This window comes from Streptomyces sp. NPDC088707 (genome assembly GCF_044752725.1).
Taxonomy (GTDB): Bacteria; Actinomycetota; Actinomycetes; order Streptomycetales; family Streptomycetaceae; genus Streptomyces.
Map to the genome: position 1 here is coordinate 54073 of NZ_JBIVLV010000018.1, position 57671 is coordinate 111743.

Annotated in this window: 53 protein-coding genes (1 of these 53 running past the window's edge); 34 read left to right on the forward strand and 19 right to left on the reverse strand. The window is 69.9% G+C overall.

Annotated features, from left to right (window positions below):
* Window positions 1-657: the 3' portion of a hypothetical protein gene (locus ACIP84_RS36705; RefSeq protein ID WP_401804318.1), read on the forward strand. 399 nt of this gene lie to the left of the window's left edge; 657 of the gene's 1056 nt are visible here — the last part of the coding sequence; its start codon lies beyond the left edge, outside the window; the stop codon is at window positions 655-657.
* Window positions 658-969: 312 nt separating this feature from the next.
* Here the strand turns inward: ACIP84_RS36705 and ACIP84_RS36710 are convergent, their stop codons facing one another.
* The 5 genes from ACIP84_RS36710 to ACIP84_RS36730 form a co-directional block, all read right to left on the reverse strand.
* Window positions 970-1179: a hypothetical protein gene (locus tag ACIP84_RS36710; RefSeq protein ID WP_401804321.1), complete on the reverse strand. Its 210-nt coding sequence runs from the start codon at window positions 1177-1179 to the stop codon at window positions 970-972.
* 101 nt (window positions 1180-1280) lie between these two features.
* Window positions 1281-2510, reverse strand: a complete 1230-nt coding sequence (locus ACIP84_RS36715) for a hypothetical protein (protein ID WP_401804323.1) — start codon at window positions 2508-2510, stop codon at window positions 1281-1283.
* 267 nt (window positions 2511-2777) lie between these two features.
* The gene (locus ACIP84_RS36720) at window positions 2778-2951 is read right to left on the reverse strand and encodes a hypothetical protein (protein ID WP_401804326.1); all 174 of its coding nucleotides are present in this window, start codon (window positions 2949-2951) and stop codon (window positions 2778-2780) included.
* Window positions 2952-3038: 87 nt separating this feature from the next.
* Window positions 3039-3683 (reverse strand): hypothetical protein, encoded by a 645-nt coding sequence (locus tag ACIP84_RS36725; RefSeq protein ID WP_401804328.1) that lies wholly within the window; start codon window positions 3681-3683, stop codon window positions 3039-3041.
* Window positions 3684-3806: 123 nt separating this feature from the next.
* A complete protein-coding gene (locus ACIP84_RS36730; RefSeq protein ID WP_401804331.1) occupies window positions 3807-4277 on the reverse strand; it encodes a hypothetical protein in 471 nt (156 codons plus the stop codon).
* 104 nt (window positions 4278-4381) lie between these two features.
* On the opposite strand from ACIP84_RS36730, the gene ACIP84_RS36735 reads away from it, so the two are divergent.
* Window positions 4382-5251 carry a GNAT family N-acetyltransferase gene (locus tag ACIP84_RS36735; protein WP_401804334.1) on the forward strand — a complete coding sequence of 290 codons (870 nt, stop codon included), beginning with the start codon at window positions 4382-4384 and terminating at the stop codon, window positions 5249-5251.
* Between the two features lie 23 nt (window positions 5252-5274).
* On the opposite strand, the gene ACIP84_RS36740 is transcribed toward ACIP84_RS36735, so the two are convergent.
* From ACIP84_RS36740 to ACIP84_RS36785, 10 genes are all read right to left on the reverse strand, one after another.
* Window positions 5275-7155 carry an FtsK/SpoIIIE domain-containing protein gene (locus ACIP84_RS36740; RefSeq protein ID WP_401804337.1) on the reverse strand — a complete coding sequence of 627 codons (1881 nt, stop codon included), beginning with the start codon at window positions 7153-7155 and terminating at the stop codon, window positions 5275-5277.
* Window positions 7156-7462: 307 nt separating this feature from the next.
* Window positions 7463-8062 (reverse strand): hypothetical protein, encoded by a 600-nt coding sequence (locus ACIP84_RS36745; protein ID WP_401804339.1) that lies wholly within the window; start codon window positions 8060-8062, stop codon window positions 7463-7465.
* Window positions 8059-8316, reverse strand: a complete 258-nt coding sequence (locus ACIP84_RS36750) for a hypothetical protein (protein ID WP_401804341.1) — start codon at window positions 8314-8316, stop codon at window positions 8059-8061. The genes ACIP84_RS36745 and ACIP84_RS36750 overlap by 4 nt, the downstream gene beginning before the upstream one ends.
* Window positions 8317-8415: 99 nt before the next feature.
* Window positions 8416-9027 carry a hypothetical protein gene (locus ACIP84_RS36755; RefSeq protein WP_401804344.1) on the reverse strand — a complete coding sequence of 204 codons (612 nt, stop codon included), beginning with the start codon at window positions 9025-9027 and terminating at the stop codon, window positions 8416-8418.
* Window positions 9024-9572 carry a hypothetical protein gene (locus ACIP84_RS36760; RefSeq protein WP_401804345.1) on the reverse strand — a complete coding sequence of 183 codons (549 nt, stop codon included), beginning with the start codon at window positions 9570-9572 and terminating at the stop codon, window positions 9024-9026. The genes ACIP84_RS36755 and ACIP84_RS36760 overlap by 4 nt, the downstream gene beginning before the upstream one ends.
* Window positions 9573-9574: 2 nt before the next feature.
* Window positions 9575-9856: a hypothetical protein gene (locus ACIP84_RS36765; protein WP_401804348.1), complete on the reverse strand. Its 282-nt coding sequence runs from the start codon at window positions 9854-9856 to the stop codon at window positions 9575-9577.
* A 66-nt stretch (window positions 9857-9922) separates the two neighbouring features.
* A complete protein-coding gene (locus ACIP84_RS36770) occupies window positions 9923-10381 on the reverse strand; it encodes a hypothetical protein (RefSeq protein ID WP_401804351.1) in 459 nt (152 codons plus the stop codon).
* Between the two features lies 1 nt (window position 10382).
* Window positions 10383-10514, reverse strand: coding sequence for a hypothetical protein (locus ACIP84_RS36775; protein ID WP_401804354.1), 132 nt, complete (start codon window positions 10512-10514; stop codon window positions 10383-10385).
* 1 nt (window position 10515) lies between these two features.
* Window positions 10516-11115 carry a DUF262 domain-containing protein gene (locus ACIP84_RS36780; RefSeq protein ID WP_401804356.1) on the reverse strand — a complete coding sequence of 200 codons (600 nt, stop codon included), beginning with the start codon at window positions 11113-11115 and terminating at the stop codon, window positions 10516-10518.
* Window positions 11116-11119: 4 nt separating this feature from the next.
* Window positions 11120-11749 (reverse strand): hypothetical protein, encoded by a 630-nt coding sequence (locus ACIP84_RS36785; protein WP_401804359.1) that lies wholly within the window; start codon window positions 11747-11749, stop codon window positions 11120-11122.
* Between the two features lie 222 nt (window positions 11750-11971).
* Here ACIP84_RS36785 and ACIP84_RS36790 point away from each other — a divergent pair, with 222 nt between their 5' ends.
* Genes ACIP84_RS36790 through ACIP84_RS36810 form a run of 5 tightly spaced genes read left to right on the forward strand, consistent with a single transcriptional unit; the run spans window position 11972 to window position 15747 of the window.
* Window positions 11972-13231 (forward strand): hypothetical protein, encoded by a 1260-nt coding sequence (locus tag ACIP84_RS36790; RefSeq protein ID WP_401804362.1) that lies wholly within the window; start codon window positions 11972-11974, stop codon window positions 13229-13231.
* A gap of 29 nt (window positions 13232-13260) precedes the next feature.
* Entirely contained in the window at window positions 13261-13752 is a 492-nt protein-coding gene (locus ACIP84_RS36795; protein WP_401804365.1) for a hypothetical protein, read from the forward strand.
* Window positions 13749-14090: a hypothetical protein gene (locus tag ACIP84_RS36800; RefSeq protein WP_401804367.1), complete on the forward strand. Its 342-nt coding sequence runs from the start codon at window positions 13749-13751 to the stop codon at window positions 14088-14090. The genes ACIP84_RS36795 and ACIP84_RS36800 overlap by 4 nt, the downstream gene beginning before the upstream one ends.
* A complete protein-coding gene (locus ACIP84_RS36805) occupies window positions 14051-14512 on the forward strand; it encodes a DUF6221 family protein (RefSeq protein WP_401804370.1) in 462 nt (153 codons plus the stop codon). Before ACIP84_RS36800 ends, ACIP84_RS36805 begins: the two co-directional genes overlap by 40 nt.
* A complete protein-coding gene (locus ACIP84_RS36810; protein WP_401804373.1) occupies window positions 14509-15747 on the forward strand; it encodes a hypothetical protein in 1239 nt (412 codons plus the stop codon). Before ACIP84_RS36805 ends, ACIP84_RS36810 begins: the two co-directional genes overlap by 4 nt.
* 115 nt (window positions 15748-15862) lie before the next feature.
* On the opposite strand, the gene ACIP84_RS36815 is transcribed toward ACIP84_RS36810, so the two are convergent.
* Window positions 15863-16084: a DUF397 domain-containing protein gene (locus ACIP84_RS36815; RefSeq protein WP_401804374.1), complete on the reverse strand. Its 222-nt coding sequence runs from the start codon at window positions 16082-16084 to the stop codon at window positions 15863-15865.
* Complete coding sequence (locus ACIP84_RS36820) at window positions 16081-16995, reverse strand: DUF5753 domain-containing protein (protein WP_401804377.1); 915 nt, start codon at window positions 16993-16995, stop codon at window positions 16081-16083. The genes ACIP84_RS36815 and ACIP84_RS36820 overlap by 4 nt, the downstream gene beginning before the upstream one ends.
* 329 nt (window positions 16996-17324) lie before the next feature.
* Here ACIP84_RS36820 and ACIP84_RS36825 point away from each other — a divergent pair, with 329 nt between their 5' ends.
* The 17 genes from ACIP84_RS36825 (at window position 17325) to ACIP84_RS36905 (ending at window position 48494) form a co-directional block, all read left to right on the forward strand.
* A complete protein-coding gene (locus ACIP84_RS36825) occupies window positions 17325-17816 on the forward strand; it encodes a hypothetical protein (protein WP_401804380.1) in 492 nt (163 codons plus the stop codon).
* Between the two features lie 138 nt (window positions 17817-17954).
* On the forward strand, window positions 17955-18137 hold the full coding sequence (locus tag ACIP84_RS36830; protein ID WP_401804382.1) for a hypothetical protein: 183 nt from the start codon (window positions 17955-17957) through the stop codon (window positions 18135-18137).
* A 410-nt stretch (window positions 18138-18547) separates the two neighbouring features.
* Window positions 18548-19573: a radical SAM protein gene (locus tag ACIP84_RS36835; RefSeq protein WP_401804384.1), complete on the forward strand. Its 1026-nt coding sequence runs from the start codon at window positions 18548-18550 to the stop codon at window positions 19571-19573.
* Window positions 19570-20199 carry a dTMP kinase gene (locus ACIP84_RS36840; protein WP_401804387.1) on the forward strand — a complete coding sequence of 210 codons (630 nt, stop codon included), beginning with the start codon at window positions 19570-19572 and terminating at the stop codon, window positions 20197-20199. Before ACIP84_RS36835 ends, ACIP84_RS36840 begins: the two co-directional genes overlap by 4 nt.
* 55 nt (window positions 20200-20254) lie before the next feature.
* Complete coding sequence (locus ACIP84_RS36845) at window positions 20255-20716, forward strand: NUDIX hydrolase (protein ID WP_401804389.1); 462 nt, start codon at window positions 20255-20257, stop codon at window positions 20714-20716.
* 4 nt (window positions 20717-20720) lie between these two features.
* On the forward strand, window positions 20721-21596 hold the full coding sequence (locus tag ACIP84_RS36850; RefSeq protein WP_401804392.1) for a hypothetical protein: 876 nt from the start codon (window positions 20721-20723) through the stop codon (window positions 21594-21596).
* A gap of 121 nt (window positions 21597-21717) precedes the next feature.
* The gene (locus ACIP84_RS36855; protein WP_401804395.1) at window positions 21718-22575 is read left to right on the forward strand and encodes a radical SAM protein; all 858 of its coding nucleotides are present in this window, start codon (window positions 21718-21720) and stop codon (window positions 22573-22575) included.
* A 120-nt stretch (window positions 22576-22695) separates the two neighbouring features.
* Entirely contained in the window at window positions 22696-23745 is a 1050-nt protein-coding gene (locus tag ACIP84_RS36860; RefSeq protein WP_401804398.1) for a protein-L-isoaspartate(D-aspartate) O-methyltransferase, read from the forward strand.
* 154 nt (window positions 23746-23899) lie between these two features.
* Window positions 23900-24352 carry a hypothetical protein gene (locus ACIP84_RS36865; protein ID WP_401804400.1) on the forward strand — a complete coding sequence of 151 codons (453 nt, stop codon included), beginning with the start codon at window positions 23900-23902 and terminating at the stop codon, window positions 24350-24352.
* Window positions 24353-24357: 5 nt separating this feature from the next.
* Window positions 24358-24519: a hypothetical protein gene (locus tag ACIP84_RS36870; protein ID WP_401804403.1), complete on the forward strand. Its 162-nt coding sequence runs from the start codon at window positions 24358-24360 to the stop codon at window positions 24517-24519.
* 40 nt (window positions 24520-24559) lie between these two features.
* Complete coding sequence (locus tag ACIP84_RS36875) at window positions 24560-24925, forward strand: hypothetical protein (protein ID WP_401804405.1); 366 nt, start codon at window positions 24560-24562, stop codon at window positions 24923-24925.
* Between the two features lies 1 nt (window position 24926).
* Window positions 24927-27365, forward strand: a complete 2439-nt coding sequence (locus tag ACIP84_RS36880; protein ID WP_401804408.1) for a phage portal protein — start codon at window positions 24927-24929, stop codon at window positions 27363-27365.
* Window positions 27362-27724, forward strand: a complete 363-nt coding sequence (locus ACIP84_RS36885) for a thermonuclease family protein (RefSeq protein ID WP_401804410.1) — start codon at window positions 27362-27364, stop codon at window positions 27722-27724. Before ACIP84_RS36880 ends, ACIP84_RS36885 begins: the two co-directional genes overlap by 4 nt.
* Window positions 27721-27966, forward strand: coding sequence for a hypothetical protein (locus tag ACIP84_RS36890; RefSeq protein WP_401804413.1), 246 nt, complete (start codon window positions 27721-27723; stop codon window positions 27964-27966). Before ACIP84_RS36885 ends, ACIP84_RS36890 begins: the two co-directional genes overlap by 4 nt.
* 106 nt (window positions 27967-28072) lie before the next feature.
* Complete coding sequence (locus ACIP84_RS36895; RefSeq protein WP_401804415.1) at window positions 28073-48022, forward strand: UvrD-helicase domain-containing protein; 19950 nt, start codon at window positions 28073-28075, stop codon at window positions 48020-48022.
* 12 nt (window positions 48023-48034) lie between these two features.
* Window positions 48035-48265, forward strand: coding sequence for a hypothetical protein (locus ACIP84_RS36900; RefSeq protein WP_401804418.1), 231 nt, complete (start codon window positions 48035-48037; stop codon window positions 48263-48265).
* 37 nt (window positions 48266-48302) lie between these two features.
* Window positions 48303-48494, forward strand: coding sequence for a hypothetical protein (locus tag ACIP84_RS36905; protein WP_401804421.1), 192 nt, complete (start codon window positions 48303-48305; stop codon window positions 48492-48494).
* 4 nt (window positions 48495-48498) lie between these two features.
* Here the strand turns inward: ACIP84_RS36905 and ACIP84_RS36910 are convergent, their stop codons facing one another.
* Both ACIP84_RS36910 and ACIP84_RS36915 read right to left on the reverse strand, forming a co-directional pair.
* Window positions 48499-48747, reverse strand: coding sequence for a hypothetical protein (locus tag ACIP84_RS36910; RefSeq protein ID WP_401804424.1), 249 nt, complete (start codon window positions 48745-48747; stop codon window positions 48499-48501).
* Complete coding sequence (locus tag ACIP84_RS36915) at window positions 48744-48986, reverse strand: hypothetical protein (RefSeq protein WP_401804427.1); 243 nt, start codon at window positions 48984-48986, stop codon at window positions 48744-48746. The genes ACIP84_RS36910 and ACIP84_RS36915 overlap by 4 nt, the downstream gene beginning before the upstream one ends.
* An 84-nt stretch (window positions 48987-49070) precedes the next feature.
* Between ACIP84_RS36915 and ACIP84_RS36920 the strand changes: the two genes are divergently transcribed.
* From ACIP84_RS36920 to ACIP84_RS36965, 10 genes are all read left to right on the forward strand, one after another.
* The gene (locus tag ACIP84_RS36920) at window positions 49071-49661 is read left to right on the forward strand and encodes a hypothetical protein (protein ID WP_401804430.1); all 591 of its coding nucleotides are present in this window, start codon (window positions 49071-49073) and stop codon (window positions 49659-49661) included.
* Window positions 49662-49766: 105 nt separating this feature from the next.
* Window positions 49767-51755 (forward strand): 2'-5' RNA ligase family protein, encoded by a 1989-nt coding sequence (locus ACIP84_RS36925; RefSeq protein ID WP_401804433.1) that lies wholly within the window; start codon window positions 49767-49769, stop codon window positions 51753-51755.
* 167 nt (window positions 51756-51922) lie between these two features.
* Window positions 51923-53221 (forward strand): phage major capsid protein, encoded by a 1299-nt coding sequence (locus ACIP84_RS36930; RefSeq protein WP_401804436.1) that lies wholly within the window; start codon window positions 51923-51925, stop codon window positions 53219-53221.
* Window positions 53222-53301: 80 nt separating this feature from the next.
* Window positions 53302-53571 carry a hypothetical protein gene (locus tag ACIP84_RS36935; protein WP_401804438.1) on the forward strand — a complete coding sequence of 90 codons (270 nt, stop codon included), beginning with the start codon at window positions 53302-53304 and terminating at the stop codon, window positions 53569-53571.
* Window positions 53568-54815: a hypothetical protein gene (locus ACIP84_RS36940; protein WP_401804441.1), complete on the forward strand. Its 1248-nt coding sequence runs from the start codon at window positions 53568-53570 to the stop codon at window positions 54813-54815. The genes ACIP84_RS36935 and ACIP84_RS36940 overlap by 4 nt, the downstream gene beginning before the upstream one ends.
* Window positions 54816-54878: 63 nt before the next feature.
* Window positions 54879-55361: an IPT/TIG domain-containing protein gene (locus ACIP84_RS36945; RefSeq protein ID WP_401804443.1), complete on the forward strand. Its 483-nt coding sequence runs from the start codon at window positions 54879-54881 to the stop codon at window positions 55359-55361.
* Between the two features lie 67 nt (window positions 55362-55428).
* Window positions 55429-55920, forward strand: coding sequence for a hypothetical protein (locus tag ACIP84_RS36950; protein ID WP_401804446.1), 492 nt, complete (start codon window positions 55429-55431; stop codon window positions 55918-55920).
* 12 nt (window positions 55921-55932) lie between these two features.
* On the forward strand, window positions 55933-56793 hold the full coding sequence (locus tag ACIP84_RS36955) for a hypothetical protein (protein WP_401804449.1): 861 nt from the start codon (window positions 55933-55935) through the stop codon (window positions 56791-56793).
* A 3-nt stretch (window positions 56794-56796) separates the two neighbouring features.
* Window positions 56797-57126, forward strand: a complete 330-nt coding sequence (locus ACIP84_RS36960) for a hypothetical protein (RefSeq protein ID WP_401804452.1) — start codon at window positions 56797-56799, stop codon at window positions 57124-57126.
* Window positions 57126-57656 carry a hypothetical protein gene (locus ACIP84_RS36965; RefSeq protein ID WP_401804454.1) on the forward strand — a complete coding sequence of 177 codons (531 nt, stop codon included), beginning with the start codon at window positions 57126-57128 and terminating at the stop codon, window positions 57654-57656. Before ACIP84_RS36960 ends, ACIP84_RS36965 begins: the two co-directional genes overlap by 1 nt.
* The last annotated feature ends 15 nt before the right edge of the window (window positions 57657-57671 follow it).

A 57671-nucleotide genomic window follows, 5' to 3' on the forward strand; every position in this document is an offset into this window, starting at 1 on the left:
GTGACCCGGGCGCTGCTCCTGGAACACTTCAAGGGCCAAGTCGCGCGCAGCATCAGCGAGCCGTTCCGGATCCGCTTCCTCGCGATGTACGGCATCGTCCTCGACACCGGCGCCAGCTCCGGCACCCTCGCCGGCCAGCACGTCGCGCACCTCGCTCGCGACCTGTCCACCGTCCGTATACAGCGCCCGCGACAGGGCCGCATGGCCGAGCCGCCACCCATCGAGGAGTGGGTCCTCTCCGCGGCCACCCGCGACGCCCTCAACGCCTACCTCCCCATCCGGGACACCCTCACCAGACGGTTCGAGCGCAACAGGCAGCACGAAGACAACGCTGTCCCCCACCTGTGGGTGTCCCTGGAGCACAACAGCCGGCGCCTGCCCGACGGCACCGTCGTCCAGGAGCCGCCCGGTATGCCGCTCCGCCCCCGCGGCGTCCAGCGCGTCTTCCTCCGCGCAGCCGAGGCCCTGAACGAGGAGATGGAAGACCTCCTGCGCGAGCGCAACGCCCCCCAGGTCGGCGACACGGTGCCGGAGTGGACGCCGATGCCCACCCGCTTGGAGCCGCTCCGGCGCGCCGTCGAGGACGAGCTCCGCCAGCGCGAGGAAGCGCAGGGTGGGGTGCAGCAGGTCATCGTCCTGCGTGGCCGATCTGCCTGAGCGCCCCATGGCGAGCGGCTGCTTGTCACCCAGATCGGCGAAGAATCAGCGAACCACCCCACGCTGTCCGGGGCCGCTGATACGGTGAGGGCACCTCAGCTCGAAAGGGCTGGGCGTGGCGCTACTTCGGTGGCGATGGATCGTAACGACATCGGAGACACACTCTCCCGTCGAAATACCCACGTCAGTGGGGATGCACATCGCACAGCTACGGTGCGTTCGAAAGCCTGGGACGGCTCCCGGGGTGAGGATCTGAACGATGGCCCCAGACTCCGGTCCGGGGCCATCGGCATGCTGCGCCTCAGCGTTGAACTACGGGCGGACGTGCCTGCCGTGCTCGTCGACCACCACAACCGGAGGGCAGTCGGGGCAGGAGTACAGGCCCAGAGAGCCCAGCCACCGCCATCCTGCATCCCACAACGGCTTCCACTTCACCGGCTCGGGCCTCGGCACAGTCGTCTTGCACGCGCCGCAGGTGAGCGACTTCTCGGTCTCGACGTTGGCGGTGGTGGTGGTGCTCATGCGCAGAGCCTATCGGCGGTAAGCCGGCTGAAGGAACGGACGGGCCCGGCACCGACGGGGGGACGGCGCCGGGCCCACATCGGACAGTATGCCCGCCGGGGCTACCGCACGATGTCGTCGCTGGCAAACCGCGCGGGCGACTTCGACATCAGGTAGCCGCGCACGCTCCCGTCATGCCGGAGCCACCGATCAGCGACCTTCGCCCAGCCGCCGAGCTCGTCGGCCACCCGGCTGAACTCGTACGCCAGGCCTTCGGCGACCTCGACGTAGTAGTCCGGGTTCAGCGTCCACGCCGCCAGAACCGTCTGCACCGACTCGACGCACTCAGCGTCGAACCGCCCCGGCTTCTCATCCAGATCCCCGCCGACACTCCACGCCAGCCGTTCGATCGCTTCTGCCTCCCAGGAACCTTCGCGGCCCGCGGTGAGCGAGCCGCCATCCCTGCTGCCCTGCGATGAGTTCTCAGCGAACTTCACCGCGGTCCGGTACAGAGCGACGAGCACGGACGCCGCCGCCTTCACCCCGGCTTCCTGAATGGCGTCGCGGAGCAGAAAGTCGTCACTGGGGTCGCTCGGCACCACTGGCCGCAGCGGGCCGTGCATCGCCTCCAACTGCTCGTGCGACAGCAGCTCCTCCGGTCGGCCGGGGCGAAGACCTGCCCAGTCGACCGCGTACTGGACCGGCTCGTCACGCGACGACGCGATGTGCCAACCGCGGTTCTCCCGGTCCACGAACCGGTACGTCGGGCCCTCGTCCGGCTCAGGCTCATCCTCAGCCTCGGACTCCCCGTCGTACAGAGACTGGTGGATGTCGGAGGTGGTGAGTGCCGCGTCCATGCCTCCCGCCCGTCGAATGATGGACTCGGCTTTGGGCGCGTCCACGGGCAGCACGGCCGCAGGGTCGGCCCCGACAGACGGGAAGCGGCCCGTGATAGCTGCGCCGATCGCCCCGAGCGCGTCGGTGACGACCGCCTCCAGCTCGCCTTCCGTCGTCGTTCCGTCCTCCTGGAACCACGGGCGCCGCGCGGCCACCGAGACCAACAGCGACTCCAGAGCGAAGCCCGGGTTCACGGGGTCCGGCTGCCGTGTCGGAATGGTCCAGACGTACGCCATAGCCCGGTACCAGCCCTCGCTGTCGCGCACGAGGTACGAGCAGGCATCGGCGACGACCTGTCCGACGACGTCAGGGTCCGCGTCAGCCGGGACCGTGGTCGACAGGATCACGGGAACCGCGCGGCCTTCGAACTCACCGCCGTGGGCGTGCGGCGACTGCGGGGTACCAGCCGGGGGCCACTCGAAGCCGGCGCCGCGCACGCGGTCGTTCTCCCGCATCGCCTTGGTGTACTTCGCGCCCGCAGCGCGGCTCTGCTCACGGATCTCGCGGGTGCGCTTCCGGGACTTCCGGGGCTTGCTCGTAGACATGTCTGACTCCATGCAGCAGCGCGCCCCACGCTCACGCTGCGCCAAGACAGACGTCGGGGTTGCTCACGATGCGTCGATGGACGGCTTGGCCTCTGGCGAGGACCCGGCGTGGTCAGGAACCTCATCAGCGGATGGTGGTCGTGCCCACCGATCCGCAGCCTACCGGTTCCGCCGGACTCACCCCTCGCCTACGGCAACTTCCGGCTCCCAGCGGTAGATCGGCCGGTCGTGCTCATCGCGATCCAGGACGTACCGGCCCGAGCCGGCTGGGGTCCGCATGTCGATCTGATCGATGAAGTCGTCCGGGTTGACCCCACCGTGAAAGGGGCCACCGACGTAGCGTGCGCTCATGGTGAAGCACCGTACCGGCAGCTGCGCCAGCCGGCCTCTCCTATCAACCTTGATAGTGCTCCATGCCGCTCGCGCGGCTGGAGCGGATCAGTCCTGCTCGGGTGACACCACCCCTGAGGAGAGGGCCGGCAGAGAGGACGGCGGATACTGGTCCGGCGGCCACGGCCCGTACCGCTCCAGCGCCTGGCGCACGATCCGCGGCGCGGACATCACCGCCTCCACCAGCTCGTTGCGCTTCTCGTAGTCCTCCAAGCTGTACTCCAGAGAGGCGTACAGAAGCCCTCGGGACTCAAGCTCCTCCAGCGGCTCCGCGCTCACACGGACCGCCGTCGTGCGCAGCTCCCGCAGCAGCGACACGGGCAGCTCGTACGTACGCGTGATGAGGAACCCCGGGTAGTTCTTCCCGACACCCCTGCCAGCGAGGCTCGCCACCTCCTCCTCTGCTTCACTCAACCGCTCCCACGGCCCGGCCAGATCCTCCTCAGCCAACCGCTGCCGCACCGCCGCCTCGACGATCTGGTCCAGCGTTGGCCACAGCTCAGACCTTCGGCGCCGGGCCTCCAACCGGGCCTCCCACCACGAGATCCCGCCGTTGCTCTCCTCCACGGTCTCGGCCACCCACACCGCCATCGCCAACCGCTGCGCCTTCCGCAGAGCCGTGAACCGCTTCGCGTGCTCGACGTCGATCGCGAACGAAGCCTTCTCCCGGTGCTCCGGCTGATCCTCCGACAAACTCCACTCCTTCTATCAAGGTTGATAGCACTGGGCCGGCTGGGAGCCGCCCTGCTGCGCAACGACCCATGCCCCACATAGTGGCGGCCGAGCCCATCCGTCGAGGACAGACGCCCAACACCGCTACTGCAAGGGATGCGCCTCGATCCACTTTCCGAGCGCCTGACCCTGCATCCAGATCAGCGGCCGGGCGTCGAGCCAGCCCTGCGTGTCGCTCTCCCCCGTCGGCGTCCCAGCGAACTTTTCCAGCCGGTCGATGATCACGTACGCCTCGGAGTAGAACCCCGCGGGCGCAGCGGTGTCCGCGTTCATCGCCTTCCGGATCTTCCGCACGTCCTCCACGTAGTCCTGAACGCGCACCGCGCAGCCCTCCGGGTTCCCGCCGACGGCCGACCCGTCCACGCACCCAAGGTCATGGGTTGCCCACCACTCCATGGACTCGTCCCACTGCGCCTTCACCGGCTTCCCGGCCTTCGTCGGCGCCGCGGTGCTCGCCGCCGGCTTCGGCGCCGCCTCACCGGAACAGCCCGCAGCCCCCGTGACCGTCACGACCGCGAGCAGCGCGACGGTGATCCTTCCCCACCCCTTGATCATGGGCGCGATGATGTCATGCGCGGTCCTGCGCCGGGCCCATCCGTTCGGGCCACGGTGAGCAAACCCCCCTCCAACCGGAGGCGTCCGTGTCTAACCTGCGCAGCATGGACACCTCGCGCTACCGCATCCGCCCTCTCCGGGCCGCCGACATCGATGCAGCCCTAGAGCTGATGGCACAAGCCGACCCCGGCCGGAGCACGGAAAGCGAAGCTGCACATCGGTACCTTCTGGAACTGATGACCGCTCCGGCCGGGGCAGAGCCCGGCGAGGAGGGCCTGCGGGCCATGGCGAAGGAGCTCGACCAGCTCACGGACACCGACCTGCCCGAAGACGAGATCCGTCGGCGCCTGCACGAGAAGCTGACCAGCGGGCCCAACATGATGAGCGCCCTGGTAGCGCTGGTCGCCGAAGAGACCACCACGGGAGAGATCGTCGGCCTGATCTCCGCTGGCCCGCCCGGGAAGTGGTCGCGCCGCGCCCTGGCCGAGATGCCTGCCCCCATGGGCATCCAGATGTGCGAGCAGATCGTGGAGATCTCACACATCGCCGTGGCCCCCGGCGCCCGGCGTCAGCGCATCGCATCAGGGCTTCTCAACGGCCTGCTCAACTCCGACAGCGAGGTGGCCAAGGGATGGCGCCTGGCCATGTGGTTCTTCCACGAGGACAGAGGCTTCGGTGACTTCCACCGCGCAATGGCCCCCGAGTGGCCCGTGGGCAAGCACATCGCCTTCCTCGACAGCGAGAGGCAGGCCTCGGCATTCCGGGAGATGACCGGCGACCTGCGAGCCTGTGTAGCGCCTCTGCACCCGGACGTGGAGCTCATCATGAGCCCAACAGGCGTACCCGTCATCGGAGGCCTGTTCAAGCAGCCCTGGCCCTGGGCGCAGTCTCTTCCCGCGCCCCGCAGCGCACCGAAGCCGTCCAAGGCGGATCGGAAGGCGGACAAGAAGGCGCGCGGCCGCGCCCGCGGTTGAACGGGGCGGCGGCCGCGGAGCCGTCATCCGCCGACAGTCACCGGTGCCGTCCGATCGTCAGCGGCCGGCACCGACGGCACCTGAAGTCTCGGGACAGTGCGGTACGCCATCGCCCGCCCCTGCTTCCCGGCCTCCTCCACCCAGCCCTTGCGGCGCCACTTCAGCACGTACACGTCGATCGAGCTGCGAGCCCGGAAGTCCGGCAGATCGAGCGCCACCAGATCGCCGTAGGTGACGCCCTTCGCCCCCGCCTTCTCGATCGCCCGCCACAGCGCCTCGACCCGCTCGTCCGGCATCTCCGACCCGTCCGGGAAAGTCGGGACCGCGCGCAGGACGGGACGGCCGCCCCCAGGACCGCCAGACGGTGGCGTAGGCGGCTTTGGAGGCGTCGGGTCGTCCTCGGGCTCGGGAGACGGCTCCGGGTGCTCTCTGGCCCCGCTCTCGGCTTCCTCGCGGGCATACCGGTGACTCGTCGCCGCGACGTCCTCCTCCGTCATCCAGAACGCCCGCGCATCGACCGGGACCTGGTGCTCGCGGTCCCACCGCAGGAACTTGCCGGGCAGGTCCAGCTCGTCCAGGCACCAGCCGTCCCCGTACGCGCCCGGCCCGAAGATGAGGTTCGACGTCGTGGACTCCTTCGCGCCCAGGCCGATGCGCACCTGGTACTGCTGCCGGCCGTCCGTCGACCCGCCGAAGACGCGGTTGCTCGGGGACTGGGTGGCGCACACCAGCGTGATGCCGACGAACCGCGCGACCTGGAGCAGCGACTCGATCAGCTTCGCGGCCGCGGGCACACGCCGGATCAGCTCCGCGAGCTCGTCGATGAACACGAACCACGCGGGCCCGTGCTTGCCCGGGATCCACTTCTTCTCCCCGTGCTCGGCAAGGACGGCGCCGCGGCGTTCGACCTCGGCCCACACCCACTTGAGCAGCTGCATGGCCCGGCTCGGGGTGTCCGCGAGCGCCAACGCGCAGTCCCGCCACGGGCCGAACTCCACGGCTCCCGGCTTCATGTCGATGAGCAGCACCTCGGCGTCGGCGCAGGCGACGGCCCAGGCGATCAGCACACTCTGGATGCCCGACTTGCCGTTGTCAGTCGCACCGCCGATCAGCGTGTGGTTGTACAGCAGCGGCACCTTCACCGGCTCGCCGTAGGCGTCCACTCCGAGAACCGCCGGCTCCGTGCACGTCGTGGCCGACGGGCCCGGCCAGGGGATGGCCGAGGCCAGCGGGTCGGACTCGTACAGGTAGGCCACCAGCTCGTTGTCCCGCTCCCCCTTCGCCAGGCGGAGCTTCCCCGGCAGCCCCAAGTTCGTGGCGAGCTGGTCGCGGCGCGCGATGACCTTGTGCGGTGCGGTGTCGCGGCCGGGCGGCAGCACGACGACCGCACGCCACCCGAACCTGGTGTACTCCAGCGCCGTCACGTCCACCGCAGGCACCGACAGCATCGCCACGAGAGCCTGCATCAGGCCGGACTCCTCGCGCGTCGCGCCGGTCAGGCGCGGCGCCTGCGTGTCCGTTCCCAGGCCAGCAGCGGTCACGCCCGACTTCGCGGCCTTCACCTGGAGCGCGAGCTGCTGCTGACGCGACTTCACGAGCCACGGCACGTACGCGACGTACGCTCCGCCGGTCACCACGGCCGAGGCGATCAGGGACGGGACGGACGGTCCGAGCGCGGCACCGATCCACGCGTCCGCCAACACCGTCATGCTGCCGGCGCCCGCCGTGGCGATGCCCTTGTGCTTGTGCTTGAGCCCGCCCCCAGTGAGAGCGCCGGCGGCGGTCGTCGCCAGCCCGTAGACGAGGTGTTCGCCGACACTGACGCCGCTTGCGTGGTGGATCCAGGACAGCCCCGTCAGCCCGGCCGAGGCGGCAGCAGGGGCGAGTTCGAACCGTCGGCGCACGCACCAGCGGCATACCTTGCCGAACGTGCTCGCTGCCCCCAGAGCGGCGCGAGCCAGGGTCGAGTCAGACGAAGGAATCGGAGGCACAGCTCTCCCCGGGAAGTGACGTGACGTGGAAGGCGGAAGAAACCCCAGCTCAGGGGTACGTCACGTCACGTCGCGGGAAGGAGACGGTGCAGGAGTGCGCGGAGGCACGAGGCATGGTGATGCCCTTCTGGTTGTGGTTCGGAGCGTTGGACCTCCGGCGCTCGCTCGTGCGCCGTCAGTCGACCGGGCTGACGCCCGGGTGTGCAGTTATGGGGAAAGCCTACCGGCCAGGCCGAGTAGCCGGCCGGGTCCAGTTGTGCCGGTAGGGGATCTCCCGCTTCCCGTCCCAGATGAACGTCCGGACCGCACGCCTGTCCTTGCCGATGTGCAGCTTCTCCACCACCTGCTCCATCAGCCGGTGACGCCACCAGAGGCCGGTCGTCGTCCACTGCTGCGCCATGACGTTGAGCGCGGCATAGGGCGGGCGCCGGGCCGTGGTGGTGGCGATCAGCCGAAGCTGGTCCCCCGGGCCGTAGACGGTCAACAGATCCTCGGTCAGCGGATACACCCGCTGCCCCTCTTCAACAGTCAGACGGACCGGCGCGCAGCCGCCTCCGCCGGATTCTTCTATCAAGGTTGATAGGAGGGAGCCGGCTACGAGACCCCGACACTCTTCCCCGGCCGGCGGGTCAGCGCAGACATCGCAGATCAGCGCCTTCGCGAACAGACCTTGAGTCGCCATGCGGACGGCGGTCCGCCACGCCTCCGCCGGGACACCGGTGGTGAAGCCGTGCAGCGGGACCTGGTGGCAGCGGCGGTGCTTCAAACCGTCCGCGGTCACCTCGGCTCGAACAACGAGCGGGGTGTTGATCACCGTCATCCGCGAGCCTCCAGGATCAAGGTGGTGGCCTTGTCCCAGCAGTTCCCGCACGGGCTGCCGTCCGAGCCACAGACGATGTCGGCGACACGCGGAAGGAGTCGTGTACCGAGGTCCGGCCCCTTGGCCAGCCGCAGCGCGGCGTCCGCCTTCCGCAGGCAGGAGTTGCAGGACTGCGTCTTCCCCTCGCGGCGGCCACAGATCGTCAGCGAGGCCTCGCGCAGCATGTCGGTGCGGGTGGCAGTGGCCGTGCTCATCAAGTCCTCCCCAGAGGACGGCCCCCTGCATGACTAGGTGCCGGCGGGCGCCGACGCAGGGGGCCGTACACGGGATAGACGGAGCGGCACGCGGATTCGTTACACCGTCTGCCGGATCCGCTCGGGCGGGCGCGCGCCTGCTGGCGGCGCCGGGTCGTCCGTACGGAGCCGGTACTGCCACCGGCCGTCGGGAAGCGGCGTGTCGTCCCGCTTGTACCGAGCGGAGGAGGAACCCTCCCGCCCCGGGGGCCCCCACACGATCTCGACCGGCTCGTACGCCCGAGGGCCTGCCTTCCAGCCGTGGCTCTCCCCGACGAGGTAGCCGAGCGGGTCGCCCTCCGCCGGATACGGCTTGGCCGGACCCTCGATCGTCATCTCCACGCCCTCATACGGGCCGTCCACGAACGCCACCGGGTAGTTCACGTACTTCGCCCGCGCGTCCGCCTGGACCTCGACCTGGCGCTCCTGCCAGTCCCGGACCTGGGTCGCCGTCGGGGTCGCAGAGAACCCCAGCGCGGCCCGGAGCGCCGCCACCGCGGACAGCAGCTCATCGTGCAGAGCATGGGGGAAGTGCTGGCGGTAGGAGTCGTAGAGCAGGGCGCGAGCGGCCCCGTGAGCGGTTTCGGCGAGGTGCTGGTCGAACGCCTCGGGATCGAGGTGCCCGGCGCCGCCGTAGGCCTGGATCGCCCTTGCGATCTGGTCATTCGTCAAGGCTGTGTCCCTTCCCCCTGGTCGATGATGACCAGCGACATCCTGATGTTCGCGCCGCCCTGACGCTCCCCCGCCCTGGGGTCGACGCCTGTGACCACCGCGGCGTTGTCGTCCTCGAACACGCTGGCATCCTGGAGCCCGTCCACCGCCGCCTTCGCTGATGGCGCCCAGTTCGCCGGGTCGAACACCCGGGTGCGGAGCTTCGGCTTGACCACGTAGATCACCCGGGCCCGGGTCAACTGCGGTATGCGCTGCTGCCGGGCCAGGACCGCCACCGCCTCGCGGACGGACGATGTGAGGCGCTGCCGACGGCTCCAATGTCCCCGGTCGTTCGCGTTCAGCAGCTCGGTGTCGGGCAGGTCGAGGACCCAGCGCCGAGCATCTCCGATCTCCCGATCCGGGTCCCACTGGACATACGCCGTCGTGCTCGGAGCAGTCTTGCCCCGGACCCGCTGCGACCGCACCGGCGGCGTGGCCGCAGCGGCGAGCCGGGCGCGGAGTCCGGGGTACCGCGCGGCCTCCTTCGCGGTGATACGGAACGCCACAGTCACGCCTCCTGGTCGGGGCGGTCATCCTGCGCCGCGCTGCCGGCTTCCGTCTGCGCCGCGTGGGCCTGCTCCTGGAGCTCGGCCATGTGCTGGTCGAAGCCCTCTTCGTGGGCCTGTCGGTCGTACTGGCGGGGGTCCATCCAGTCCCCCGCGGAGCAGCCGGCGGCGTACAGCAGGTGCGCGGCCCCGAACAGGTTGGTGGTCGTACCGACGGGTTCGAGCAGGAGCTGGTGCTGCTTCCGGGTCTCGTCCATCAGCGGGTCGTCCGTGTAGTGGCTCATCGTGTCCTTCTTCGGAGCGTTGGCGTCCTGGCGCTCGCTCGTGCGCCTGGACGTGAAGGGTGAAGCTCAGGCAGGGCCGTCGAGGCACTGCTGACCGAGGTTCAGGGTCGTGGTGAACCTCGGGTAGTTCCCGAGCAGCGGGGCCGTGTCCCGGCCCAGGAGAAACACGGTGACCGCGTGCTCGAACCTCTGCCGGGACTCGTGGTACGTCTGCGTCTCGGCCTTCAGGAACCGGCTGGCTGCCGTGCTGTAGCGGGTTACCTCGGCGGTGCAGGTCAGCATCTCCGCCAGGGCCGCATCCAGTGCCTCGAACCAGCTGTTCAGGCAGTTCGCGAGGTCGGAGAGGTGATCCTGTACCGCGGCTGTCCCGAACACGCCCACCGTCGTGAAGTCCTGGGCCTCGGTCTCGCTGAACGTGTCCTCGAACCCTTCGATGGCCTTGCGGTAGTTGAGGATGGCCGCCAGCTCGCCCGCGGTGAACGGCTCGGTGTCGTACTCGTGGTGGCTCAGGGTGTCGTCGTCCACGTCAGCTCTCGCTCTCGACCAGCTCGGGGTGGAGCAGGCTGTCCGGCCGGCAGGTCGGACCGCGCTCCTCGTCGGTGTGGGCGTGCTGCGGGTTCTCGCAGCGCCACGGGATGGTGCTCTGGCTGTCGGGCATCTCAGTTCCTCTCGGCGACGCGCGCGGCGTTCGCCATGTTCTCGTCTGTCTGGGGGGTGCCGCCGCCGTTGACCAGCAGGTAGAACGCGGCCTCCTCCTCCACCGTGGCGCAGTCTCGGGTCTCGGCGATCAGGAGCGAGCAGTACCGCTCCACGAACCGCACTCCTACCTCGGTGAGTCCGCTGACCCGTACGTAGGGGCCGTCGGGGGTGTCCTCCGTGGTCTCCACGTAGTGCGGCGGCAGCCAGGAGGACGGGACTGCGAACTCGCTGTTGAACCACATCACCGCAGTCGTCAGGCGCTGCTTGCCGTCCACGCACGCCCAGAGTCCTTTGCCGGTTTCGTAGGGGTCGTGGCCGTTGTTCGCACGCCCCCACTTGTCCGTGCACCGGTCAGAGAGGATGACCACGCCCGAGGGCAGGCCGCGAAGCCATGTCTGCACCAGGGCGACGCGCTGGTCCTCCGTCCACACCGAGCCCCGCTGGTAGTCAAGCTTGAGGAGGAGTTCGCCCTCGTTGACGCGCTTGGCGAGGTTCTTCGCGGACTGGTACGAGGGGTTCAGGCTGGTGTGTTCGAGGGGTTCGGCGGTCTGGCGGGTCATCGGGTCATCCTTCGGTGGGCGGGGCCGACTCGGGGCCGGGGTCCTGCGGGCCAGTGCGCTGGGCGAGCCAGGCGGCGAGGTCGTTGGCGTGCTGCTCCAGGAACTCCCGCGCGAACTCGCGTGCGTCGCGGGTGGGGCGTCCCATCTCCTCGAACAGCGCGACGAGGTGGTCGACGACGGCTTGCGGGTCGCCCGCTCCCTTGTCGAACCGGCGGATGGCGACGCGGAAGACCGGCACAAGGGCGGGGGCCATGCTGAAGGCGTGCGTCTTGCGCCAGCCCTCCGTGCCGGCCTTCGTGGAGATGAGCACTCGCGGCACGGACTCGGGCCAGTCTCCCGCTTTGGTCAGGGACTGGAGGTGACGGGTGAGGCTGGTGGTGGCGCCGTTGAGGCGGGCCTCACCGTACTGGGCTCGGAAGTCTGCGCCCAGCGCACGACCGTTGCCCTCGACGGCAAGCCGGAGGAGGTGCTTGGCGTCCAGGGTGACGCGGTCGAACAGCGTGAACGCGGCCTCGACGGTGGGGGTGTCGCCGGGGGTGAGGGCTCCGTCTGGGAGCTGGGCGAGGAGCTCGTGCATCTTGTCGAAGAAGTCGGGGGGTGCGCCGCTGATGTTCAGGGTGTAGGCGTCGCTCACTGAGGCCCTTTCAGAGAACTGGAGCGGATTGGGGTTGCAGTGGAGACGATACTGAGTCCGACTCCAGTTCGTCCTCAGATTCGCCGGACTGCTTCGCGCGGCTCTCGTGGCAGGCGCGCCTAGCAAAGTTAGGTAAGCCTTATCCGGTATTCTGCCTGGAATAGGGGATGACACGATGCCGTAGCGACGAACGCTCAGGCCGGGGCCTCGGAGGGGGACTTCATGGACGAGACGACCGAACCGAGCGGCGGGACAGAGGGAGCGGGAGCACCCGATCCGGCCGCGCTCCGGGCCCGCGCCGCCGAGCTGGACAGCCGCGTCCCCCCGGCCGACGCCGGACCCCGGACCGACGACGAGCGGATGTGGCTGGAGAAGGCCGCCGCACTGCGCGCCGAAGCCGACCAGGCCGAGCGCCCCAGCGCCTCCCCGTCGGGTCCGGCGGAGACGCCGGACCCCGTCCCGGCCACCCCGCCCGACGTGATCCCGATGCCGACGGCCTCCGTCCGCGTCAGGGTGGACGACTTCCACTTCCCCGCTCTCCTCAACGGCTTGGACTTCCTGAGCAGCGCCGTGAAGAGCCTCGCCCGCTCGGGCGGACCGGCGTCCCGAGACCTCAAGTACGCCGTGCTGCACCTGTACACCGCGGTCGAGGTGCTGCTCAAGGTCCGGCTGGAGATGCACGATCCCACCCTCGTCTGGGTGAAACCGGGGCAGTACGACGAAGCGCAGCACCGGGCCGGCGCCTTCAGGAGCTGCGGCGCCGAGTACGCGATCAAGCGCCTGAACCAGCACAAGCTGCTGAAAACCGCCCTCGACCCGAAGGACAAAGGGCTCATCGCCCTGGAGGAACTGCGCAACCGGCTGACCCACTTCGGCTGGACGGACACCACCGACGCCGTCCGGGCCCGGACCCTGCCGGTCCTGCTCCAGCTCATGACCTTCCTCCGCCTCGACCTCCTGCCGCAGGTCACAGACACGGACGGGGCGTGGCGGGCCGAGCGGGAGATGGACAAGATCAACACCCAGACCCAGCACCTCGCGGAGTACGTGGCCCACCGCACGGCCGAGGTCGCCGACCAGCTCAGCGGGCACGAGGCGAGGACGGTCCCCTGCCGTTCCTGCGGCCAGTACGCCATCGTGTTCCCTGACGGCCCCGCGGCAGACCTGATGTGCCGCTTCTGCGAGAAGAGCTACCCCGGCACCGGTGTCGAGCTGGCATGGGAGTACATCGGCGGGGACTCGTACACCACCATCAAGGACGGCGGCGAGGACTTCGCCGCGTGCTCGGCGTGCCATGAGCACGCCGTCGTCCCCCTGTCCACCGCGGCCTCGCCCGACACGCTTTCCTACCTCTGCTTCGACTGCGGCGCCGTCCACGAGGGCGTGTGCGACAACTGCCAGACGGCCGGCTACCTCGCCCTCACCGGCGGGGCATGCGACTTGTGCGAGGACTGCTACGAGATCCGCCTCTCCCGCTTCTGACCACGCATGTATTAGGAGGACCCCGTACCGTGAGCACCATCTACCCGCCCGAGTTCACCAAGAGCTGCGACGCGTGCGGCACCTCGGTCGACGGACCCGACGTCGCCTGCGACACCACCTGGGACGTCCCGGCCGGCGCCGTCGAGCCCCCGCTCACCCGCACTGCTGTCTGGTGCGTCAACTGCCACGAGACCGAGCGCTGCGAGTGCGGCCCGGATCAGCCGCTCACTCCCGCGAGCACCGAGGAGCGGCTCGTCCGCTTCGTCAGCGACCGGGTGGGTGAGCTGGTTATGCACGGCGCGGCGGAACAGCTCGCGGCCGGGACCATGGCCCTGCTCGTCTCCTACAGCGAGATCCTGCCCCACCTCAAGGACAAGGGCCCCGACTACGCGACCGGCGTCGCCGACGGCCTCGGGCAGGCGGTGCGCTACATCGCTGGCACCTGGCACCAGCACCCTGACTATGAACAGGCGTTCGCCGTGCAGGCGCCCGCCACGACCGACGAGTGGGTCCGATCGTGAACCGCCGCGGCGGGTACAGCCCGCAGGGTCACCGACCCGAGCCGACCAAGGCCCCCGCCACCGGCTCCCCGCTCTCCGAGCCCGATCGCCCCGACATCGACGCGTACGCGGACATCAGCACCCAACTGGACGCCCTCTACACCTTCGTGAAGGCGCGAGCAGCGGAGACCCCCGTCGTGACCCCGTTCTTCCATGAGTCCCTGGGCTACGCCCGTGGATATGCCGACGCGTGCATTGAGAACCGGGACATCGTCGGCGCCGTGCGCAAGCTGGCGTGGATGCGCAACGAGGCGAAGCGATGGCAGAACCACCCCGACTGGCCGGGCCAGACGGCGTGAACGACGGCACCCTGCCTGGGGAGCGACTGGAGCGACCGGCGGACGGACATGCCCGAGCGGGCCTCTGGATCACCTTCCTGCGGGCGCGAGTCGAGGAGGAACGGCGTGGCGCGCTCGCGGCGTCCGGTGACGGCTGGTGGGAGCCATCCGACCCGGGCACGGCCCGCTACGGGGTGATGGCAGCCGGCCGGGTGATCGCGCCGGTCCTCACCGGACGCGGCCCCGCCGCCGACGAGGAGGTCACCTTCCACGTGCTGCGCAACCAGCCGGGCCGGACGCTGGACGACCTGGACGCCAAGGACGACCTGCTCGACCTCCTGGACCAGTTCCCTGACGGTCTCCTTGCCGCCCGGCTGCTGGACGTCGTGAAGAAGTTCGCCGCCCCCTTCCACGACCACCCCGACTACCCGGAGGAGCCGTGACTGCCGAGCCGGACATCGTCGTCGACGCCGAGATCGTCGAGAGCCACGAAGTCCTTCCCGATGTCGTCCAGCCCCGCTACCTGGTCACCCAGCACACCATGCTCGGCCCCGGCGAGCTCCCGCCGCGCGCCGATGCCCGGCCCGCCTGGACCGACGCCGACTTCCGGCTGTCCCAGGAGGATATGGACGACCTCGCGGAGCCCGACCTTGCCCCCACCACTCTGGCCAACCGCGACTCGTCCGTCCGCGCCTTCGAAGCCTGGTGCACCGCCCAGAAACCGCCGCGGCTCGCCCGCCCGTGCACAACCGCCACGTACACCGCCTACGGCCTGCACCTGATCCGCCTCGGGAAGGAAGGCGAGTACGTCCCCGACAGCGTGGCCACGATCATGTCCCGGATCAAGAACTGGCAGCCGACCGACTTCCGGCCAGACCCGAGCACGTTCCGAGGCCGGCTCCGAGCCTGGCGCAAGCAGTGGGCCGCGAACGGCGGCGAAGTCCAGCGGTCGGCCGCCGTCACCATCGAGTACAACCTGCGGATCATCGACAAGATCGACGAGTCCACCCCCATCGGCAAGCGTGACGCGTTCCTGTGTGCCCTGGCCTACGCCAACCTGCACCGCGAGATGGAACTCGCCGATCTGCTGCTGTCCCGGCTCAAGATCCACGACACGGGCCTGTTCGTTGTCACCGCCACATCCAAGACCGACCAGGCCGGCAAGGGCAGCGGCCGGTTCATCCAGGACCGGCCCGACCTACAGCTCGTCCGACGCGGCCGCGCCTGGCTCTCCGTCCTGCGCGACCTCGACGCCCTGGCCCCCACCGACCCGGTCTTCCGCGCCCTGACCTCGATGGGCACGCTGCGGAAGTACCCCGCGGATCGCGAGCGCGGCAACCGGATGGCCGAGGGGTCGCTCAACGAGCGGCTTCAACTCCTGGCCGAGCGCGCCGGCGTGCCTTACATCGACAACAAGAAGGTCACCTCCCACTCCTGGCGCGCGGGAGCCAACACCGACATGGTCAAGCACGGCGTCTCCCTCGCCGCACGCAACAAGGCCGGCCGCTGGGCCGACGGGTCGCGCACCGCCGACCTCGTCTATGACCGGCCCCACGGCCTGGGCACCGACGACCCACTCAGGAGGGTTCCGCTGCATGGCGGCCCCGCCCATGCAGCCGTCACGCAAGCACGGGCCGAGGACGCCAGGGACTCTGCGCCCATCGAAGGACACCAGTAGGGCGGCGTTGTCAGGCAGCCTCGCTAGGCTGACCCCATGTAGTGCGCACCTCTGTACGACGGAGGCCCGTCTCCCCCTCATAGGCCGTGGGGGAGACGGGCCTCCGTCGCGTCGCTCAGAGCTCGCCGACGGCGGCCGCGATGAAGGTGGAGAACGCTTCGGCAGGGAGGAGAAGCGCCGGACCGGTCGGGTTCTTCGAGTCGCGGATCGCGACGCCGTCGTGCGACGCGCGCACATCGGCGGCCTCGACACACTGGCCGTTCTCGCCGCTGTACGACGATTTGTGCCAGGCGGCACCGGGGAGTTCGGTCGCCATCAGGCTCGGCTTCGTGGTCACTTGGTGGTTCCTTCCAGGTACTCGGTGAGTAGATCCCGTGATTGGTCCACGGGCAGTGCGATGGACGAGATCTGGTCGAAGCCCTTCTCCAGGAAGGCGACCTCGTCCGGTTCCTCGGTGTGTGATCCACCGAAGCTGTTGTCGATGCTGCCTACCGCCACCCAGGGGTAGTCGAAGCCCAGAATGGTTGCCGGTCCGTCTGAGCCGAAGCTCGGATGCGTCGTCAACGGCATGATCTGGAGGGTGACGTTCGGCCGCTTCGAGGCGTCGATCAGCTTGCGGAGCTGGTCGCGCATGATTGTCGGGTCCTCGAACCTGGCGTGAAAGGCTGACTCGGGGATGAGCGCATGGAACTGCACGGGGTCGTCCGAGCGTGTCAGGATCTCCTGCCGCGCGAGACGCATGTTGATACGCAGCTCAACAGTCTTGGCGAGCTCTTCGGTCCTCGGGCTGGCAGCGATGATCTCGCGTGCGTAGCCCGGAGATTGCAGGGATCCGGGGATCATCACGGGGTGGTGCACCTTGACCGTCTTGGCGCGGGCTTCGAGCTGGACGAAGTCCAGGAGTGCCTGGCTGACGCGGCCTTCGTACGCCTTCCACCAGGCTCCGTTGCTCGCCGCCAAGGGTTCCTCGGCAGCCTGAGCGACAGCCTCGATCGCCCGAACGTCGGTTACACCAAGTAGGCCGGCGTACGTGCGCACCTCGGCGGCGCTGATCTTGTAGAGCGCGCGCTCGATGCGGCCAAGTTTGACGCTGTCCCAGCCCATGAGCTTGGCGGCAGCCGCCGATGGCATGGTGCCGCGCCACCGTCGGAGCTGTACGCCGACCCGGCGTCGCATGACCGTTGGCGTGGCCCTGGTGGTCGGCGCTTTCCGCTGGCCGGGCGCCGTCTTCGGTCGTGTCTGCGTCATGGGCGCAGATTCCTGCGTCATGGACGCATCCGAGACAGCGTCAACTCAGCACAGTGGGGCACTCGTTCGATCCTTTTGAGAATTCCTGCGTCCATCTTGCGCTTGGACCGTCAAAAGGAGCAAGCTGTTCTCGGAAGGCGACGTGACTGCGCATCAGTTCACGAGCAGTCGGCTGCGCTCAGTCACCATGCCTTCCGAACGAAGAGGGTGCAGGAACAGGTGCCTCCCCGGCCCCTGTGAGCGTGGCCGTCGGCCAGGGTTTCCCCTTGGCCAGGGCCGGCGGCCGCGCTTGCGCCCTGTGCCCGCCCCCGATCTGAGCCGAGGCTGTGATGAGCCAGAGCACCTCCTCCCGACGCGGCACCGAGTGGATGGACAGGGAGAACAGGTTCCGGCGCTCCTGGAACCCCGACACCGTCTTCCAAGAGGTTTCGCCCGAGCTGCACCTGCTGCGATTACGGAACTCGTTCAACGAGACCGGCCTCGCCTACAAACCCTCCCGCGGCCGTCGGGTCTGCCTCTACGTGCGAACCCTGCCCGGCCTCGACGCTGAGCCATTCTTCGAGCGGCTGCGCGCCGAGGCCAGGACGCGCGGCTGGCAGGCCGGGCAGGAGTTCCACGACGACCAGGGTCCGCAGGCCCCCATGCAGTCGATCGGCTGGCTCCAGGTGCGCAAGCACATCCGGGAGGGATTCAGCGACGGCGTGATCGTCACCGACCGGTTCCACATCAGCCGGGACGGTGAGCAGTACATCGACGAACTGCGGTTCGTGCACGAGAGCTTGGGCGTCACCGTCCTGCTTGTGCCCGAGGCCCCGACTTGAAGGAATCCCCTGCGCTGGCTCAGCGACCGAAGGATCGGCTGGCGGCAGATCGTCGCGCAGATCCTGGTCGTGCTCTCCATGTTCGCATTCGTCCTGGCACTGCTGCTCTACGCCGCCCCCGACCCGTGAGGACCCGTGATGACCTCCCTGCCTCGCCGCACCCCGCTGGCCGCCTGGTCGCAGATGGCCGAGCGTCCCCCGGCGCAGTCCGACTTCGACGCCTTCGCGAACGCCGGCGTCGCCGAGGACCCCTTCGCCGCCGCTAGGCTCCGGGTCGTCCGCGACGCGATCGAGACCATCCCGGACGACCCGGTCACGTAGGTCGGCCACCAGACGCCCCCAGACCCGGTGCTGGGCCCGATGCCCTTGACGGAGCACCGGGCTGGGGGCGGCACCAGGAAGGCAATCTGCCTTCCCCTACGACGCCGCGACCGCCCGCAGCCCCCCGCACTCCGCGGGCGTTGAGCGCGGCCCCGCCCCGGCACGCCTCCTACGTCCGGAGGAGGCGTGCCGGGAGCTCCCCCACACCCCCCGCCCCCGGCCTACTGCCGGCGCCTACCCGCCACAAGGTGTAGGTCGAGGGGCGGGGCTCCAACTTCCCGGCCGGGCGCGGCCAAGCGACCGCGCGCATCTCCGACACCTACGGATGGCTCTCCCACAGCACGCGCGGCATGGCAGTCGCGCCCGGCCGGGAGCACCCGAGATGCCCCCAAGCAGATGGAGGGTTCGCCATGACGTTCTCGGTCTTGCCCATCAGGCAACTGCCCCCCGACTCCACGAACTGGACGGCGCTGCACAACTTCGCAGCTCTGCGCGGCCAGCTGCGCGTGTCGCTGACGCCGTACTGCAACATCAAGTGCTGGTTCTGCCACAACGAGGGCGACACCCCGCCCGACGAGCAGCGCAATCACGCCGTCCGCCCCAAGGAACTGTGCGGCGAGCACTACACCCAGATCATCGCCGCCCTGGTGCAGGCCGGCATGAAGCGCATCTACTTCACGGGCGGAGAGCCGCTGACGTCGCCGATCGCCGCCGAGGTCCTGACAGGGCTGACGGAGCGGGCCCCGGATGTCTTCTACACCCTCATCACCAACGGGCTGACGGTGAAGAAGAAGCGCGACATGCTCACGCAGGCCCGGCTCGACAAGATCAAGGTCAGCCTCCACTACTTCAGCGACGCGACGTTCGCGCAGATCGCGAAGACGATGCTGCCGATCGGGAAGGTCCTCGAAGGGATCGACGTCGCCCGTGAGCTGGTGCCTGAGGTCGGGCTGAACACGCTGCTCCAGAAGCAGAACGAGCACGAGATCGTCCCCATCCTGGAATACGCGCTGGAGCGCGGACTGTCGGTCCAGTTCATCGAGCTCGTCGACACCGGGTTCAACGAGGAGGACCGGTTCTCGGCGGTCTCCGCCGCAGGCATCATCAGCTACTTGCGGACGCTGACCAGCGAGGAGCGCGTCGAGATCGCGGGTACGGGGCAAGGCCGGCGGGTGTTCCGGATCGACGGCGTCGAGATCGACGTCATCGAGCGAGGCCTCGGCCGGCACCACGTCGGGCAGTGCGGCACGTGCGCGCTCAAGCCGAACTGCATCGAAGGGTTCTGGGCGCTGCGCCTGGACCACTCCGGCGGGTTACAGCCGTGCATCCTGCGCTCCGACACGCGGCTGAACGTGCTGCCGCTCCTCGACGACATGGACCAGCTCACGGAGGCCGTGGCACGGCACGTGGACGCGTTCACGGAGGGAGTGCTGTGAGTCTTCTTCACGGGGCGTACGACCCCGGCCCGGCCGTTGACCGTCGAGGCCCGTTCGTGATCCTGGAAGGGATCTCCGGTATCGGGAAGTCGACCCTCGCGCGGACCCTGTCCGAGCGGCTGGGGGCGTCGAGCCTGCACACCGTTCCCGAGCCGCATCACCCGTGGTGCGCGGCGATCAACGCCGAATGCGGCTCGCTGTCGCAGTTCGCCTTCTACCTGTCCGGGGTGCTGCACTCCACCGACCTGATCCGCGGATTCATGCCCGCCGGCCCGGTCGTCGCGGACCGCTACATCTCGTCGGTGATCGCGTACCACTCGGCGGTCCACAAGCTCGACATGGGCCAGGTGCGGGGACTCCTCGAACCGTTCATGCCCTACCTGGTCCACCCCGATCACACGTTCTACCTGCGGTGCAGCGACGAGACGCTGAACGCCCGCATGAGCGCGAAGCCGGACTTCAACCGAGACGACCACGACATGCTGACCGTGCCGGGCCGCCTGGAGCTGCTGCGGGCCAACTTCGACGCGGTCGCCGACCAGGACCCCACCGGCGTCCTGGTCGACACCGACGACAGGACCCCCGACGAGCTGGCCGACCTGATCGTCAGCCATCTGGAAATGTGACGAGAAAATGCGAACTGTCACACCGACCTGCGAGTCGGAGCTAGCCTCCGGCCTCATGGCATCCACACAGCACGGACCGGACGCGAACGCGTCGGTCGTAGTAGCCCGAGACGACAGCGGGAACGTCGCGATCCTCAGCGCCCCGTTCCCCCAGTACGGCGGCGAGTACGTGTTCCTCCCCGGCGGCCGGCAGGAGCCGGGCGAGAACGCCGAGGAGTGCGCGCGCCGCGAGCTCGCCGAGGAAGCCGGGGTGAGCGCCGAGAGCTGGCGGCACCTCGGCACCTACGCGGTCAGCCTCAACGGCCCTGCCCAGCTCTCCCTGTACCTGGCCGAAGACCTGACGGTCGGCGAGCAGCAGCTCACGGACACCGAAGTGGACTTCAAGCTCGCCTGGTGGCCGATGGACGACGCCATCCAGGCCGCCGACGAGGGCCGGTACCTCCTGCCCGGCGGGCCGCTAGCGCTGCTGCTCGCCGACCGTGCCATCAGGCAGCGACAAGCCGAGTTGAAGGAGTGACGCGATGTATCAGGAGCCGGACGGCGAGAAGGCCGGCCGCATGATCGAGGCGCAGAAGCGTGCGGGGGTCGCGCTCGGTGTGCTCCCCGCCGGGCCCCGGCAGTGGGGATGGCACGGACGGTCGCTGTCGCTGCGAGTCCAGGATTCCGGGCACGGGGCGTGCTGGCTGCGGATCATGGAGGAGACCCCGGAGCGGGCCGGGACGACGCCGGAGTGGTTCGGCACGGAGCTGACAGTGCGCCGGTTCCGGGAAGTCCGCCGGCCCGGGGTCATCGCGATCCACGACATGCGGGAGAGGGGCTGGGCGTACCGGGCGGAACTGACGACGTTCGTCGACGAGCCGCTGCTGTCGCCGACGCCGCAGCTCACCGCGGACCTGCACCTGCCCCCGGAGTGGTGGGCGTGGACGCGGAAGAACCTGTACTACGTCGGCCAGGAGCACACGGACCGGATCGCGGTGCGTCAGTCGTGGATCGAGCGGGTCGTGCCTGAGATGACTGGTTATCCGGCGCCGCACGTGACGCACTGGGCGTGTGCGCACGGCGACTTCCACCCGGCGAACGTGACGACGGGCGCGACGGTCCTCGACTGGGAGGGCTGGGGCATGGCGCCGTACGGCTGGGACGCCGCCTTGTTCTACGCCTTCGCGCAGACCGCCCCGGCAACCGCGGCCGTCATCCGGCGCGAGTTCGGGGCGCTCCTCGATCACGCTGCCGGCCAGGCGGCCATCCTCATTGCGTGCGCGTTGCTGCTCCAGTCCGTGGAGCGCGGCGACTTCACGGAACTCGGTCCGTACCTGAACCGGCTGGCACAGCACGCAGCAGCTGAGATCGCAGCGGCCGAACGGAACAGGCAGCGCCCGATGCTGACCAGCAGCTAGACGAGTCACTGCGGCCCGTTCCCACTGGACTGCACCACCGCTCCACCGAATAGACCGTCCCACCCACGAACCCGGCCCCAGCCAGGCATGCTTGGGCCGAACGACGAAGGAGCATCATCCGATGACCGTGCTGACCGACCGTCCCGTCGCTCCGCTCGACTTCCTCTCGCTGGAACTCACCTCCCGCTGCCAGCTCACCTGCCCCGGCCAGTGCTACGCCTCGGCGGGCCCGACCCAGGGCCACGGCAGCATGACCGCCGAGGACTGGCACCGCCTCATTGACGAGGCCGCCGCCCTCGGCACGAGCACCGTTCAGTTCATCGGCGGCGAGCCCACCCTGCACCCGTCCTTCACCCAGCTTGTCGAGCACGCGCTCCGCGTTGGCCTGAGCGTCCGCGTCCACTCCAACTTCTACAAGGTCCGCGCCGAACACTGGTTGCTCTTCGAGGACCCGCGGGTGAGCGTGGCGACCACCTACCACAGCGACGAAGCCGCTCAGCACGACGCAATCACCGGTCGGGCCGGATCCCACGCCGCGACGCGCGCCGCCATTGGCGAGGCCGTCCGCCGGAACGTGAAGCTTCGGGTCGCCATCGTCGACCACGGGAACGGCCAGAGGGCGGAGCAGGCCCGCGCCGAGATGGAGGGCCTCGGGGTCGCCGCCTCCGTCGACAAGCTCCGCGCTGTCGGGCGCGCTGCCGGCGATCTTCTGCCGTCCACGTCGTCGCTGTGCGGGCGATGCGCCAACGGCAAGGCGGCCGTTCTGCCGGACGGCCGGGTGGCACCCTGCGAGGTCGGCCGCTTCCTGGCCACGGGGAACGTCCAGGAGACCTCGCTCGCGTCGGTCTTGGCCAGCCCCGGGTGGGAGCAGGCGCGCGCCAGCGTTCCGACGCGGAACTCGGCGGACCCGTGTGGGCCGGACTGCGCGCCCTCGGACGACAGCTCCGGCGGGGGCGGCTCCTGCGGACCGATGGGCTGAGACAGCCAAGGAAGAGGAGGAGCTGACATGGACTGGGAGACATACGCCCAACGTCTGGGCGAGAAGGTAGCCCGGCCGGGGTCCCCGTGGGAGGCCGCCGTTGCCGATACCCCACGGCACGTGTTCGTGCCCAGGTGGTACGAGCGGGACCAGGAGGCCGGTGGGCGGGTGGTCCGCGACGGCGCGGCCGACCCCGACGCGTGGCTCGCCGCAGCGTACAGCGACACCACACTCGTGACACGGGTAGGGAGCCTGCACGCCGATCATGCCGAGCCCGGCACTCTCGTCACCTCCGGGATGTCGACGTCGTCCTCGACGGAGCCGGGCCTGGTCGTCGGGATGTACCGGCACGCGGACTTCACCGACGGGTGCCGCACGCTGGTGACCACCGGCACCGGATACGGCACCGCCCTGGCCTGCCACCGCCTCGGCTCCGAGCTGGTGACGAGCGTCGACGTCGACCCCTACCTCGTAAAGGCCGCCACTGACCGGCTGGACTCCATCGGGCTGCGCCCCGAGACTGCCGTCTGCGACCTCACCCAGGGACCGCTCCCCGGCGAGTACGACCGGATCGTGTCCACCGTCTCCGTGCCGTCCGTCCCGCCCACATGGATCAAGGCCCTGCGCCCCTACGGCCGACTTGTTACCACGATCACCGGCACCGGCCTGATCCTCTACGCCGACAAAACCCCAGATGGCGGCGCTGTGGGCTGGACCTCCTACGAGCCCGCCTCCTTCATGGGCCCCCGCCAGGGCGACGACTACGAGGAGACAGTCCCGGAGTCCGTCTGGGACGAGGCAAAGGACGGCGACGGCGAGGCGAGCGTCAGCCGCCACTTCCTCGTGTTCGTCCCGGAGACATGGAGCATCCGCTCCATGTACCAGCTCGACCTCCCCGGCGTCGAGTACCGCCACCGGTGGCACCCGGACCGGAGCCACACCGTCTGGATGACCCACCCCGACGGTTCATGGGCCCGCGCCCACGCCACCGGCCCTCGGGAAGTCCCCACCGTGTATCAGGGCGGTCCTCGCCGCCTGTGGGACCCCCTGGAGGACATCCTCGACCGCCTCAACTGGACCGGACAGCTGCCCGTGTACGGCGCCCGCGTCACCATCACCCCCGATGGCGAGACCACCCTTACCGGCAACCGCTGGACGGCCACTCTGTAGCGCCAATCCAGCTTCCCGCTGCGCCCCCGAGACCTACCCGGCTCGGGGGCGCAGCACTTTGTGTAACGCATTCCGCGGTCACTCCGTCCATACAGTGGCCAGGCGTTGACCCTCGGCCACGATCTGATGTACCGCCGCCGGGAGGAACCTGACCGTGCCGACCGTTCTCGACACCACCGACCAGCTCGTCTTCGCGCCGTTCGCCGACCTCTTCGCGACCTCGATGGACGACGCTGCTCCGCCATCCGTCACTTCCGCCACCGAGACCTCACTCGCGCACGTCTGGATCGTCGCGGCCGAGATCAAGGTCGAGGAGCGCCTGGCCAAGCTCGCGGACTTCCGCGGCAGCTTCACCACCGCGGCGGACACCCGCGTGGACGCCCTGGAGGTGTACTGCCGCAACTGCCGCCGCCCGTACGAATCGGTGGCCGGGGCCGACTGCGAGGCCCAGGTCGACAACCGGCACCTGATCGGCGGCGACCAGTCAGTCCGCGCGAAGCGCATCATCCCGACGCCGTCCCCCAACGCCCGCCCGCTGCCTGCCCCTGTCATCCAGCGCCGTGGCATCGGCGCGTACGTCAGCGGCGTCTCCCGGCCCGCGCGGTAGACCGCATGCGCACCTTCCTCCTCGGCCTCCTCCTCGGGGGCATCTCCGCCGGCGTCACCCACCTCTTCACCGGCGATCTCCAGTACACCGGCGTCGCGGGCGTCCTGGCGGCTGGCCTCACCTGGATCGGGAGCGCATCGCTGGTCTTCGTCTTCGACTCGGAATAGGCCCGGGACGCAAGCTCGACGGACCCCTACGGTCCGCCGCGTGAATCCTCCACAGCAGTCCCCACCCCCCGGCCACCGGTCGCCCCGGCGGCGCGTACTGCGCGACCTCCTCGGCCTACTCCTGATCATCTCCGGGGTGCTCGGGCTGCTCGGAGCGCTCCACGCTGCCGACCCGCAAGCCGCCAAGTTCGTCGCGGGCCTCGTGCTTTGCATCGGCGGTGGCGCCGTCCTGTACATCGTCCCTCCCCTGAGCAAGGCCGTCCGCATCACCGCTGGCTACTTCGCCCTGGGGCTCGGAATCGCTCTGCTGGCCTCCACCACGCTCGCTCTATCCCTATGGACCTGGCCCTGCGCCTTGGTCATCGCGCTCGGCGTGTACCTGAGCATGAACAGCGAGGGGGACTGACGTGCCCAAGCTCCGATGGCTCCCCGGGCTGCGCTCGCTCATTCCAGCGCGCCGTGAGGCCGAGCCCGAAACGAAGAGCATCACCTGGACCGGCGGCTACGCCTCCACCACCTACGCCGGTACCTCCAACGTGTGGTCCACCGAAGGGCGCGCCGACGGCTGGGACGTCGACAGAGTCGTCACCGAGGGCTACGAGCGGGTCATCTGGGTCTACAAGGCCATCGAGACGATCGGCAAGCACGCCGGCCGCCTCCCCCTCGAAATCGGCATCGGCGACACCGAGGACGGCGAGTTCGAGCGCGTCATCGAGGACGACCCACTCCTGCGCGTCCTCAACGGCCGGGCCAACCCGGTAGAGACCGGGTCGCAGTTCCGCAAGCGGCTCTCCGCGCAGATCCTGCTGTCCAAGCGCGGGGCGTTCGTAGAGGTCACCCGCTCGAACCGCGGCACGATCACCCGCCTGGACCTCCTCCCGCCGAACCGCGTCATCCCCGTTCCGGACCCGCGGGGCGAGTACATCGCTCACTTCGAGTTCACCACCCTGCATGGCGAAGTGCGGGAGCTGGATCCCGAACGCGTCCGCTGGATCCGGGACCCACACCCGACCGATCCCTTCAGCGGCATGACGCCGCTGGAGGCCGCGGGCATCAGCGTCGAGCTGGACTACCTCTCTCGGCTCTACAACGTGGCGTTCATCCGCAACGACGCGCGGCCAGGCGGCATCGTCGCCGTCGACACGTCCTCGCTCAGCGAAGGCGAGATGAACCGCCTGGAGTCCCGCTTCCTCCCCGGTAGCGAGTTCGCCGGGCACGTCTCCGTCATCGGCGCCGGCCCTGGCGGCATGAACTATGTCGACCTGGCCGCGAAGCCCCGCGAGATGGCGTACGAGCACGCCGCGCAGAACGCGAAGATCGAGATCCTGGGTGCTTTCGGTGTTCCCGAGTCCGTCCTCGGCAACGCGTCCGGCCGGACGTTCGACAACGCTGAGCAGGAGGAGTTCAACTTCTGGTCGCACACCGAGCTCGACCACCTCGCGATGATCTCCCAGGCCTTCGCCGGAGACGTCAGCCACCCCCACGCTGACCTCCGCTACAAGACCAGCAGCGTGCAGGTGCTCGAACTGCCACGCCGCCGTCGCCGCGCCGAATCCCGCGAGGAGTGGGAAGCGGGCCTCATCAGCATCGACGAGTACCGGCGCCGCGCCGGCCTGCCCGCCATGAACAACCCCCACACCCGAGCCTTGTGGATCTCGCCGCAGCGGGCTCCCGTCCCCGCCCGGCCGGAGGACGCAGCCGCCCTCGGCATCCAGGGTCCGGCCGACGGCGCACCTGGCGGTCAGCCCCCTCCGGGCGCCGACCCGAACGCCCCGCTTCCGCCGTCAGGCGACGTCGCGAGCGGCGGAGCCGCCGCGGCCGTCGCGCAGGCCCGCGCCGAAGGCGGACAGCCAGCCGAACCGACAGTCGACGGCGGGCTCGCTGCGGCCGCCGTCGCCGAAGCCCGCGCCGGAGCTGTACCCGACGGGCAGCCAGGCGCCGCCGCCGCGGCGGTCGCCTCCGCACGGCAGAGCGAACCGCCCGCCCCCGGCGACGCCGCGGCAGCCGTAGCCGACGCACGCGGCATCGAGCTCAAGGCCCTCACCTCCGGCAATGCCCGCACCGGGTTCGAGGTCGACACCGAGGACTTCGACCAGGCGCAGCAGACCGTGGCCGCCGCTCTCACGCCCCTGTTCGACCGGCAGCAAGGCGTCATCACCGCACGCCTCCGCTCCCCCAAGGGCCGCAAAGGCACCCGCTTCTGGCAGGCCGACGGCCCCACCGACACCCGGGGCGGCGACGTCGGACTGGACATCGAGCGCGTCATCGGCACCGACCGGTGGCTGGAAGAACTCTCCAGCACCCTGGCCCGCGTCCTGGCAGGCATCGCGCACGGAGTCTCCCAACGAACCGCAGCAGCCCTCGGCGCGCCCGAGCCTCCCCCGGCAGCCGCCGGAAAGGTCACCGCCGCAGTGCTCGACGCGGTGTACGCCGCCGAAGAGTCCGGACGCCGCTTCCTCGGCACCCTCCACGGACTCCTCGCCCAGAGCCAGGACGTCACCAGCGACCTGGAAGACCTCCTAGCCCTCGTCCAGACCGTGTTCGCCGACATCGGGCCCCGCACGGCGGCCGCCATCGCCGAGTCCACAGCAGTCGCCACCATCAACGGCACTGCCGACGCCACCGCCAGCACGATCGGACCCGACATCATCCGCACCTGGGTCACCCGCGGCGACGACCGCGTACGCCCGTCCCACGCCTCCGTGGACGGCACCACGCTCCCGGTCACCGAGCCGTACTACGTGGACGGGTACCCCATGCGCTACCCGGGCGACCAGCTCGCCCCGCACCACCTCACCGTCAACTGCCGATGCCGTCTGCGCTACCGCATCGCAGGTGACCAGTGAACACCTACCCCGCAACCGTCCGCCGAGTGATCGACGGCGACACCGTCGACCTCGACATCGACCTCGGCTTCAGCATCCGCATCACCCAGCGAGTACGACTCGCAGGCATCAACACAGCCGAGAAGGACACCCCCGCCGGCAAGGAGACCTCCGCCTGGGTCAAGCAGTGGCTCGATACCCACGGGCCCGCTCTCACCGTGCAGACCCACCGCCGCGAGAAGTACGGCCGCTACCTCGCCACCATCACCACCGCTGACGGCCAGGCCCTCAACCAGGCCCTGATCGACGCCGGCCGCGCCGCCCCCTACGACGGCACCGGCCCCCGCCCCGTTCCCACCCCGCTCCAGGAGTCACCGTGAACCGCTTCACCGCATTCGTACGCAGAAACGCCAGCGCGCTCCTGTGGGGCTCCTGGGCCCTGTTCTTCGCCATCTATGAGACCGTTGCCCTGGCCAACAAGAAGGACGACGACACCCTCAGCGAGAACACCCGCAAGCTGTTCCGAGTCCGCAGCTCGAAAGCCGGCCGAGCCATTTTCACCGTCGTCCTGGGCGGCGGCGCCGCCTGGTTCCTCATGCACATCCTCACCGAGACGATGTGACAGACGGCGCTCGCGGCCCGCGCGGGTAGGACCCGCGCGAGGGCCGTGAGCAACGGCGCCTTCGAGCCCGCGACGTTAAGCCCTTCCGTTGTGCATGGTCCGCCGCATGCAGATCACGAACGCCGCCGAACGCCTCGCCACCAGCCTTGAGACGAAGGCCCGCCGCCCCTGGAACCCTGATCTGCACCCGCGCGACTCCAAGGGCCGCTTCATCGAGACCGGAGGCGTCGCAAGGCTCTGGGGCGGCGGCATGGCGCGCGTCCTGCGCGCCCTCGGCGGCCGAAACGTGCTGGTCCAGAACCTGGCCACCCAAGAGCAGTCCACCATCCACGCCTCCCGCCTGACGATGGTCGCCCGCCCCGACGGCACAGCCCCGACCAAGAGCAAGACCAAGGTCCGCAACGAGGACGAGCGGCGCCTGGCCGACGGCCGCCGCGGTACCGGCAGCGCGGACGCGGACGACGCGGGCGACCAGGGCGACACCCCCGACGACCCCCACGACAAGGACGACCAGGGCGATGACATCGGGGAGGACATCGACGGCGAAGACCACGGCGCCGGCCCCGAGCCCGAGGACGACGAGCCGGAAGACGAACCGGAGCAGAAGCCCGCCGCCAAGCGCCAGCGCCGCGACCCGAACCGGCGCTTCAAGACCCTCAACGACGTCCGCGCCCACTGGGCCAGCACCAAGCTCCGCCCTTACACCCAGGACAAGAAGGCACAGGCCAGCCACAACGAGCTCACAGCCGGGCTGATGGACCAGCTTGACAAGCCGCAGCTCTCCCGCAACGGCCACTTCGTCGTCGGCAAGATGAACGTCCGCACCAAGAAGCACGGCGTACTCATTTCGGGCTGGGGCGTGATGCACGCCGAGACGGGCGTCCGTCTCACCCTGGCCACGCGAAAGGAGGAAGCCCTCGACTTCGCCAACTCCCTGGAGAACATCGAGGTCGACGGCGAGGCCATCGACTGGAACGCCCCGGACGCCTTCGAGCGCATCAACAGCCCCGAGTTCCTGAAGAAGGCCGGGGTCCTGGCCGCCGAAGCCCGGGAGCGCTTCGAGCAGCGGGCCGCGAAGAAGCGCGATGGCGCCGCCTCCCGCACCAAGCCCGCACCTGCCACCCCGGACCAGCAGAACCAGGCTGCTGCCCAGCGAGTCGCCGACCGGTCTGGCGTCCCGGCCGCGAACGTCGCAGTCGGCCACATCGGGCCGAAGACGTCCGGCGACAACCGCGGCCGCCCCCGCGACAGCGACGACCTGCGCGAACTCTGGAAGCAGGGCGGCAACGACGGCACCCCCGAGCGACAGCGCGACGTTCTGCGCCGCTTCGCCAGCGACCCGAAGTACAAGCTGCACCTCGCCGACCACCGCGGCTTCGCCATCGTTGAGGACACCACCCGCGACGACGACTTCCGCTTCACAGTGCGCGCCGCCGGCACCGGCCGCAGCCTGCACGGGCTCGGACTGCGTGGCCTGCACGACTACGGCAACTTCGCCGACCTGGACACCGCCAACCGGTTCACGCTGTTCCTCGGCAGCAACCTGCGCCACAGCGACGGCCGGACCGTCGACTGGGGCGGGCCCGCCGTGGATGGCGAGCTGCTGTCGCTCCGTGACAAGGACGGCCAGCGCTCCCCTGCTGCGATCTGGCAGATCGCAGGCCAGTTCGACCGGAACCGCGGCGCCAACGACACTGCCGCCGCGCGCTTCGGCCGCCGCCGCGACGAGCTGACCGAGGAGCAGCGCCAGAACCCCGAGACCGCCCCCGAGACCCCGGAGACGGGCATCCCGGGCGAAGATATGACCCCGCAGCCGGCCGACGGCCAGCAGCGCACCGACCAGGAGGAGCAGCAGAGTGAGCGGGTACAAGCCGCTGGTGAAGGCGTTCTGGGAGACGTACCGGCCCAAGGCGCTGGCGGAGCTGGCGGAGACGACGCCTCCGGAGACGTTCTTCGCCCAGCAGAACGCGGAGATCGAGAATCTGATCGCGGAGTACCGGGACGACTTCCGGGAGGAGACGGAGCCGGGAGCGGACTTCAGGGACGCGATGAGGTCGATCAACATGGCGACGCTGCGGGCCAGGGAGAAGGCACTGCACGAGATGCTGTACAGCCTGGCGAAGGAGCCCGGGACGGAGGAGAAGGAGATGCCGCAGGTCAGCCTGCCGAAGATCGCGGCCGAGTAGCCTTCGGCTCTTCCGACCAGGAGCGAACCGCTCCGCAGTACCAGCCGCCGGAGGACGGCCGCAGCGTCGTCCCCAGCGGTGTCGCCGCCCGCGTCAAGGCGAACATCGCCGCGATCGAGGTGCTGCGCGGCCTTGAGGACGAGAACCGGCCGGCCACGGCCGCCGAGCAGGAGACCCTGGCCCGCTGGTCCGGCTGGGGCGCCACCCCGCAGGTCTTCGTCCCGGAGCCCAAGCCGGAGTTCGCCCCGCTTCAGCGCCGCCTCCGCGAACTCCTGAGCGACGACGAGTACGAGGCCGCGAAGGACAACACCCTCAACGCCCACTACACCGACCCGGCCATCGCGCGCGAGATGTGGAAGGCCGTTCAGGAGCTCGGCTTCGACGGCGGCAACGTCCTGGAGCCCGGCAGCGGCTCGGGCAACTTCATCGGGCACGCGCCCGCGAGCGCCGACATGACCGGCGTCGAGCTGGACCCGATCACCGCCGGGATCGCCAAGGCGCTGTACCCCCAGGCAAACATCCGCAACGAGGGCTTCGAGAAGACCCGCGCCGCGGACGGCACGTTCGACCTGACCGTCGGCAACGTCCCCTTCGGCGACTACCCAGTCGTGGACCTGCGCCACAACAAGGGCAACCACAACATCCACAACGCCTTCATCCTGAAGTCGCTGGCCCTGACCCGCCCTGGCGGCCTGGTCGCCGTCGTCACCTCCCGCTTCACCATGGACGGGAACACGCCGCGCTCCGAGGACGCGCGCATGGAGATGGCGCGCAAGGCCGACCTCGTCGGCGCCGTTCGCCTGCCCACCGGCGCCCACCGCCGCACCGCCGGCACCGACGTCGTCACCGACCTGCTCATCTTCCGCCGCCGCGAGACCGACAAGGAGTTCACCTCCGGCCGCACCCGCAAGGGCGACGTGAAGCCGCCGCAAGACCGCAAGCAGGACGACCCGCCGGTCTGGGTCCACTCCATCCAGGTCACCGACCTGCCCGGCCAGGACCCGGACGACGCCGAAGCGCCGAAGGTCAGCGTCAACCCGTACTTCCTCGACAACCCCCGCAACGTGATCGGCGACATGCACGTCGGCCACGGCATGTACGGACCGGGCGAGCTGCGCGTCCACGTCGCCGGCGACCTGAACGAGGAGCTGGGCCACACCCTCAAGCGGATCGTCGGCCGCGCGAAGGACGCCCGGCTGACCTACAAGCCGGACACCGGCGAGCGCCGCAAGGTCGAGCTGCTGCCCGAGGAGTCGGACCGGCCCGACGGGCACGTGCAGCTCGAATCGGACGGCACGTTCACCCAGGCCCGCGACGGCATGGTCCACCCGTACGAGGTCCCGAAGACCCAGATCGAGGAAGCCCGCCAGCTCGTCGGCATCCGCGACTCCCTGAAGGCCCTCGTCCGCGAGGAAGCCCGCCCGGACGCCGACGAAACCCTCATCGAGACGCTGCGCGGCGACCTGAAGACCCGCTACGACGCCTACCACCAGAAGTTCGGCTCCCTGAACCGATTCGACTGGGCCGACCGGAAGGCCACCGACCCGGACACCGGCGAGCAGGTCAAGAAGTCCTTCCGCAAGCGGCCCCCCATGGGCGGACTCCTCACCAAGGACCCGACCATGGCCGTGGTCCTCTCCCTGGACTCGTACGACGAGCCCACGAAGACGAGCACGCCCGCCGCGATCTTCACCAAGCGGCAGGCCAGGCACCGCACCATCGCCGAGCGCGCCAGCAACCCCGAAGACGCCATGGCGATCGTCCTTGAGCAGCGCGGCACCCTCGACCCCGACGCACTCGCCGAAGTCATGCGCGTCGACCCGCAGGTCGCGCGCGAGCGGCTGCTCGCCGCCCGCTCCGTCGACCCGGAGACCGGCGACGAGTACCCGCTGGTCTTCGAGCCGCACGACGGCGCCAACCTGGTGCCGGCCGCCGAGTACCTGTCCGGCAACGTCCGGGAGCGCCTGACACAGGCGCAGGCCCTCGCCGCCGACGACGCCCGCTTCGAGATCAACGTCAAGCACCTCGAAGACGTGCTCCCGGAAGAGATCTCCCCCGGTGAGATCGACGCGCCCATGGGCGCCGCGTGGCTCGGCAAGGGCCCGATACAGGCGTTCCTCCGCGAGAAGCTCGACAGCGGCCAGATCCGGGTCAGCTTCCAGGGCGGCTCGATGTGGAAGGTCGACGCGCCCAGCAACGTCACGGACACCCGAGCAGCCCGGAAGGTCTGGGGCACGCAGGAGTTCCACGCCCTCAAGCTGGCCGAGGCGATCCTCACCAACGGCAAGATCCGCGTCACCTACCGCGGCGACGACGGCAAGACGTACCTCGACGAGGACGCCACCGCCGCGGCGCAGGCCAAAGCCGACGAGATGCGCGAGGAGTTCCAGGACTGGCTCTGGGCCACCCAGGAACGCACCGAGCAGATCAAGAAGCGCTACAACGACCTGCACAACAACCTGGCGCTCAGGTCGTACGACGGCCAGCGGCGCACCATGCCCGGCCTGGCCGAATGGTTCAAGCCGCACGCGCACCAGCACGCGGCCGTCGCCCGCATGGTCAGTGAGCCGGCCGTCCTCCTCGCCCACGAGGTCGGCGCCGGCAAGACCGCCGAAATGGCCATGGGCGTGATGGAGCTGCGGCGCCTCGGCCTGGTCAACAAGGCCGCCATCGTCGTCCCGAACCACATGCTGAACCAGTTCCGCGACGAGTTCGCCGAGCTGTACCCGGAGTCTGCGACCAACGGCCGCATCCTCGCCGCGTCCAGCGACGACCTCCAGGGACGCAAGCGGCGGGAATTCATCGCCCGCGTCGCCACCGGCGACTACGACGCCGTCATCCTCACCCAGAACGCGTTCGAGTCGATCCCCATGCGCCCGGAGGTGCAGCTCGACTACATCAAGCGCGAGAAGGAGGCGCTGGAGAAGTCCCTGGAGCGCCAGCAGCTCGAAGACCAGGCGGCCAACCCCGGGAAGCGCACCGACTCCCGGATGGTCAAGGAGATCCGCAACCGCCTGAAGAAGCTCGAAGCCAAGGTCACAGCCAAGCTGGAAGCCCAGAAGGACATGGCCGGCCTGTACTTCGAGGACACGGGCATCGACTACGTCGTGGTGGACGAGGCCCACCACTACAAGAACCTGTCCACCAACTCCACGCTCCCCGGCGCAGCGATCGAGGGCTCCAACCGGGCCTCCGACCTCGACATGAAGCTGGAGTACCTGCGGAAGACCACGAAGTCCGGCCGCGTCGTCACCTTCGCCACCGCCACCCCGATCTCCAACTCGATCACCGAAGCGCACACGATGCTGCGCTACCTGCGGCCCGACCTGCTGGAGAAGGCGAAGATCCGCAACTTCGACGACTTCGCCTCTACCTACGGCAAGGTCGTCAACGGCACGGAGCTCGCCGCCGACGGCTCCGGCTTCCGCGAGGTCAGCCGCTTCGCAGCGTTCCGGAACATGCCGGAGCTGCTGCGGATCTGGCGCACCGTCGCAGACGTCAAGAACTCCGACGACCTCGCCGAGTACCTGGACACCCCGGACGTGGCCGGCGGGAAGGCCGTCACGATCTCCGTCGAGCCCACCGACGGGCTCCTGGCCTACATGGACCAGATCGCGGCCCGAGCGCGGGCCGTGAAGAGCGGCGACGTCGACCCGAAGGTCGACAACATGCTCAAGATCAACTCCGACGGGCGGAAGGTCTCCCTCGACCCCCGCATGGTCGGCATCGACGAGCAGGGCGCCAAGCTCCCCGCGGCCGCCGACAACATCGCCCGGATCTACACCGACACCAAGGACGCGGTCTACCCGACGTCCAAGAACAACCCCGCCCCGCACACCACGACCGGCGGCCTCCAGATCGTCTTCCTCGACATGGGCACCCCGGCCGCGCCGGGCAAGTCCAAGAAGAAGGGCAACGCCGAAGGCGCCGCCGACATGGAGGAACTGGGCCAGACCAAGTTCCCCGCCTACCAGGAGATGAAGGAACTCCTCATCGAGCGCGGCGTGCCGGCCGAGAAGATCCGCTTCATCCACGAGGCGAAGAACGACGCCGAGAAGGCCCAGCTCTTCGCGGACGCCCGTAACGGCAAGATCAGCGTGCTCCTCGGCTCCACCACGAAGATGGGCGTCGGCACCAACGTGCAGTTGCGTGCCACCGCCCTGCACCACCTCGACTGCCCGTGGCGACCCGCCGACCTCGAACAGCGCAACGGACGCATCATCCGCCAGGGCAATGCCAACCCTGAGGTCGCCATCTTCCAGTACGTCACAGAGGGCAGCTTCGACGGCTTCGCGTGGCAGACCGTCGCTCGCAAGGCCAAGTTCATCCGCCAGCTCATGAAGGGCAGCCTCACCGAGCGGACCGTCGAGGACATCCCGGACGGGGTCTTCAACGCCGAGCAGGTCACAGCCATCTCCACCGGCAACCCCTACCTGCTGGAGCAGGCCAACGTGAAGGTCGCCCTCGGCGCTCTCACACGCAAGCTCAAGGGCCACCTCCGCACGATCGACGGCTACAAGTCCACCATCTACGCCGCCGAGCGCCTGCGCACGTACACCGACGAGCTCGTCGCTCAGCTGCGCGATGTCAACCGGCGGAAGAAGAACACGCGCGGCGACGACTTCAACGCCACCATCGGCACCACCGACTTCACCAACCGCGAGGAAGCTGCCAAGGCCTTCAGTGCCGCGGCGAAGGCCGTCCTGCGCCAAGGCATACAGAACCAGTACCGGCCGGGCGGCCACCCCGAGGTCGTCCTCGGCAAGGTCGGCAACATCGAGATCACCGCCCAGTACAGGACCGGGTGGGACAACCACGGCCGCGTGCACCTGGTCGACGTCCGCATCCCCGACGTGCCCCAGAGCCTGCACACCTACGACGAGAAGTACCTCGACCAGGAGACGACCCTTCCGATCGCCCGCATCGAGGACAAGCTCGCCGACATCGACAAGCGGATCGTCGCGGCGGAGAGCTACCTCCGACAGGAGGAACGTTCCGCCGCCACCGCACGCGAGCGCGTCGACCGGCCCTTCGAGCAGGCCGCGGACCTGGAAGTTGCCGAGCGCCGCTCGAAGCTGATCGCCGCGGTCATCCGCGAGCAGGGCCGCGACGTGTCCGGCGAGGACGCCGCAAAGGCGAAGCGGGACCGGATGGAGGCTCTGGAACACCAGCTTCGCGAAGCCCGCATCGCCGCCGGCGAGAGCGCCGGAGACGTGGACGATCCAGCCGAAGCCCAGGACACCGACCTGCTCCCCCGCACCCCAGCGCCGCCGTCCATCGGCACCGACGAGAAGGGCCGGCCGCGCATCACGTGGCCCGACGCCGAGGCCCGGAAGGCTGCGAAGGAACGGAAGAAGAAGGAGAAGCAGCAGCGCGCCCGCGAGGAGCGTGGCGAGACCACGCTTGATGCCGAGGAGGTCCGCAACGACCTGGACTCCCTGCGCGAGGAATCGTCCGAAGCGGCTGCGGCATCGGACGCCGACACGCCGGAGCAGGACGAGGAGCAGGTTCCGCAGCCCGCAGAAGAGCCGGAGGCCCCGGCCCCCGCCGCTGCGGAGCGCCAGGAGCAGGAGGCGGCTCCGGAAGGGGCGGGCGAGAACGAGACCTCCGAGGTCCAGCTCGACGCGACAGAGGTCCGCTCCGAGCTGGACAGCCTGAGGCCCGACTCTGGAGAAACGTCGGACGACGATGCGCCGGATGAGGAGGAGGCTCCCGAGACGGCACCAGACAGCGAGGAGACGGCCGACGACGCGTCCGAGAACGGGGAAACCAGTGGGGCCCCGAGCACCGACCCTGCTGGCCCGTCCGAGCGTGAGGCCGACTCCGCCGAGACGGTCGAGGAGAATGCGGACGCTCCCGGTGAGCGAGGCGCTGCCACCCCAGCTCCGGGCGCCCAGCCCGCACAGTCGGATGAGAGCGAGGGAGATCGCTCGGCTGCGGCTGCCTCGGACCCGGAATCGGACGGCTCAGACGCAGAGGAGAAGCCGACCCCCGAGCGCAACGCTGGGGGCAGCACGTCGGGGAACGAGCAGACGGAGGACCAGGACGAGGTCGCCCAGCGCCGTGCTGCCCGCGCAGGCACGTCGAGCGGCAGCTCCCGCTCGTCTACGAGCCCTCGCGCGCCGCGCGCTGCTGGAGAACAGGACCGCGGCACTGTGGCGGCCCGGCCCGAGCCGCAGCAGCAGCCTGCACCGGCGGACCTGACCAACGACCAGCTTGCCGAGTCCATCGACGCGCTGGAGGATCAGCTCACCCCGCTCACCGACTCCACCAACCCGCTGGACCTCGCCATGCGGCGACGTCTGGAGCACCGTCAGTGGGAGCTGGAGAACGAGGAGCGCCGCCGCTGGACTCGCGAGCCGCAGCGCGACGACTCCGGCAACCTGGTCGAGCCGTCCCGCAACGACGTCGTCAGCGACCGGCTCGCGGGCTACGACCTGAACGACGCAGAGGCCGACGGCCTCGTCTCGCGCGTGGAAAATCTCCCAGCAGCGAAGGACGGCGCCTACTCCGACGAGGAGTGGGAGCGCATCAGCGCCGAGGCCTCCGCCCGCGAGGACTACCCGCCCACCGACGAGCAGAACATCATCATCGAGGGCGCGGCTCGCCGCCGCCTGAACATGGCGGTCATGGCGCTCGCGGGCACCGGCAAGTCGTCCACGCTCAAGATGCTCAGCCACCGCATGCCGGACCGGAACATCGTCTACCTGGCCTTCAACCGGTCCGTCGCCGCCGAAGCCCGCGAGGCGCAGACCCGCGGCGAGTACGCAAAGAACATGCTCGCCTCCACGGCGAACGCCTACGCGGCCCGGGTCGCCGACCGGCGCCTGAACGACCGCCTGCCGTCCAACCGAGCCGGCGGATTCAAGAAGCTCGACGCCCAGCAGATCGCCGACCGGATGCGCTGGCACAACACGGTGAGGGCCGGGAACCGAGACCTCACCCCCGGCGGCGCCGCTACCGTTGCCGAGCGCATGATCCGCGAGTGGGCGAAGTCCGCGGACGCCGAGGTGGGCCCCCAGCACGTCAAGGCCGGCACCCCGGCCGAGCGCCGCGAGCTGTTCAACGCGGTCAAGCCGCTCGCCGACCGAATGTGGGCGAACCTCTCCGACCCCGAGGCCGGAGACTCGGACCGCGACCTGCCCATGGACTTCGACTACATCGTCAAGCAGTGGGCCCTCAGCGGCTACAAGCTCGACGCCGACGTCCTGTTCTGGGACGAGGCCCAGGACGTGAACCCCGTCCTGGAGGGCGTCGTCCGTGCCGCCCTTGACCAGGGCGTCCAGGTCGTGGCCGTCGGCGACTCCAACCAGGCCATCTACGGCTTCCGGGGCGCCTCCGACGCCCTGGCCAAGCTCCCCGTGGACGCCCGCGCCACCCTCACGCAGTCCTTCCGATTCGGCCCGGCCGTCGCCGACGTCGGCAACCGGTTCCTCCGGCTGCTCGGCACCCGCATGCGCCTGAAGGGCTTCGACCGCAAGGACTCCCGCATCGGGCAGCTCCAGCCCGGCGAAGAGTCCATGGTGATCGCCCGCACCAACGCCGGCGTCGCGCTGGCCGCCGTGCAGGCGCTCACCGCGGGCCGCACCGTCGCTGTGTCCGGCGGCGTGAAGGCGCTCCAGGAGTTCGTCCAGGCCGCCAACGCCCTCGCGGCTGGCGAGGACACCGATCATGCCGAGCTGGCCCGCTTCAACGGCAAGGCGTTCGACGACATCGTGGAAGAGGTCAAGGCAGACCCCGACCTTCAGCAGCTCTCCAGCCTGTTCAACCTGCTGGAGAAGCACGGCGACGACATCGAGGCCCTGCTGTCCTCCGGCTCCCGCCCCGCCGGCACCGACCTCGTCGGCGACCGCGTCTGGGTGCGCCTGGACTGGAACGACCCGAAGGCCAACGACCTCAAGCGGTGGCTCGGCGACGCCAAGAACAACGGCGTCGGCAAGCTCCTGTACGACCCGGCCACCCGCCGCTACTTCTACGAGCCCGGCAAGCGTGAGGTGCCGTGGAAGGCGCGCGGCCGATCCGGCGTCCACAAGATCGACAACCGCCTCTCCCTCGAAGAGGCCCAGCAGCGCATCGACGTCCACCTTGCAAACCTGTACCCCCAGGACGAGGGCGACGAGGGCAAGGGCCGCCTTGTCCCCGACCACGAGCCGCACGACGTGCTCGTGACCACCGCCCACAAGGCCAAGGGCTTGGAGTCCCCGCGCGTCCGTATCGCCGACGACTTCAAGGGCCCCGAGGAGAAGGAAGGCGGCTCCCTCGACTGGGACGCCGACAGCGCCCCGAGCGACGAAGCGCTGCGCGTCGCGTACGTTGCCGTGACCCGGGCCACCGAAGTCCTCGACCCCGGCTCCCTGGGCTGGGTGTTTCGGGCCGTCAGGGACGACGACCCCACGCAGCCGCCGAAGGGCGAGTACCGGCGCGACTTCGAGCCGGCCGACCTCAAGGTGGGCGACCAGGTCGACTTCCTGGAGGAGGACGGCACCCCGAACATCGGCGTCATCTCCGAGATCGACGGCTCGCAGGTCACCGTGCGCAGCACCAGCGACGAGCCGGGCCTCGCGGGCAAGCGGCAGGAGATCGGCGCGGTCCAGGTACAGCGCCGCAACGGCGAGGGCCGTCCGCTGCTGCCTGTCGCCTCCGATGCGGAACTGGACGATGCTATCGGCGAGGGCCGCTACGACTCTCAGGGCAGCGTCAGGCTCGATGCTGAGGGGGTCCGCACCGACCTGGCGAACCTCGGTCGTGCCGACAACAACAGCCAGGAGTCCAGCGAGCCGGAGAGCGACCCGGAGACGTCGCAGACGGATGTAGTTGAGCCCGAGGCCGCACAGGAGGCCATCGACGCCTCCGAGAGCGTCAGCCCCTGGCACATCAACATGGGCGACTACATACGTGTCGAGACGCAGAACACGGCTGGCAACCCCGTCGTGCGCGAGGGCTACCTGCTCGATGTCGCGAAGCAGGTCACCGCCCACCGGAGCAAGGAGAAGATCAAAGCCTGGCGCCTCTACCTCGGCCAGGAGGGGGACCAGCCGTCGAGGCAGAACGTGGTCACCATTCCGCGAGAGCAGAACGTCGAGCGCCTGGCCCCGCCCGTACCGGAGACCCGCGAGGAGGAGGAACACACCAACACCCTCGGCTGGAAGGGGCCGGACGAGACGCGCGAGAAGGTCGGCCAGCACGACGGCAAGGACGTCGAGGTCGGCGAGCTGCACGTCACTGGCAGCGACGCTCGCCGTGCCGTGTACCTGGGCGGAGAGCGCATCGGCCGACTCGACTCGGGCAACGGCGGATGGAGGGCGCACCACGACAAGCACGGAGCCATCGGCAACCGCTGGTTCGTGGGAGACACGGACTTCTGGAAGAGCGGCTCCTACGAGCCGGCCGACCCCACGCGGGACGCTGCACTCGCCGTCGCTCGATCCCACGAGAATGGGGAAGAGCGCTCTAACGCCTACTTCCACAGCGGGCGAGCAGTTTCCCAGCACGATGCCGAGCAGATCGTGGCCGCTCACCTGGACCCGCGGCTGCGTCCTCGCTGGTGGATCTCTGACACCAAGCGTGGCCGAGCTGACGTGTACGTCGACAAGAATCTGGCCGGCGAGATTGCTGGCGGGAGCGATCGCTGGCAGGTCGTCGGCGGGAACGGTAAGCCGGACGGCACTGTCTACCCCAGCAAGGAGACGGCCGCGCAGGCGCTGGCAGAGGCATCTCCTCTGCTGGCCATCAAGCCGAGTCCGCGCTTCAGCTCGCCCGACTACCCCAGCACGCTGAAGGACGCCGACCTCAACAACTGGATCGCCGCGTCGAAGAAGTGGCTGGCAGAGGAGGCTCCGCAGCTCCCGGACAACGCATCTACGCCTACTTGGGTGCGGAACAACCTGAGCGAGCTGGAAGGAGAGCGAGAGAAGCGCGACGCAGACGGCGGCAGCGAGCGAGACCAGGGCCGCCAGCCCTCCCCCACCTCAGCGGAAGAGGCTTCGACGGAGGGCGACGTCATCGACGCCGGGCAGGGTCGGCGCAACGACTACGTCCGCCTGGAGACCGAGACCAGCTGGGGCGAGCCCCAGGTCCGTGAGGGCTACCTGCTCGGGACACCCCGCAGGGGCACCGGGCACCTTCAGAACGCGGAGAACTTCGACGCCTGGGTGCTTCACATCGGCGACGGCCCCAACCAGACGCCCACGCGCGGCAACGAGGTGAAGATCCGCACCGATCAGAAGATCCAGCGGCTCGCCACTCCCGCGGCGCCGGAGCTCGGCCACGTCGACATCAACTCGGCGAAGCTCGGCGAGTACATCCGTGTCACCCTCCCGGACGCGGAGGGTAACGCTGCCACCCACGAGGGCTACGTCTCGTACCTGTCCCCGAACAGGACCGGCTTTCGCGGGGACGCCCCCATCAAGTCCTGGTCGATTCGGCTCAAGGACAGTCCGCACGACGAGGGCGTGTACGAGGACACTCTCATCGTCCCCGCCGGCCACGACGTGGAGAGGATGCAGGCGCCGGGTCCCGTGCCCGAGCTGGAGATCCCGGACCTCCCCGGCATCGACCTGAGCGAGTACACCCGAGCCGACGACAAGGATGTTCAGCGGTATCGGGACTGGGCTGGAGTGTGGGCGAACCCGACCCCTGACGGGCCGAGGAATGCACTCCTGGACCGGGTCACGAACATGCCCGGCCCCGCCTACAAGCCGCTCCGGCCGGAAGAGGCAGACCGGTGGATCGGCACAGCCGGTGACGCGTTCCCGCTTGACCAGTTCGACGAGAACACGCGCCACCTCCTCGCGGCTCACGAAGGCGAACAGCGAGATTTCCTCGCTCGCCAGGCAGCGGCGATGCGTGAGACCACGCAGCAGATCGCGGGCGACTTCCGCGTCGAGAGCCGGAAGAGCATGGTTGCGCACATCGCGACGCGCGACGGCATGGCGAATGCCACCGAGGAGTTGAATGCCCGGTGGACGGTCGACATGGACCGCATCCACCAGGTGGTCCCGGAGCAGGTAACTGCGGCCATGCGGGACGGCGACCGGAGCGGACTCACCGAGCAGCAGATCAAGGACTTCCTCACCGGCGTCGCGGGCGGAGACGACTCGGACCAGGTGGCGAACGGTCTCTCCGGCGCATTCCCGGAGCTGCGGCGATCCCTTCTCTCGGCCCGCGTTGACGTCCTGTCGTACTACGCAGGCTTCCGTGCCTGGACAGGGCAGGACGACGACCGGTCGTTCTCTGGCTACCACCACTTCAACACCCGCATTCAGGCCCTCGGCGGCCAGACCGTACCGGCGGGCGACCCCCGGACGGGCGCAGGCCCGCTCATCATCGGTGAAGCCGAACTTCCGGCTGGCATGCGCTGGGCACGGCTTCAGACCCTTCGGCCCGGCAGCATCTACCGCCAGGTGAGCGGGCGGCGGCGTGACGGCGGCACGTTCGATGGGCTGAGCCATCCGTACATCGTCATCAACACGCATGCCGACGGGTTCGAGGGAAGGCTCCGCACCACCAGCGTCACCAGCGGCGGCAGCTCCGAGACCCCGGGCGACTGGGTCGTCGAGCTGACGGCACCCGAGGCCCGACTGCGTAGGCGCGCCCAGGCGGCGGCCCGCGACCGCAATCTGAAGCGCGATCTGGAGCGCGACGAGCAGGAGTGGGAAGCCACTCAGTCTCAGTCTCGACGGCCCCAGGGCGATGCCGTTGACATCGCGGCCCTGAAGGTAGGAGAGCGAGTTCGTGTCCGAGGGTCGAACGAGTTCATGGGCGGCATGTACGTGCGAGAAGGGGACCTGGCGGAGCCGCCGAAGCGTGCGCAGATGTGGCGCAACGGCGAGCAGGTGGACGGCTGGCGGCTGCGCTTCCCGGGCAACAGGGGCCTGAACGAGTACGCCTACGTCGCCGACGGCGGCGACGACGAATGGGCAGAGCGCATCGAGCGCCAGGACTCGGCATCGAACGACACGGGCCCCGAGACCTCCGATGCCGATGCGCCCGAGCGCCCGGCGGAGGCCAACGGTGAGGAAGGTTCCGAGGGCGACGAGGACGAGGATTCGGGCAGGAGGGACCGTGACGACCGCCGCAGCGACCGCAACGGGCCCGATGAGACCAGCGGCGGCAACAATGGCGACGGAGGCGGCGACGCTCCCGACCCGGAGGGTGACGCCGACGATGACGACGACCGGGACGAGGAGGAGGCGGACACCGACGAGCGTCGCGACCGCCGCCGGCGCCGGGATCGCGACCGTGACCGGAACGGCGGAGGGCGAGACGGCGGCGCGCCGAACGGTGGCCGGCCCCGCATCCCCGGCCGGGACCGCGACCGGGACAAGGGACGCGACGGTCGTGACCGCGACCGCTCCGGCAATGCAGACACGCCCGCTCTCGACGGCCTGAAGGACCGCTACCGCTCCGGCGACGCCCCCACGCCGTCCGGTGCGGATCCGCAGGAGCACGCTGCCTACCTGGGGCGTCTCGCTAACAACGACACCCTGGCGCTCTCCCCCGGCGGCCGGCTCATCACCTGGTCCGACGACGATGGCCGCACTTGGCAGTTCGGCCACGCCGTCAGCGGAACGCACCTGGCCGACTGGGAAGCGGACGGTGAGCAGATCGGCGGCCGGGACGGCGCTCGCCGCCTCGCAGGCGAGTACGAGAACCTGCGGAGCGACGACGGCAGCCTGATCGGCTGGGAGGCCCCGGAGCTCGACCTGGAGGCCCTGCGCACCTGGATGGACGCCGAGGGCAACCCGCTCGGCCTGGCCATCGAGGAGACCCGCCAGAACGTCATCCGTACGCGGCCTACCGATTTCACGGGTCAGCGGGAGCAGCAGAGCCGCGCGGTTGCTCCCGGCAACGCAGACGACCGCAGCGACTCGGAGCCGGCGGGCGACGGTCAGCGTGAGGGTGCGGACGGCACCCAGCCTGGCCGAGACGGGGAGGGAGCGGCGCGTGGCGCCGCCGACGCCTCGCAGTCGCGGTACGCCGTCAACGCCAACCACTACCGCGATGCCGAAAAGCAGCGTGCTGGATTCGTGGACGGCCGCCGGATCCCCACGGCGAACGAACTGCGCCAGTACGAGGCTGGCGAGGACCGCATCATCAGTGAGGAGGGCGAGCGTGCCCTGTTCGGGTCTCCCGAGGAGATGCGGGCACTGGCGTCCGAGGGCATGGCTCCCGGGCCGGTCCTGCCGAATGAAGGCGCGGGTCAGGTCTGGCGGAATGGCCGTCTGATCGGCTCCCTGACGGCGCCCCACACTGTCTCGAACTCCCCGAACCCCACCGAGGTGTGGTGGAGCAACACTCCGTTCGGTGAGAGCCCGCACTTCAGCACCCGGGAGGCGGCGCTCGCTCACCTCGTGCTGCGCGACATCGAGCGCGGGGAGCCGGATCTCGGCATCGTCCACCCCGACCTCGCGAACACGCTCGCCAACGTGGATGTCGGCCTGGCGTTCCCGAAGGACTTCCGCGGTCTGGAGACGCTGACCGACAACCCGGGCGACCTGGAACGCTACGAGGCGCTGCGCAAGCTGGTTGCCGCGCTCGGCCGAGGCGTCGTGCCGAGCGGCAACGTCGCGGACGACCTGGCCCAGCTCTACGACGAGCTGCGCTGGCTGGACGCCACGCACTACAAGCACCAGCCCGCCAACCTGAAGGACAAGTACATCCTCGGTCCTGGCTGGTTCGCTGACCAGATCAGCAGGTACCTGGACGTCCTGCGGCCGGAGGACCCGCGGGCGATGCACCACAAGGCACTCAAGAACCGCGCCGCGCGTCAGGTTCTCGGCGAGCTGGAGACGCCCGACTGGCAGGACACCGCCGAGCGCGTCTCGGCAGGAGACCTGCGTGAGGGAGACGTCGTCTTCCTCGAAGGCCGCATCACGGGCCTGTACCCGGGCGCCACCGGCCGGCGGCTCGGATACGTCGTTGGGGAGCCCAAGAAGGTCAAGTTCACCGCGGACAAGGTGCGCTACAAGGGGTACCGGATCGCAGTCGCCAAGGATCCCTTCCAGGACTCCCAGCACACGGTGGAGGGACAGACCTTCCTGATCCCGGACAGCCAGGGCCCCATTCTCCGTCTCGCCCGAGCCGAAGACGTCCACTTCCCCCTCGACCAGCACCAGTACGGACGGCAAGTCGGCGAGACCCCGAGCACGCAGACAGGCGGGGCCGACCGAGGCGCCGCACCGAGCAGCACCCCGAGCGCACCCGACACAGGGGCGACTCCGGCCCGCGGAAGCGCGACCGGTGGCGACAGCACCGGCGCACCGTCTGCTTCGGCACCCACCCGGAACACGACTGCGACCGGCGAGAACGGCAGCACCCGGACGCGGCAGCCGGCGAACAGCACCCCGGCAGCGCCGAACAACGGCGGCGCCGACACCGACCGCACGCGCCGAGAGGAGACGGAGATCGGGCCCGCCACCGCGGCGGAGCCCCGGACCGCGCCTGAGGCCGTCGGTGGCCGGCCCGCCGAGTGGGTGCAGGTCAGCACTCTCCAGACCGGCGACCTGGTCCGCATCGACGGTGAAACCAGGGCCAAGGGGACGGCTCGGACGCTCTCCGGGTACGTTGTGGCCGAAGGCCCGAAGCAGCTGCCGATCGTCCGCAACGGCCGCTCCCGGGAGATGTACCGCGTCCTCATCGCCGACGAGCCGAACGCCCCCACCGGCACACCCGTGTGGGTACCGCTGGACGCTGCGGCCGCGCGCGCCACCCGCGACGAAGCCGACCAGTTCCAGGGCTCCCCGCAGACCGGCGCGGACTCCGACGTCCTCACCGGCCGCATCGCGGGACGGGTCCCGACCGACGCCAACGGCAACGGCCTGTTCCCCGGCTCCCTCGTCACCGACGACGACGGCAACGAGGGCGTGATCACCGGCGCGAGCGCCAACAGCGTCCGCGTCCAGTTCGGCGACGACCGCACCGACGACGACCACGCACCTACCTCGCTCAACGTCACCGACGGCGGCGCCGCCCGGCCCGCCGGCTGGACCCCGGACGGGCACCTCGTGGACGAAGGAAACGTCGTCGGCGACCGTGACGGCAACTTCCTGGGCACCGTCGAGTCGACCAGCGGCGACACCGCCTCGGTCGCCACCCTGAGCGGCGTGCAGGACGAGCCGATCGCACAGCTCCGCGTCATCGGCGACACCGCCAACGACCAGGGCACCAACAAGGTTGACGCCGTCCAGCCCACGCCCGCCAAGGACGTGAAGGAAGGCGACGTCCTCGTGCGCCCCACTCCCAGCGGCCCGACCACGGCGCGGGTCACCCGCCGGGAAGAGAACGGCGACCAGTCCCACTTCGACCTGGAGGACACCACCACAGGCGAGCCGAGCGAGCTCTCGGTCACGAGCGACACCACCATGCAGCGCGCGGTCGACGCCGACGGAAACCCGCCCGAGCTGGGCCCGGAGGACGCCCCGAACGACAGCGGCGAGATCGTCGTCCGCGAGCCGGCCCCGGCCGTCACCCCGGTCACAGGCCAGACCGTGGACCCACAGCTCACTCCCGAGGAGCGAGAGGCCATCACCGGCCGCGGACCCGTGCCAACCGGCAGCCCGGAGGCGCAGGAGGGCGCAGCGCGCATCGCCAACGATCAGCCGGTCACGCCCGCGCAGGCATCCGCCCTCGCCGAGGAACTGCGGGAAGGGGCCGACTCGTCCACCCCTGAAGGGCGCGCTGCGCAGCGGGCCGCCGACCGTCTGGACGCTGCCGCCGGCAACGAGCCCGTCGCCGGTCAGCCGGAGCCGGGAACGATCGGCTCGGTGGGCGCGGGCGACACGATTGGCCTGCCCGATGAGTTCGCCCCGGACACCGTGACGACGTACCGCGTCGTGCAGGTCCAGGAGGCCCCCGGCGGAGTGCGTGTGCTCACTGTCGAGGACGGGGACGGCATGCGCTTCGAGCGGACCTTCGCATCCTCAGCGCCCCTGCACCAGTTGCCGGAGCCGGAGGCCCCTGCCGCTGCTGACGAAGAGCCGCGCGACCCCAACCCGGCTCCGGACGCGGACAAAATTCGCTCGGACTACGCGGATGCCGTCGTACGAGCCGTGATCGGCAACGCCATCGACGGCACCACCACGCCCGGCAGCATCCACCAGCTCCGCCAGCAGATCGCCGAACAGCTCACGCCTGAAGCGCTGCGTACGGCCATGCGACGAGCCCGCAACGGCGCCCTGTCCGCGATCACCGACGCCGGGATCGAGGGCGGCGAGCGGGACGACCTGGTGCAGTCGCTCCGCAAGAAGGCCGCGACCGCCCGCACGGACGCCGTCCGCGCTGCACTGCGCACGGTCAACGACTTCGAGCCCCTGGACGGCGAGTCCGACGAGGAAATGGCCCGCCGTGCAGCGGAGCTGCTCCGCCTGATCCCGGAGGCCCTGGCCACCCCGCCGGCCCGCAGCGAGGACGACAGCACAGATGCAGAGGTGAACAACGCGGTGACCCAGCACGCCGACGATGCGGTGGGCGAAGCGCTCCAGGCCGCCACCAGCGGTGAACTGCTCACTCCGGAGCGGCGGAACGCGATCGTGCAGCGGCTTGCCGCGCAGATGGACGCCACCCGCAACGACACCGCCCAGCGGATCGCCGAGAGGCTGCCCGCGGCTCGCCGCCCCGGGATCATGCCGCACATCGTGGCCGGGCTCGCCGCCATCGCTCGCACGATCGTCGCCATCGTCGTCGCGTTCCTGAAGGGTCTGGCCAAGGCGTGGCAGCGCAGCCGTGAGGGTCTGCGGCGCATGCGTGAGCGCCTGGTCCGGTTCCGCCGAGGACTGGCGCAGCGCATCCGCTCGTGGCCTGATACCCGCCGCCTGCGCCGCCTCGCCGCCGCAAGAAGTCTTCCGCAGCACGGCGACGGCATGCCGCTCGGCGACCGCGTCGCTCACTGGGCGCGGCTGCTGCCCGCTCCGGGCCGCTTCGGTCAGGTCTCCCGACGGGCCCGCTGGTACCGGCCGGCCTCCCGTTCCTCTCTCGCGGCCGGTGCACTTCCGGAAGTCCAGGACGGAGTGCGGTGGACCATGGACCGGGCCGTGGATGGCGGCCCCGGCCCGCAGGCCCTGCGCCACCTCGCGGCGCTCCGCGCGGCTGGCCAGGACGTGGATGCCGATGTGGTTGCCCGCCTGACCGCGGCGGCGCCTGAACTCGGAGACGACCCGCACGGCACCGTCCGGCACGCCGCTGCGTTCGCCGACACCGCTGAGCGGCGCCTGCGGAACCTCGCGGCTGCGGCCGCCGGCGGCGCTCCGGATGCGGACCTGGAGATCACGGCGGCCCGCGTGGAAGCACAGGCCGCCCGACGGGAGGCCGACCGCCTTCGCCAGGCATACGCCGCGGCGCTGCCTGCGGCGGTCCGCGAGACCCTGGGCGAGATCCGCGAGATGGGTCCGGGCACCACGGCGACGCTGGTGACCACCCCGGACAGTGACCCGGCTGCCGTGCGGGCGCTGACGGGCATTGCCCAGTTCGTGCCGCGGGACTGGCTGTCTCCGACGGAGACCCGATTCATTGGGGCCCGCAGCGGCGCGGCTGGCGGCTACGACGCGGGCAGCCGGATTGCGACGGTGGCCGACCTCGGGGACGAGGGCCGCCGCACGGCCGCGCACGCTCTGCTCGCGCACCTCCAGCAGCACTACCCCGACTTGCTGGCCGCACAGGAGACGTTCCAGTTCACTCGCACCCACAGCGGCCGCGTGGGCGCCCGGCGCCGCACGTCGCTGGACAGGCTCCTCGCAAGGCTGTTCCGCAACGACACCGGCCACGACGAGAACGGGGACCTGGTGCCGCTCGGCCTCGCGACGCTGTTCTCCGGCGACTGGTACGAGGACGACGACCTGCGGGCTTTCCTGCTCGGACTGCTCGCCACCCGATAGAAGGAGGACAGCATGAGGGTCATGGGCACGCTGGAGGACGGCGCCGCCTACGACGTGGAGGTCACCGGTCTGGAGGACCGGCCGGTGACCGGCTCCCGCCGCGTGCGGGCCCTGGTCGAGCAGCACACGGGCCGACCGGTCTTGCTCGGCCCGCTCGGTCCCCGGCGCACGCTGGAGCCCACCGACGCCGATGCCGTGCTGGCGCTCCTGCGAATTCACACGCGAGTGGTGGAGGTGTCCTAGGCTGCTGCCGGTACATCGGCCGACGCGAGGAGCAGCAGTGGGTGGCAGACGGTACGTCGCGCTCGAAACAGTCGTACCGGCCTGTGTCGCGCTGCTCGGCTTCGCTGCCGTGGTGCTTCCCGGAGACGGGCTCACCGCGGCGCGCTTCGCCACAGGTGCCGCGGTCTACCTGCTCACCGTCGGCGGACTGTACTTCGCCATCCGGAATCGCGTCGGGTCGAGGCGGTAGGCCCTCACACCGTGATGGCGAAGACCCAGAGGTGCGGATCGGGCCCCGGAAGAATGACGTAGTGGACGATCGCGGTGCGCGTCGTGATGACGCGAACCGACTCGTCCATCTCGTATTTGTCGGCCTGCGGCCACGTCCACGGGTCCTCGCAAGCGCGGACAACCGCCTCTTGCAGCTCCTCCCGGACCATGTTCGGCAGGTCACGGATCGTGCGTCCGACGTGGGCCGCGAACCGCGCAGGAACGGCGGTCACCGGCCGAAGACCTCCGCCATGTCCATCGCGCCGTCCTCGGGGCGGCCAGCGGCCTCCCACTGCGCAAGGGAAAGGCGCGCCAGCTCACGAGCGCGCTCCTCACGCTCGTCACCGCTCGGCGACTGAGCAGCGCGGAGCACCGCAGCCACGTAGTCATCTACCGGCAGCGCATGCCGCTCGGCCTCGTTTCGCACGCTGGCCGCCAGGCCGTCGTCTACAGACACCGTCAAGAGAGTCATGAGTCCGAGGGTAGCGAGCCGCTCGCGCGAGCGGCAGGGGATCAGCCCGAGACGCAAGCTGCCCCGGCCCCGACTCTGCCGCCCGTGGACTACGCATACGCCGTGAAGAACCTGCCCCAGCCTGCCGACCCGGCCGCCGGTGGCGTCCCCGACGCGCCCCCGCCGCCTGAGCTCAGGCCGCCGCAGGAAGACGACGCCCGCCCCTGGGCCGGGAATCTGTACGACGAGGGCGACGAGTCCGACCCGACCGAGGCGTACACCGCCCTGTCCGGCCCGAACGGGGAACAGGCGTGGCTCGATCTGGCAGAGGACGGCACCCTCACGGGCTGGGTGAGGGACGAGACCGGCCAGGTGTGGAGGTACTCCGACCCGGATACCTGGGCGATCGACGTGGACGACGCCGGGATGCAGGAGACCGGCGGCACGCGCGGCGAGCCTGCTGACTCCCCGGGGCAGGCCCCGGCGCCAGTCGACCCGGCAGATCCGAGCGCTCTCGACGCCCCGCCGCTCGAACTGGGCGCGTCCGACGACGTCGTCGACCTGGACGCCGAGGAGGACCCCGCCGGAGAAGACCCTGCGGCCGCCGACGAAGACCCTGAGGCGGAGGAGAACCCCGAGGACGAGGAGGACGAGGAGACCGGCACCCCCAAGAAGAAGGGTGGCAAGCCGTGGTGAGCACCCTCGGGAGCGTGACGGGGCGCAGGGCCAGCGGAGGACGCTAACCCCCCTGTAGGGGCACGGTGCACACCGCCCGAGACGTCCGCCAGGAGGAACCCCGCCGTGCCCCGTACCCCGCCACCGCCCAACACAACGGGCCGCCTGCCACAGACCAAGGGCGTAGTCCGCGCGATCTTCGCCGTCACCGGCGTCGTGGACGAAGTCGAAGACCTGATCCTTCCGGGTGCCTTCACCCGCACCCTCGCCACGCGCCGCGTGAAGTCGGTCTGGCACCACGAGTGGAAGGACCCCGTCGGCGCGGTCCTCACAATCGAGGAGTGGATGCCCGGAGACCCGCGCTTCAGGACCATCCCTGGCGGGTCGGTCTGGCCGACCGAAGCGGGTGCCCTCGTCGCATCCGTCCAGTTCAACCTGCGGACCAGCCGCGGCCGCGACGCCTACGAGCAGGTCAAGCAGTGGCACGAGAACGGCGAAGCCGCCTTCTCCATCGGCTACAAGGTGCCGCCGGGCGGAGCCTCAAAGCGCCACGACGGCGTCCGCATCATCCACGACCTCACCCTCTACGAGATCAGCCCCGTCCTCCACGGAGCCCACCCCCTGACGCGCAGCCTGGAAGTCAAGGCCGCGGCCACGACCGCAGAGACAGACCTGGAGCGCAAGGCCACCTGGTCCGCCGTCGAGCTGAAGGGCGCCGAAACGCAGGTCGGCCGCGGAGCGATGGTGGCACTCAGCCTCCCGCCCGACGTCGCCGCCCAGATCGCGCACCCGGACGGCACCGCCCCGGAGCATCTACACATCACGCTCGCCTACCTTGGCGATGCCGCCGCCCTCGGCGGCCACCCCGACGACCTCCGCGACATCATCGCCCCTGCGGCCGCCGACGCTACGCCGCTGAAGGGCATCATCGGCGGCCTCGGCCGGTTCCCCGACCACGGCAGCGGCGAAGCGACCTGGGTGCCAGTCGACGTGCCGGGCCTGGCCGAACTGCAACAGCGCGTTGCCGAGGCCCTGAGGGGCTCCATCTACTCCGACAAGGTCGACACCAAGCACGGCTTCACCCCCCACGTGACCCTCGGGTACGACCTGCCCGACGCCTCACCCATCCCGTCGACCCCCGTGGTGTTCGACCACATCACCGTCGTCCGAGGCGGTGATCAGTACCGCGTCCCCCTCAACCAGCCCGAGCCGGAGGCCCCCGCAGCCCAGCCGGCCTCGATCGAGGCGAAGTCAGCCGCGCAGATCGTCCTGGAAGCCAAGTCCCTGCGTCCGGCCCGCAGAGCGCCCGAACGGAAGTCCGCGGCGCAGATCGTCCTGGAAGCGAAGTCCGTCCCCCTCCCGGAGTCCGCCATGCGCCCCATGCCCCTGTCGTACGAGCAGCTGCACATTCGCCTCAGCGACGCTGTCCGCCAGCTCTGGAAGTCCGCCGACAGCATGGGCGACTGCTACGTGTGCGTGGAGGCGACCTACCCCGACCACGTCATCGCCACCCGGCACAACGACGGCATCACCACCACCTACTCCATCCCCTACACGGTCGCCGGCCGAGACATCGACCTCGGGACGGCGTCCGAAGTCGAGCTCACCACCGTGGCGCTGCCGGTCACCGGCGACACCCACGCCGTGGGCGGCGACGAAGAGATCGACGCTCGGTACGTCCTCCCGGCCGCCGCCGTCCTGAACGACGCCACGGCTCTGATCGAAGTCTCGGACGCCGGCCCGAGCCACCTTCAGTCCCTCCAGCCCCACATCACCGAACTTCTCAGCACTCTCGCGAAGAAGGGCCTCCCCATGACCGACACCAACGTCCCGCCCGGCTCCTCCCTGAACCTGTGGGACGACGAGTACGACGTCGTCGACGGCTGGGGCGACGACCCCGACGACGAGGCTGTTCCCCGTGGGAACACCTCCGAGGAGAAGTCCGACGAGGGCGAGGACTACGACGACGAGGAGACGGACGACGCGGCTGTTCCCACGGGGAACACCTCGGGGCCGGACGCCATGGGCACGGGCGACCCGGTCGAGGACGATGCCGCCCGCGTCCGACTCGACGCCGACGAGGTCAAGGCCGCCCTCGCATCCCTGACCCTCTGACCTGCTCAATCCTCGGGCTCCCGGCGGCACGAACTTTCGTGCCCGGGAGCCCGAGACGGTAGTACCCGAACTCTCCTTCACTGCGCCTCGCGTTGAGGCGTCCCGGTGCTGGCCGGGCGAGCGACGCACGCCATCGCCCATCCAGCACAGGAGAGTGCAAGCACACCATGGCTACCGCCACCGACAAGGGCCTCATCCGCTCCCTCAAGGGCCAGCTCGCCGAGAAGTCGGCGGAGGCCGAGCGCATCGCCGGCACCTTCAAGGAAGAGAACGGCGCCTTCGTCGTCTCCACCGAGCAGCGCAACGCGTACGTCAAGGCCGTACGCGACGCCCAGGAGATCAAGGGCCTCCTCGACGCCGCCCAGGGCGCCGAGACCCTCACCGGCTACCTCGACGCCCCCGATGGCTCCTCCGCCGCCGGGCAGTTCTACGGCAGCGCCGCGCACGCCGGTCCCGAGGTCAAGAGCCTCGGCGACTACTTCGTGGAGTCCGACGCCTTCCAGCGCGCCCGCGGCAAGGAATTCAAGGAGCGGCCGTTCATCCGCGCCGAGATCGAGGGGAAGTCCATCTTCTCCCTCTCCGCCGGCACCCACACCGTCCAGGCTCTCGGCTCCGCCCAAGACCTCGGCATCACCGAGGCCCAGCGGCGCAAGTGGCACATCCGCGACCTCTTCCCGAAGGCCAAGACCAAGTCCGCGGTCCTCATCGGCATCCGCGAGACCGGCTGGACGAACAACGCGGCTCAGACGCCTGAGCGCCGGGCGGCCGACGGCGTCTCCGCGCCGACCGGCCTCGACAGCGACGTGTTCGGCCGGGCCCCGCGGTCGAAGCTGAAGCTGGAGACCGTGAATTTTCCGATCTCGGAAATTTCCCACATGCTCGACAGCCACAAGAACATCCTGTCGGACGAGCCGCGGCTGAAGCAGTTCATCAACAGCCGGCTCATCGAGGGCATCAAGTTCGCCGAGGACTACGACCTGCTCCACAGCCAGGGCAGCGACGGCACGTCCATCGTCGGCCTCTTCAACACCCCCGGCATCCAGACCTACACCGGCTCGAACACCGACAAGTTCTCCATCCAGGTCCGGCGCGCCATGACCAAGGCCCTGATCGCCGAGTACGACCCGAGCGGCCTCGTGGTCAGCCCGTCCATGTGGGAGCAGGTCGAGGTCGAGACCGACGACAACGGCGCCTTCCGCGTCGCGCTCCAGGTCGCCGTCGGCGCGCAGAAGCGCGTCTGGCGCCTGAACGTCATTGAGTCGACGGCCATGCCGGACGACAACTACCTGCTCGGCGCATTCGGGATGGGGGCTCAGCTCTACGACCGGGAGAACGTCTCGGTCACTGTCTCCTCGGAGAACTCGGACAACTTCGAGCGGGGCGTTCTGACGTTCCGAGCCGACGAACGTCTGGCGCTTGAGGTTTCTCGCCCGGAGAGTTTCGTAGTAGGCACCTGGGCCCGCTGACCCTTACATGCGGAGACCTGACGCGGGGCCGGACCGTACGGTCCGGCCCCGCACCACATACCGAGAGAGCGAGGACTGCCGTGGCAGACACCAACGAGCTGGGCACGGCCCTCACCCAGCTCCTGAACGAGCCCGAGCCCCCGCGGGGGCCACGTTGCACCGTCGGGTCCGTCCTCGACGACCTGGACGCCGACACCGCCGCGAAGTTCCGCATCGTGCTGGACAACCCTGCCGTCACCGCCACGCGAATCGCTGACACCCTCACCAGCAGCGGCCACCGCGTCCAGGCGCCGGCCGTTGCCCGCCACCGCCGCCGCGGTGGCTCCAACGGTTGCAGGTGCCCGCGATGAGCCTTGGAGACGACCTCGACGCGCTGCTCAAGCCCGCCGCCGCAGAACAGACGACCCCGCCGGAGACCACCCGCCCGACACCCCCGGTCCCCAAGGGCTGGGAGCCCGGCGTCCGGTACGAGCCCGGCGGCAGCATGCTCGTCACCGCCCCAGCTGCCGACCCCCCGCCCCAGGACGAGGCGGGATGGAGAGCCCGCGTCGAAGAACTGGGCCTGGTCGTCCCCAACGGCTACCGCGTCCGCCTGGTCGAGGCACGCCACGATCCTGCCGCCTGGCACCGCGACGCCCAGGGCGAGGACGCCGTCACACGCCCCGTCTGGCGCTGCCGCTACCTGATCGAGCCATCCGCCCCCGGCTGGGCATCCGCCGAAGACCTCAACAGCCTCATCCACGACGTGATGCGCCGCAGCCGCGCCCCCCGCACGCCTGCCGCGTCCACCGACCGCGCCCTCGCCGTGGTGTACGCCGACCCGCAGGCCGGGAAAGTCGGCCGCGACGGTGGCACCCGCGAGCTCGTCGCCCGAGTCGCCGAGCGGTTCGACCGGCTCCAGGACCACGTTCGCGACCTCGGCAAGGTCGGCCGGGCCCCCGACTCCGCATACTGGCTCGACGCCGGCGACTGCATCGAGGGCCAGGAGAACGTGGCCAGTCAGGCGTTCACGAACGACCTGACCATGACGCAGATGGTCCGCATGCACCGTCGGCTCACCTTCGAGGGCCTGGACCGCCTCGCCTCGGTTTTCCCCCGGGTCGTGGCCGCGACGTGCGGCTCGAACCACGCCCGAGTCCGACGCGGCAAGGAGGCCATCGGCCCGCCCGAGGACGACTGGGGTATCGAGGTCATGTCACAGATCGCCGACGCCTACGCCAAGAACACGGACGCGTACGGGCACGTCAGCTTCGTGACCCCCGAGCCGTGGCGAGACACCGTCTCCCTGGACATGGCGGGCACCATCGTCGGCCTCAACCACGGCCACCAGTACGCCCGGCCGGAGAAAGCCCCGGACTGGTGGAGAGGCCAGACCTTCGGCCGACAGCCCATCGCCGACGCCAAGATCCTCGTCTCCGGCCACTTCCATCACTTCCGCGCCCAGCAGCTCGGAGCCGGCCGCCTGTGGGTGCAAGCCCCGACGCTGGACAACGGCAGTGACTGGTACGCCATGCGCAGCGGCGAGGTATCCCAGCCCGGTCTGCTCGTCTTCTCGGTGACCGCCGATGGCTGGGACGACCTACGCATCCTGTGACCGGGACTCAAGCTCACTCGATCCGGCACGCTGCGCCCTTCGAACTCACCTGAGAGGACCCCCATGGGCATCTACAACGCCGCTGGCACCCGCATCACCAAGGCTGGCTTCCCGGCGACCACAGCCCCGAACCCGCTGATGCGGGTCACCGCCGACGTCTACGCCACCCGTCGCCACGACGAGGGAACCCGCCCCAACGACACCCGCGACAGCGTGCCGGAGGGCTCCATCCGCACCCTCCTGTACAAGGCCGGAGCGCTGGTGCGGCAGTCCCAGATCGACGCGCTGTTCCCCTCGGCCACCATCGCCACCGTCAGCCCGGCCACGGGACCGGCGGCCGGCGGCACGGTCGTCACCATCACCGGTACCAACCTGGACGGCGTCGCCGACGTCAAGTTCGGCAGCACCGCGGGCACCAACCTCAAGGTGCTGACCGCCGGGAAGATCCAGGTGACCAGCCCGGCAGGCGCGGCGGGCGCGGTCAACGTCGTCGTCGGCGACGAGGCCGGGGCCGTCACCAAGACCGGCGGCTACACCTACGCCTGACCGAGACGGTAGCGGCACCCGCGGGCCAGGGTTCTCCCTCCACACCGATCCACGCCAGGAGGACCCTGTGCCCACGCCCCGCACCCGCAAGACCACATCCGACACCGAGGAGAAGATCCCGGCCACCACCGTCGGCACCGAGCCCGCTGACGCCACCGAGGACAAGGCGGCGCCCGGCGACACCGAGACGAACATCCCCGAGGCCGTGGAGACCAAGGCCCCGGACGTCGCGCCGCTGGAGCCCCCAACCGACCTGGAGCCCATTCCGGAGCCCGAGCTGCTGACCACCGCTCAGCAGCTCCTCCCCGCCACGATCGGCGACCGAGTGGAAGACGAAGCCACCGGCCAGCCGCCGACCGACCCGGACGCGGTCTTCGTGCCCGTCCCGCCGTACGGCACGACCTTCCGCTGCACCGTTCGCCTCATCGAGCACGTCGGCATGGGCGCCTACAACACGCCCGCCACCCGCCTGCTCGTCCCCGTGGGCGCGCAGCTGAAGCGGCAGCAGATGGAGAGGGTCGTCGCCCGGCTCCACGCCCAGCTCGCGGCCGCCGAGTAAGGAGACGTCCAGGTGACGGTGTACGACTACCAACCCGTGTACGGCGGCGCTGCGTGCGACCCAGGCTCGAACGGAGGGAGCGTCTCCAGGATCGACCTCTACACCGCACCGGAGCGCACCGGAGCTCCAGCGGCCACGGCCGGCCCGGCGGCACGTCTGCGAGCCGCGACCTACCGGTTCACGCTCCCCGACCTGCCGGACGGACGGTACTGGTGCACCGTCACCTTCACCCCGGGCGCCAACACTCACCCCGCCACCGACCGCACCGTCAAGATCGACTTCCCCCTCGGCACAGGGCTGCTCGCGTCAGCTGAGCAGATCGCCGACAAGCTGAACGTGCCGCTCCCACTCAGCGCCGCGCAGCGCGAGGCCTTCCGGGACGCCATCGCCGACGCGCAGAGCGACGTCGCGGGACATCTCGGCCGGCCGCTGCTCCCCACCCCACGGACACTGACGGACGCCCGGCCACTCTTCGGCTACGACCTCCTCGACGCGAGGGCGTGGCCCCTCAACGGCGTGGACGACATCGTCACCGTCGCCGGCGTCACAGAGAAGGCGGACGACCGATACGACGTCGACCTCCTGGTCGGCCTGGACGCCGCAGCGGAGAAGCCCATCGTCCGCTACGTCGTAGCCCACGCTGCGGAAACCCTCCGCAACGACCCGGCCGCAGGAGGCGGGCGCCGGGTCACCTCCGTCTCAGCGGAAGGGCAGTCCATCAGCTACGAGGCCGCCCCCAGCGCAGGACAGCCCGGCAGCCTCCCCACGCTCGACTCCCTCAACGACTTCCGGAAGCTGCTCCTGCGCCCCCTGCCCGTCGTCCCCGCCCAGCCCTGGCCGTACGGCCAGGGCCGGCGCTACACCAGGTGGTGAACCGTGGCCGTCGTCCTCCCCGACCGGCAGCTCACCGCGTTCGTCCTCACCCACCCGTGGGGCCGTGACGCGCGCGGGGTTGCCGTACCGCCCCCGCCGGACGCGCGACCTGCGCCCCGCGGCACGTGGCCCGGCGCCGCCAACGAGCAGACCGACGGCTCATGGACGTTGCGCGTGGACCCCGAAGCCTGGCCACTGGAGCCCGGCGACGTCCTCAGCGACGGAACCCGAACCTGGACCGTCGGCACAGCCCTGCTCAAGCGCGTGCCGGGATACGGCGCCGCCGACTACATCGCCGTCGTGGCCGCGCTGAACCCGCCCGAGGTGCCCTGATGGCGAAGTTCCATGCCGAGCCAGGCCTTGAGCAGAAGCTCGCCCGACTCATCGCCCCCCAGATCCACGAGATCGCGAAGCGCGTCGAGAGGCAGGCCAAGGTCTTTGCCCCGCCGACGAAGAAGTGGATCACCGTCGCCGACGAACGCGTCCGCCCCACGCACGTTGCCGCGCACAACCAGGAGGTGCCCGACAACCTGCGATTCAAGGTGAACTCCATGAAGTGGGACCGCGAGCACCGCGGCCTGGGCCCTCTCACGTACATGAAGGCCCCGCGCGACGAGTCCTCCCGAGCCGTCGCCAACCTCAAGAACTGCCGGTGCCACGCTCAACGCATCTCCGACGGCATCTCCCGGAACATCCGCACCCTGCCGCCCGTCGTCGTGGGTTCGACCGTCACCGTCAAGGTCATCGCCGAAGGCGAGTGGGTCGTCCCTGCTGAGATCGGCACCGTCTATCCAGGGAACCTGGAAGCGAAGGGCACCTACTACATGGCGCGCGCCACCGCGGCGGTCGCCGCAAGCACGTAGCTGTTCCCCAGGGGA

Coding starts and splice junctions, on each gene's coding strand:
- ACIP84_RS36710 (WP_401804321.1), bottom strand. CDS start 1,179: ATGAGCACCACCACCACCGCCAACGTCGAGACCGAGAAGTCGCTCACC.
- ACIP84_RS36715 (WP_401804323.1), bottom strand. CDS start 2,510: ATGCGGGAGAACGACCGCGTGCGCGGCGCCGGCTTCGAGTGGCCCCCG.
- ACIP84_RS36720 (WP_401804326.1), bottom strand. CDS start 2,951: ATGAGCGCACGCTACGTCGGTGGCCCCTTTCACGGTGGGGTCAACCCG.
- ACIP84_RS36730 (WP_401804331.1), bottom strand. CDS start 4,277: ATGATCAAGGGGTGGGGAAGGATCACCGTCGCGCTGCTCGCGGTCGTG.
- ACIP84_RS36735 (WP_401804334.1), top strand. CDS start 4,382: ATGGACACCTCGCGCTACCGCATCCGCCCTCTCCGGGCCGCCGACATC.
- ACIP84_RS36745 (WP_401804339.1), bottom strand. CDS start 8,062: ATGACGGTGATCAACACCCCGCTCGTTGTTCGAGCCGAGGTGACCGCG.
- ACIP84_RS36750 (WP_401804341.1), bottom strand. CDS start 8,316: ATGAGCACGGCCACTGCCACCCGCACCGACATGCTGCGCGAGGCCTCG.
- ACIP84_RS36765 (WP_401804348.1), bottom strand. CDS start 9,856: ATGAGCCACTACACGGACGACCCGCTGATGGACGAGACCCGGAAGCAG.
- ACIP84_RS36775 (WP_401804354.1), bottom strand. CDS start 10,514: ATGCCCGACAGCCAGAGCACCATCCCGTGGCGCTGCGAGAACCCGCAG.
- ACIP84_RS36780 (WP_401804356.1), bottom strand. CDS start 11,115: ATGACCCGCCAGACCGCCGAACCCCTCGAACACACCAGCCTGAACCCC.
- ACIP84_RS36790 (WP_401804362.1), top strand. CDS start 11,972: ATGGACGAGACGACCGAACCGAGCGGCGGGACAGAGGGAGCGGGAGCA.
- ACIP84_RS36805 (WP_401804370.1), top strand. CDS start 14,051: ATGGCAGAACCACCCCGACTGGCCGGGCCAGACGGCGTGAACGACGGC.
- ACIP84_RS36820 (WP_401804377.1), bottom strand. CDS start 16,995: ATGACGCAGACACGACCGAAGACGGCGCCCGGCCAGCGGAAAGCGCCG.
- ACIP84_RS36825 (WP_401804380.1), top strand. CDS start 17,325: ATGAGCCAGAGCACCTCCTCCCGACGCGGCACCGAGTGGATGGACAGG.
- ACIP84_RS36830 (WP_401804382.1), top strand. CDS start 17,955: ATGACCTCCCTGCCTCGCCGCACCCCGCTGGCCGCCTGGTCGCAGATG.
- ACIP84_RS36835 (WP_401804384.1), top strand. CDS start 18,548: ATGACGTTCTCGGTCTTGCCCATCAGGCAACTGCCCCCCGACTCCACG.
- ACIP84_RS36845 (WP_401804389.1), top strand. CDS start 20,255: ATGGCATCCACACAGCACGGACCGGACGCGAACGCGTCGGTCGTAGTA.
- ACIP84_RS36850 (WP_401804392.1), top strand. CDS start 20,721: ATGTATCAGGAGCCGGACGGCGAGAAGGCCGGCCGCATGATCGAGGCG.
- ACIP84_RS36855 (WP_401804395.1), top strand. CDS start 21,718: ATGACCGTGCTGACCGACCGTCCCGTCGCTCCGCTCGACTTCCTCTCG.
- ACIP84_RS36870 (WP_401804403.1), top strand. CDS start 24,358: ATGCGCACCTTCCTCCTCGGCCTCCTCCTCGGGGGCATCTCCGCCGGC.
- ACIP84_RS36895 (WP_401804415.1), top strand. CDS start 28,073: ATGCAGATCACGAACGCCGCCGAACGCCTCGCCACCAGCCTTGAGACG.
- ACIP84_RS36900 (WP_401804418.1), top strand. CDS start 48,035: ATGAGGGTCATGGGCACGCTGGAGGACGGCGCCGCCTACGACGTGGAG.
- ACIP84_RS36915 (WP_401804427.1), bottom strand. CDS start 48,986: ATGACTCTCTTGACGGTGTCTGTAGACGACGGCCTGGCGGCCAGCGTG.
- ACIP84_RS36930 (WP_401804436.1), top strand. CDS start 51,923: ATGGCTACCGCCACCGACAAGGGCCTCATCCGCTCCCTCAAGGGCCAG.
- ACIP84_RS36940 (WP_401804441.1), top strand. CDS start 53,568: ATGAGCCTTGGAGACGACCTCGACGCGCTGCTCAAGCCCGCCGCCGCA.
- ACIP84_RS36945 (WP_401804443.1), top strand. CDS start 54,879: ATGGGCATCTACAACGCCGCTGGCACCCGCATCACCAAGGCTGGCTTC.
- ACIP84_RS36965 (WP_401804454.1), top strand. CDS start 57,126: ATGGCGAAGTTCCATGCCGAGCCAGGCCTTGAGCAGAAGCTCGCCCGA.